Source organism: Nostocoides veronense (assembly GCF_039531185.1).
Classification (GTDB): domain Bacteria; phylum Actinomycetota; class Actinomycetes; order Actinomycetales; family Dermatophilaceae; genus Nostocoides_A; species Nostocoides_A veronense.
The window spans coordinates 15,529-68,312 of sequence record NZ_BAAAPO010000039.1; the positions used below are offsets into that span (position 1 = coordinate 15,529).

Annotated in this window: 49 protein-coding genes and 3 pseudogenes; 22 read left to right on the forward strand and 30 right to left on the reverse strand. The window is 66.9% G+C overall.

Annotated elements, in window-relative coordinates:
• Window positions 1-64: 64 nt before the first annotated feature.
• The gene (locus tag ABD225_RS12450; RefSeq protein ID WP_344085743.1) at window positions 65-838 is read right to left on the reverse strand and encodes an isoprenyl transferase; all 774 of its coding nucleotides are present in this window, start codon (window positions 836-838) and stop codon (window positions 65-67) included.
• On the reverse strand, window positions 835-1,605 hold the full coding sequence (gene recO, locus ABD225_RS12455; RefSeq protein WP_344085745.1) for a DNA repair protein RecO: 771 nt from the start codon (window positions 1,603-1,605) through the stop codon (window positions 835-837). Before recO ends, ABD225_RS12450 begins: the two co-directional genes overlap by 4 nt.
• 168 nt (window positions 1,606-1,773) lie before the next feature.
• On the opposite strand from recO, the gene ABD225_RS12460 reads away from it, so the two are divergent.
• Both ABD225_RS12460 and ABD225_RS12465 read left to right on the forward strand, forming a co-directional pair.
• Window positions 1,774-2,421 (forward strand): alpha-ketoglutarate-dependent dioxygenase AlkB, encoded by a 648-nt coding sequence (locus ABD225_RS12460; RefSeq protein ID WP_344085748.1) that lies wholly within the window; start codon window positions 1,774-1,776, stop codon window positions 2,419-2,421.
• A 65-nt stretch (window positions 2,422-2,486) separates the two neighbouring features.
• Window positions 2,487-3,503, forward strand: a complete 1,017-nt coding sequence (locus ABD225_RS12465) for a hypothetical protein (RefSeq protein ID WP_344085751.1) — start codon at window positions 2,487-2,489, stop codon at window positions 3,501-3,503.
• A 126-nt stretch (window positions 3,504-3,629) separates the two neighbouring features.
• Here the strand turns inward: ABD225_RS12465 and leuA are convergent, their stop codons facing one another.
• From leuA to ABD225_RS12490, 5 genes are all read right to left on the reverse strand, one after another.
• Window positions 3,630-5,411 (reverse strand): 2-isopropylmalate synthase, encoded by a 1,782-nt coding sequence (gene leuA / locus ABD225_RS12470; RefSeq protein ID WP_344085755.1) that lies wholly within the window; start codon window positions 5,409-5,411, stop codon window positions 3,630-3,632.
• Between the two features lie 388 nt (window positions 5,412-5,799).
• Entirely contained in the window at window positions 5,800-8,910 is a 3,111-nt protein-coding gene (locus ABD225_RS12475) for a type III restriction-modification system endonuclease (RefSeq protein ID WP_344085758.1), read from the reverse strand.
• A gap of 3 nt (window positions 8,911-8,913) precedes the next feature.
• Window positions 8,914-10,863 carry a site-specific DNA-methyltransferase gene (locus ABD225_RS12480; RefSeq protein ID WP_344085761.1) on the reverse strand — a complete coding sequence of 650 codons (1,950 nt, stop codon included), beginning with the start codon at window positions 10,861-10,863 and terminating at the stop codon, window positions 8,914-8,916.
• A gap of 25 nt (window positions 10,864-10,888) precedes the next feature.
• Window positions 10,889-11,563, reverse strand: coding sequence for a DUF4391 domain-containing protein (locus tag ABD225_RS12485; protein ID WP_344085764.1), 675 nt, complete (start codon window positions 11,561-11,563; stop codon window positions 10,889-10,891).
• Entirely contained in the window at window positions 11,560-14,859 is a 3,300-nt protein-coding gene (locus ABD225_RS12490; RefSeq protein ID WP_344085767.1) for a helicase-related protein, read from the reverse strand. Before ABD225_RS12490 ends, ABD225_RS12485 begins: the two co-directional genes overlap by 4 nt.
• A gap of 269 nt (window positions 14,860-15,128) precedes the next feature.
• On the opposite strand from ABD225_RS12490, the gene ABD225_RS18740 reads away from it, so the two are divergent.
• Both ABD225_RS18740 and ABD225_RS12495 read left to right on the forward strand, forming a co-directional pair.
• Window positions 15,129-15,422: a type II toxin-antitoxin system TacA family antitoxin gene (locus tag ABD225_RS18740; protein ID WP_425564413.1), complete on the forward strand. Its 294-nt coding sequence runs from the start codon at window positions 15,129-15,131 to the stop codon at window positions 15,420-15,422.
• Window positions 15,419-15,928: a GNAT family N-acetyltransferase gene (locus ABD225_RS12495; RefSeq protein WP_344085774.1), complete on the forward strand. Its 510-nt coding sequence runs from the start codon at window positions 15,419-15,421 to the stop codon at window positions 15,926-15,928. The genes ABD225_RS18740 and ABD225_RS12495 overlap by 4 nt, the downstream gene beginning before the upstream one ends.
• A 47-nt stretch (window positions 15,929-15,975) precedes the next feature.
• Here the strand turns inward: ABD225_RS12495 and ABD225_RS12500 are convergent, their stop codons facing one another.
• The gene (locus ABD225_RS12500) at window positions 15,976-16,869 is read right to left on the reverse strand and encodes a LysR family transcriptional regulator (protein WP_344085777.1); all 894 of its coding nucleotides are present in this window, start codon (window positions 16,867-16,869) and stop codon (window positions 15,976-15,978) included.
• Window positions 16,870-16,952: 83 nt separating this feature from the next.
• Between ABD225_RS12500 and ABD225_RS12505 the strand changes: the two genes are divergently transcribed.
• Genes ABD225_RS12505 through ABD225_RS12520 form a run of 4 tightly spaced genes read left to right on the forward strand, consistent with a single transcriptional unit; the run spans window position 16,953 to window position 20,858 of the window.
• Window positions 16,953-18,035, forward strand: a complete 1,083-nt coding sequence (locus ABD225_RS12505; protein WP_344085780.1) for a diaminopropionate ammonia-lyase — start codon at window positions 16,953-16,955, stop codon at window positions 18,033-18,035.
• Window positions 18,036-18,047: 12 nt separating this feature from the next.
• Window positions 18,048-19,301: a Zn-dependent hydrolase gene (locus ABD225_RS12510; RefSeq protein WP_344085783.1), complete on the forward strand. Its 1,254-nt coding sequence runs from the start codon at window positions 18,048-18,050 to the stop codon at window positions 19,299-19,301.
• 3 nt (window positions 19,302-19,304) lie between these two features.
• A complete protein-coding gene (locus tag ABD225_RS12515) occupies window positions 19,305-20,447 on the forward strand; it encodes a M20/M25/M40 family metallo-hydrolase (protein WP_344085786.1) in 1,143 nt (380 codons plus the stop codon).
• Window positions 20,448-20,465: 18 nt separating this feature from the next.
• A complete protein-coding gene (locus ABD225_RS12520) occupies window positions 20,466-20,858 on the forward strand; it encodes a hypothetical protein (protein WP_344085789.1) in 393 nt (130 codons plus the stop codon).
• 76 nt (window positions 20,859-20,934) lie between these two features.
• Here the strand turns inward: ABD225_RS12520 and ABD225_RS12525 are convergent, their stop codons facing one another.
• Window positions 20,935-21,405, reverse strand: a complete 471-nt coding sequence (locus ABD225_RS12525) for a MarR family winged helix-turn-helix transcriptional regulator (RefSeq protein ID WP_344085792.1) — start codon at window positions 21,403-21,405, stop codon at window positions 20,935-20,937.
• Between the two features lie 75 nt (window positions 21,406-21,480).
• On the opposite strand from ABD225_RS12525, the gene ABD225_RS12530 reads away from it, so the two are divergent.
• Genes ABD225_RS12530 through ABD225_RS12540 form a run of 3 tightly spaced genes read left to right on the forward strand, consistent with a single transcriptional unit; the run spans window position 21,481 to window position 24,237 of the window.
• Window positions 21,481-21,663 carry a hypothetical protein gene (locus tag ABD225_RS12530; RefSeq protein ID WP_344085795.1) on the forward strand — a complete coding sequence of 61 codons (183 nt, stop codon included), beginning with the start codon at window positions 21,481-21,483 and terminating at the stop codon, window positions 21,661-21,663.
• Between the two features lie 34 nt (window positions 21,664-21,697).
• Window positions 21,698-22,870: a peptidase C69 family protein gene (locus ABD225_RS12535; RefSeq protein WP_344085798.1), complete on the forward strand. Its 1,173-nt coding sequence runs from the start codon at window positions 21,698-21,700 to the stop codon at window positions 22,868-22,870.
• Window positions 22,867-24,237: a flavin monoamine oxidase family protein gene (locus tag ABD225_RS12540; protein ID WP_344085801.1), complete on the forward strand. Its 1,371-nt coding sequence runs from the start codon at window positions 22,867-22,869 to the stop codon at window positions 24,235-24,237. Before ABD225_RS12535 ends, ABD225_RS12540 begins: the two co-directional genes overlap by 4 nt.
• Here the strand turns inward: ABD225_RS12540 and ddaH are convergent.
• Window positions 24,209-24,973 carry a dimethylargininase gene (gene ddaH / locus ABD225_RS12545; RefSeq protein ID WP_344085804.1) on the reverse strand — a complete coding sequence of 255 codons (765 nt, stop codon included), beginning with the start codon at window positions 24,971-24,973 and terminating at the stop codon, window positions 24,209-24,211. The two genes, ABD225_RS12540 and ddaH, sit on opposite strands and share 29 nt — an antisense overlap.
• A gap of 101 nt (window positions 24,974-25,074) precedes the next feature.
• On the opposite strand from ddaH, the gene ABD225_RS12550 reads away from it, so the two are divergent.
• The 4 genes from ABD225_RS12550 (at window position 25,075) to ABD225_RS12565 (ending at window position 29,259) form a co-directional block, all read left to right on the forward strand.
• Complete coding sequence (locus tag ABD225_RS12550; protein WP_344085807.1) at window positions 25,075-26,562, forward strand: APC family permease; 1,488 nt, start codon at window positions 25,075-25,077, stop codon at window positions 26,560-26,562.
• Window positions 26,559-27,443, forward strand: a complete 885-nt coding sequence (locus ABD225_RS12555) for a universal stress protein (protein WP_344085810.1) — start codon at window positions 26,559-26,561, stop codon at window positions 27,441-27,443. The genes ABD225_RS12550 and ABD225_RS12555 overlap by 4 nt, the downstream gene beginning before the upstream one ends.
• 52 nt (window positions 27,444-27,495) lie before the next feature.
• On the forward strand, window positions 27,496-28,401 hold the full coding sequence (locus tag ABD225_RS12560) for a GNAT family N-acetyltransferase (protein ID WP_344085813.1): 906 nt from the start codon (window positions 27,496-27,498) through the stop codon (window positions 28,399-28,401).
• Between the two features lie 93 nt (window positions 28,402-28,494).
• The gene (locus ABD225_RS12565; protein WP_344085816.1) at window positions 28,495-29,259 is read left to right on the forward strand and encodes an endonuclease/exonuclease/phosphatase family protein; all 765 of its coding nucleotides are present in this window, start codon (window positions 28,495-28,497) and stop codon (window positions 29,257-29,259) included.
• Here ABD225_RS12565 and ABD225_RS12570 read toward each other — a convergent pair.
• The 6 genes from ABD225_RS12570 to ABD225_RS12595 form a co-directional block, all read right to left on the reverse strand.
• On the reverse strand, window positions 29,243-29,719 hold the full coding sequence (locus ABD225_RS12570; RefSeq protein WP_344085819.1) for an aminoacyl-tRNA deacylase: 477 nt from the start codon (window positions 29,717-29,719) through the stop codon (window positions 29,243-29,245). The two genes, ABD225_RS12565 and ABD225_RS12570, sit on opposite strands and share 17 nt — an antisense overlap.
• Window positions 29,720-29,882: 163 nt before the next feature.
• Window positions 29,883-32,255, reverse strand: a complete 2,373-nt coding sequence (locus ABD225_RS12575) for a transketolase-like TK C-terminal-containing protein (protein WP_344085822.1) — start codon at window positions 32,253-32,255, stop codon at window positions 29,883-29,885.
• 59 nt (window positions 32,256-32,314) lie between these two features.
• Complete coding sequence (locus tag ABD225_RS12580; RefSeq protein ID WP_344085825.1) at window positions 32,315-33,343, reverse strand: 1-aminocyclopropane-1-carboxylate deaminase; 1,029 nt, start codon at window positions 33,341-33,343, stop codon at window positions 32,315-32,317.
• Window positions 33,340-34,080: a GntR family transcriptional regulator gene (locus tag ABD225_RS12585; RefSeq protein ID WP_344085828.1), complete on the reverse strand. Its 741-nt coding sequence runs from the start codon at window positions 34,078-34,080 to the stop codon at window positions 33,340-33,342. Before ABD225_RS12585 ends, ABD225_RS12580 begins: the two co-directional genes overlap by 4 nt.
• A 91-nt stretch (window positions 34,081-34,171) precedes the next feature.
• Window positions 34,172-34,606, reverse strand: a complete 435-nt coding sequence (locus tag ABD225_RS12590) for a PIN domain-containing protein (RefSeq protein ID WP_344085831.1) — start codon at window positions 34,604-34,606, stop codon at window positions 34,172-34,174.
• Window positions 34,603-34,848 carry an AbrB/MazE/SpoVT family DNA-binding domain-containing protein gene (locus tag ABD225_RS12595; protein ID WP_344085833.1) on the reverse strand — a complete coding sequence of 82 codons (246 nt, stop codon included), beginning with the start codon at window positions 34,846-34,848 and terminating at the stop codon, window positions 34,603-34,605. The genes ABD225_RS12590 and ABD225_RS12595 overlap by 4 nt, the downstream gene beginning before the upstream one ends.
• Window positions 34,849-34,974: 126 nt before the next feature.
• On the opposite strand from ABD225_RS12595, the gene ABD225_RS12600 reads away from it, so the two are divergent.
• On the forward strand, window positions 34,975-35,616 hold the full coding sequence (locus tag ABD225_RS12600; RefSeq protein WP_344085836.1) for a thioredoxin-like domain-containing protein: 642 nt from the start codon (window positions 34,975-34,977) through the stop codon (window positions 35,614-35,616).
• The gene (locus ABD225_RS12605) at window positions 35,616-36,302 is read left to right on the forward strand and encodes a DUF305 domain-containing protein (protein WP_344085839.1); all 687 of its coding nucleotides are present in this window, start codon (window positions 35,616-35,618) and stop codon (window positions 36,300-36,302) included. The genes ABD225_RS12600 and ABD225_RS12605 overlap by 1 nt, the downstream gene beginning before the upstream one ends.
• Window positions 36,303-36,399: 97 nt before the next feature.
• Here ABD225_RS12605 and ABD225_RS12610 read toward each other — a convergent pair whose 3' ends face one another.
• From ABD225_RS12610 to ABD225_RS12650, 9 genes and pseudogenes are all read right to left on the reverse strand, one after another.
• Window positions 36,400-36,666, reverse strand: coding sequence for an acyl-CoA-binding protein (locus tag ABD225_RS12610; protein ID WP_344085842.1), 267 nt, complete (start codon window positions 36,664-36,666; stop codon window positions 36,400-36,402).
• Complete coding sequence (locus tag ABD225_RS12615; protein WP_344085845.1) at window positions 36,659-37,696, reverse strand: aspartate-semialdehyde dehydrogenase; 1,038 nt, start codon at window positions 37,694-37,696, stop codon at window positions 36,659-36,661. Before ABD225_RS12615 ends, ABD225_RS12610 begins: the two co-directional genes overlap by 8 nt.
• Before the next feature lie 199 nt (window positions 37,697-37,895).
• Window positions 37,896-38,822 carry a GTPase Era gene (gene era, locus ABD225_RS12620; protein WP_344085848.1) on the reverse strand — a complete coding sequence of 309 codons (927 nt, stop codon included), beginning with the start codon at window positions 38,820-38,822 and terminating at the stop codon, window positions 37,896-37,898.
• On the reverse strand, window positions 38,819-40,150 hold the full coding sequence (locus ABD225_RS12625) for a hemolysin family protein (RefSeq protein WP_344085851.1): 1,332 nt from the start codon (window positions 40,148-40,150) through the stop codon (window positions 38,819-38,821). The genes era and ABD225_RS12625 overlap by 4 nt, the downstream gene beginning before the upstream one ends.
• 4 nt (window positions 40,151-40,154) lie before the next feature.
• Window positions 40,155-40,622, reverse strand: coding sequence for an rRNA maturation RNase YbeY (gene ybeY, locus ABD225_RS12630; protein WP_344085854.1), 468 nt, complete (start codon window positions 40,620-40,622; stop codon window positions 40,155-40,157).
• Window positions 40,594-40,938 (reverse strand): annotated as a pseudogene (locus ABD225_RS12635) (PhoH family protein); the annotation flags it as partial. The pseudogene ABD225_RS12635 and the gene ybeY, both read right to left, overlap by 29 nt.
• Before the next feature lie 267 nt (window positions 40,939-41,205).
• A pseudogene (locus ABD225_RS12640) lies at window positions 41,206-42,033 on the reverse strand (LAGLIDADG family homing endonuclease); the annotation flags it as partial.
• A pseudogene (locus ABD225_RS12645) lies at window positions 42,019-42,735 on the reverse strand (PhoH family protein); the annotation flags it as partial. The pseudogenes ABD225_RS12645 and ABD225_RS12640, both read right to left, overlap by 15 nt.
• Window positions 42,736-42,784: 49 nt before the next feature.
• Entirely contained in the window at window positions 42,785-43,126 is a 342-nt protein-coding gene (locus ABD225_RS12650) for an HIT domain-containing protein (RefSeq protein ID WP_344085857.1), read from the reverse strand.
• A 76-nt stretch (window positions 43,127-43,202) separates the two neighbouring features.
• Here ABD225_RS12650 and ABD225_RS12655 point away from each other — a divergent pair, with 76 nt between their 5' ends.
• Window positions 43,203-43,766: a SigE family RNA polymerase sigma factor gene (locus tag ABD225_RS12655; protein ID WP_344085860.1), complete on the forward strand. Its 564-nt coding sequence runs from the start codon at window positions 43,203-43,205 to the stop codon at window positions 43,764-43,766.
• Window positions 43,763-44,818, forward strand: coding sequence for a hypothetical protein (locus ABD225_RS12660; RefSeq protein WP_344085863.1), 1,056 nt, complete (start codon window positions 43,763-43,765; stop codon window positions 44,816-44,818). Before ABD225_RS12655 ends, ABD225_RS12660 begins: the two co-directional genes overlap by 4 nt.
• Window positions 44,819-44,821: 3 nt before the next feature.
• Here ABD225_RS12660 and ABD225_RS12665 read toward each other — a convergent pair whose 3' ends face one another.
• Genes ABD225_RS12665 through hrcA form a run of 3 tightly spaced genes read right to left on the reverse strand, consistent with a single transcriptional unit; the run spans window position 44,822 to window position 47,747 of the window.
• Complete coding sequence (locus ABD225_RS12665; RefSeq protein ID WP_344085866.1) at window positions 44,822-45,553, reverse strand: 16S rRNA (uracil(1498)-N(3))-methyltransferase; 732 nt, start codon at window positions 45,551-45,553, stop codon at window positions 44,822-44,824.
• Window positions 45,554-45,569: 16 nt separating this feature from the next.
• Window positions 45,570-46,691, reverse strand: a complete 1,122-nt coding sequence (gene dnaJ / locus ABD225_RS12670) for a molecular chaperone DnaJ (protein ID WP_344085869.1) — start codon at window positions 46,689-46,691, stop codon at window positions 45,570-45,572.
• 30 nt (window positions 46,692-46,721) lie between these two features.
• Entirely contained in the window at window positions 46,722-47,747 is a 1,026-nt protein-coding gene (gene hrcA, locus ABD225_RS12675) for a heat-inducible transcriptional repressor HrcA (RefSeq protein ID WP_344085890.1), read from the reverse strand.
• 116 nt (window positions 47,748-47,863) lie between these two features.
• Here hrcA and ABD225_RS12680 point away from each other — a divergent pair, with 116 nt between their 5' ends.
• Both ABD225_RS12680 and ABD225_RS12685 read left to right on the forward strand, forming a co-directional pair.
• Window positions 47,864-48,724: a DUF3097 family protein gene (locus ABD225_RS12680; protein ID WP_344085872.1), complete on the forward strand. Its 861-nt coding sequence runs from the start codon at window positions 47,864-47,866 to the stop codon at window positions 48,722-48,724.
• A 155-nt stretch (window positions 48,725-48,879) separates the two neighbouring features.
• Complete coding sequence (locus tag ABD225_RS12685) at window positions 48,880-49,485, forward strand: DUF4870 domain-containing protein (RefSeq protein WP_344085875.1); 606 nt, start codon at window positions 48,880-48,882, stop codon at window positions 49,483-49,485.
• A gap of 108 nt (window positions 49,486-49,593) precedes the next feature.
• Here the strand turns inward: ABD225_RS12685 and hemW are convergent, their stop codons facing one another.
• Entirely contained in the window at window positions 49,594-50,871 is a 1,278-nt protein-coding gene (gene hemW, locus ABD225_RS12690; RefSeq protein WP_344085878.1) for a radical SAM family heme chaperone HemW, read from the reverse strand.
• A 649-nt stretch (window positions 50,872-51,520) separates the two neighbouring features.
• On the opposite strand from hemW, the gene ABD225_RS12695 reads away from it, so the two are divergent.
• A complete protein-coding gene (locus ABD225_RS12695) occupies window positions 51,521-52,288 on the forward strand; it encodes a tyrosine-protein phosphatase (protein WP_344085881.1) in 768 nt (255 codons plus the stop codon).
• 136 nt (window positions 52,289-52,424) lie between these two features.
• Here ABD225_RS12695 and ABD225_RS12700 read toward each other — a convergent pair.
• Window positions 52,425-52,784, reverse strand: a 360-nt coding sequence (locus tag ABD225_RS12700) for a VOC family protein (protein ID WP_344085884.1), incomplete at its 5' end; no start/stop codon positions are given.

The following is a 52,784-nucleotide window of genomic DNA, read 5'->3' on the forward strand; positions in this document are numbered from 1 at the left end:
CGAGGGACGCGCCCGATCGTCGGCGTGTTTCCCGATCTCGACGTGCAGCCGCAGACCCAGGCGGTCAGGCGGAGGGCACGGAGTCGACCGCGCCGCCGTACCGGCGCTCGCGGTCCGCATACATCTCGATGGCCCGCCACAGGTCACGCCGGTCGAAGTCCGGCCACAGGGTGTCGAGGAAGACCATCTCCGCATACGCGCTCTGCCACAGCAGAAAGTTGGAGGTGCGCTGCTCGCCGCTGGAGCGGACGAAGAGGTCGACATCCGGCATATCCGGCTCGGGGAGGTAGCGGGCGAGAAGCTTCTCGTTGACGCTGCCGGGACGCAGCTTGCCCGCAGCCACCTGCTCGGCGATTCGCCTTGTCGCAGCGGCGATTTCGGCGCGCCCGCCATAGTTGACACAGAAATAGAGCGTCAGCCCAGTGTTGTGCTGAGTCATCTCCTGGGCGACTTCAAGCTCCTTGATCACCGAGCCCCACAGGCGCGGCCGCTGCCCCACCCAGCGCATCCGCACGCCCCACTCGTTGAGCTGGTCGCGGCGCCGGCGAATGACATCGCGGTTGAAGCCCATGAGGAAACGCACCTCGTCGGGGCTGCGTTTCCAGTTCTCCGTGGAGAAGGCGTATGCGGACAGGTGCGTCACCCCGACCTCGATGGCCCCCGCGACGACATCAAGCAGCGCGGCCTCGCCGGCCTCATGGCCCTTGGTCCGCGGCAGCCCGCGCTGGTTGGCCCAGCGGCCGTTGCCGTCCATGACGATCGCGACATGCTTGGGCAGCGCGGCGGCGGGATAGCGCGGCGGCTGAGCTCCGCTCGGGTGCGGGAAGGGAGCGATCATGTGGTGAATCCTGTTGCCAGAGGGAGCTTTTCGACGTGCGGCTCGCGTTCGACATGAGGCAGCGAGCGCAGGCCGCGCTCTAGGTGCCATTGGACATATGCCGCGGTGATGCCATTGCCTTCACGCCGGTGCTGCGGCAGGCTCGCGTCCGCGATATCCCAGTCGCCGACGAGGAGCGCGCCGAGCAGATCGAGCGTCGCGCGGTTCGGGGCGACGGAGCCGGGGCGGCGGCAGGACGGACATACGGACCCGCCGGAGGAGACATTGAAGGCTAGCTGCGGGCCGGGGTCGCCGCACTGGGCGCAGTCGAAGAAGCTCGGCGCGTAGCCGCCGATCGCGAGCGCCCGAAGCAAGTAGGCGTCGAGGACGAGCGAGGCGTCGTGCGTGCCGCCGGCGAGCGCGGCGAGGGCGCCTTGTAGCAGGAGGTATTGCTGCAGCGCCGGCGCCCGCTCCTCCGTGAGGCGGTCAGCCGTCTCCAGGACGGTCGCGAGGGCGGTGTAGGCGCGGTAGTCGCGGGCGATCGGATCCCCATACGACGCGATGCTCTCGGCCTGGGTGACGGTGTCGAGATTGCGGCCCTCATAGCACTGCAGGTCGACGATCATGCCCGGCTCCAGGCGCGCCCCGAACCGGCTCTTGGTGCGCCGCACCCCCTTGGCGACCACGCGGATCTTGCCCCGCTCGCGTGCCAGCACCGTGATGATGCGGTCGGCCTCGGCGAGCTTGTGCGTGCGAAGCACGATCGCCTGGTCGCGGTAGGTGGGCACGCCCCCATTCTCCCCCGCCTTGCGCGGGAGTCACGCCAGCCACACGTTTCTCTCCGGATGCCGCTTTGTTGAGGTTCGGCCGACTTTCTAGGCGGGGTGAACCTCAACCTTCCGGCATCCGGTGAGAAATGGGAGAACGGCGCGGCCTCTCATACATATGTTCGATTCATGTCGTATGCTGATCGGGTGAGCCTGCAGGACGTCCTGGACTTCGGCGCGGCGGAGGTGAGCGACGACTCGCCCTTCGGCCCCCTCGAACCGCTCCGCACGCCGTTGTCGCGGGGCGCCTGGGTCGACGTCGCGCCGGGCTGGCTGCGGGCGGCCGACGAGCTGTTCGAGGCGTTGTGTCGGGATGTGCCGTGGCACGCGGAGCGGCGACAGATGTATGACAACATCGTCGACGTCCCCCGCCTGACGAAGTTCTATGCCGCCGACGAGCCCTGGCCCCACCCGCTCGTCGACGAGTTATGCCGCGCGGTGAGCGAGCACTACCTGCCCACCCTCGGCGAGCCGCTCGTCACCGCGGGGCTGTGTCTCTATCGCGATGGCGCGGATTCCGTTGCGTGGCATGGCGATCGGATCGGACGGTCGCGATACCACGACACCATCGTCGCGATCTTGTCGCTCGGGTCGACACGCACCCTGGCGCTGCGGCCAGCCGGGGGCGGAGCGTCGCTGAAGTTCACGACCGGGCATGGCGACCTGGTCGTCATGGGTGGTTCGTGCCAGCGGACGTGGGAGCACGCCATACCCAAGACCCGCGATGTCGTCGGCCCGCGCATCTCCGTCCAGTTCCGGCCCGCCGGGGTGCGCTGAGACACGCGCGCGGCTGAGCAGGCATACTCATGCGCTTCCGTGCGGCGACCGGCGAGAATGCGCCCATGAACACGCGATCCGATGGATCAGACGGCACGGCTCCCGGAATCGTGACCGCCCTGGTGGACTCCGGGATCGTCGCCGCCGACGATCGCGAGCGCGCCCTCGCGATCGTCACCCAGCGCCTCGGCACGCGTCGGGCTCCCGCAAGCGGGGCGTCCAACACTCTCCTCGCGACGCTGCTGGGGTATGTCGGTGGCATCCTCGTCGTCGCCGCCGGCGCGGTCTTCATCTCGCTGCAGTGGAACCAGATGAGCGTGCCGACACGGATCCTTGCCCTCGCCGGGAGTGCCTTGGTGCTGGCCATCGTCACCGCCGTCGTGCGCCTAACGGGCGAGCAGCCGGTCGAGTCCGCCCGGCGGCAGCTGGCCGGCGTGCTCGGCCTCGGCGCCTCGGCGCTCGCGGCAGGCGCGCTCGGGGTCTTCCTCGAGGATCGACTCAAGCCGAACACCAGCGTCATCCCGGTGTGGGTCTTCGGGTTGTTCACGATCTTGGCGGTGCTCTTCTATCTCTTCTCGCCCTCGTTGCCCGGCCAGCTCGGCATCGGATTCGGCCTGTTCATCCTCATCGCGAGCGGCGGGTCAGCCCTCTTCGACGGCTCGTCTCTTCTCCAGGGCATCGCGCTGCTCATCATCGGTCTCGGCTGGTTGGCGCTCGCCGAGATGGGGCGCTGGCGTGAGGATCAAACGGCCCGGCTCGTGGGTGGCGCGCTCACGCTCCTCGGCGCGCAGTTCCCGATGTTCGACGGCCGCGACAACCGCCAGATCCTCGCCTATGTCCTCCTCACCTTGGTCGGCGTCGGCGCCTTTGCCGCCTACCTCCGCTTCCGCGAGTGGCCCTACCTCGCCATGGGTGTTGTCGGCCTGACCCTCGCCGCCACGGAAGCGGCCGTCGACTTCATCGAGGGCTCCGGCGCCGCCGTCGGCCTCCTCGTCGCCGGCGTGGTCCTGCTCATCACCAGCCTCCTCGCCCTCCGCCTCCGCCGCGCCGAGTCACCGACCCTGGCGAGTCACAGCAGTTGACAACTTTCCCGCCCATTGCCGGAACGTGTCAGGCCATGGGAGGGAACATGGACATACGCAACGGTAATGATCCGTTGCGTATGTCCATGTTGTGGCAATGGGCGGGAAAGTGCGCTGAGGCGCCCGCTACGGGCCGCCGCCGGGGCGCGAGATCGCGTGGTCGGCGCCGGTCTTGGCGCGGTCGCGGTCGGCGCGGTTGAGGGCCGACATGATCGCCCGCAGCGAGGCCTTCACGATCGACTCGTGCAGGCCGACACCCCACAGAACCCGTTCTCCCACAGCACATTCCACGTATGCCGCGGCCCGCGCGTTCCCGCCGGCCGACAGCGCGTGCTCGGCATAGTCCAAGACCCGCACATCGACACCGAGCGCCGACATCGCGTCGATGAAGGCGTCGATCGGGCCGTTGCCGCGGCCGGAGATGTGCACTTCGCGGCCGTCGTCGGTGATGATCGAGTCGATCTCGTCGTCGCCGACATCGGTGCTCATCAGGGTCGAGCGGACCGGGAAGAACCGGCCCCAGCGAGTAGCCGGATCCTCGGAGTGGAGGTACTCGTCCGCGAACATCGCCCAGATCTCCGCCCCGCTCAGCTCGCCGCCCTCGGCGTCGGTGCGCTTCTGGACGACTTGGCTGAACTCCACCTGCAGCCGGCGCGGCAGGTCGAGACCGTGCTCGGCCTTGAGCAGGTAGGAGACCCCGCCCTTGCCGGACTGCGAGTTGACCCGGACCACTGCCTCATACGACCGGCCGATGTCGTGCGGGTCGATCGGCAGATAGGGCACGCCCCAATCGATCCCGTTGATATCGGTGCCCGCCTCCCGCGAGCGCTTGGACATGTCCTCGAAGCCCTTCTTGATGGCGTCCTGGTGGGAGCCGGAGAAGGCCGTGTAGACGAGGTCGCCGCCCCACGGGTGCCGCTCGTGGACGGGCAACTGGTTGCAGTGCTCAACCGTGCGCCGGATCTCGGCCATGTCCGAGAAGTCGATCTGCGGGTCGATGCCCTGGCTGTAGAGGTTCATCCCTAGCGTGACCAGGCAGACATTGCCGGTGCGCTCACCATTGCCGAACAGGCAGCCCTCGATGCGGTCCGCGCCGGCGAGGTAGCCCAGCTCCGCCGCCGCGACGCCCTCGCCGCGGTCGTTGTGCGGGTGCAGGCTGACCATCACACTGTCGCGCCGGTCGAGGTGACGGATCATCCATTCGATGGAATCGGCATACACATTGGGGGTGGCCATCTCGACGGTGGCGGGGAGGTTGACGATCATCTTGTGATCGGGGGTCGGGTCGATGACCTCGATCACGGCATTGCAGATCTCGACCGCAAACTCCAGCTCGGTCCCGGTGTAGGACTCCGGCGAGTACTCGTAGTAGACCGTCGTCTCCGGGATCGTCTCCTCCAGCTTGCGGCACAGCCGCGCGCCCTGGAGGGCGATGTCGATGATGCCCTCCTTGGACAGGCCGAAGACGACCCGCCGCTGCAGCACCGAGGTGGAGTTGTAGAAGTGGACGATCGCCTGCTTCGCCCCGCGGATGGCGTCGTATGTCCGCTCGATCAGGTGGTCACGGCACTGCGTGAGGACCTGGATGGTCACGTCGTCGGGGATGTGGCCGCCTTCGATGAGTTCGCGGCAGAAGTCGAAGTCGGTCTGGCTCGCGCTCGGGAAGCCGACCTCAATCTCCTTGTAGCCCATCTTGACCAGCAGCTTGAACATCTTCAGCTTGCGGTCGGAGTCCATCGGGTCGATGAGCGCCTGGTTTCCGTCGCGCAGGTCGACCGCGCACCAGCGCGGCGCCTGGGTCATGACCTTGTCGGGCCAGGTGCGGTCCGGCAGCTCGACCTGGATCTGCTGCTGAAACGGGAGGTACTTCGTGAACGGCATCGGGGTCGGATGCTGGGGGTGGATCATCGCTGGGGTTTCGCCTTCGTCTCGTCTACGTCAGGTTCAGCCGATGGGCACGACAACCTCCGCGACGAGGGGCGGCCGATTCAGGCCCCGCCGCGGCAGCGAAGGAGGAGGAGTCCACGCATGACGAGGATCAGTATGCCGTGCCCTCGCCCCTGTGGTCACCCGGGGGTCCAAAGCTTCGTGGAGATTGGGCAAGCACTCGGAACTCAACTTGGCTAACGCACGAGGGATACAAGGCCCTGACCACCATCTTTTGGCTTTTCCGACTGATGCCGTGCTGGGTGCCGCGAACGGGTATCGCTTCGCCGGCGTAGGTTCTCGCGGTTACGTGCCGTTCCGGGTTCAAGGTCAGTGTTGGGGGAGGCCCGGAGATCCATAACAGTTTCACCTAGTCGCTAACCAGCTGCATGAGCTCGGAGTAATTGGTGACGACGTCGTACTTGACGTCGGTGTTGTCAAGCGAGTTGAAGAACTTGCGGGCGCACTCGATTTTGGCGTTCTCGACGCCCTTGAGTTGGAGGCTGGACATCGAGCCCTTCGTCTCAGCAACGAAGTAGACGTGTTTGATCTTCGTAGTGTCGTCGCGGAAGGCGATGGCCCAGTCGGGGTTATAGTCGCCGACGGGCGTCGGGATGGAGAAACCGCGCGGCAGCTTGGAGTAGACGACGACCTCGTCGCTGACGTCGAGCTTCTCCACGAAGGCCCGCTCAACCTTGGAGTCGGTCACGACGTACTCGTAGACGCTCTTCTTCAGTTTCTCGCCAGCCTTGGACAGGTCCTGTGCTGTCTGGTTCTCGGTGAAGATCGAGGAGTCGTAGCGGCTGTCGCGCGGATCGTAGGTCAGGTGCTCGACGATGACCGTCGCCTTCTGCTCGTTGATGAGGCGGGCAGCCTCGGTGATGAACTGCTCCGGATTCTGCTTGAACTTCGCGAACGTGCCCGGGTTGATGCCGGTGAGGATCGCCGCGCAGGTTCGGCGGGTGAGCTGAGTCTTCTCCGCAATCTCGCCGAGTAGGTCGTACTTGACCGTGGAGCCTGCCGAGACGGCAGAGTGCTCGAGCTTCGTCTCAGAGACCTTGAAGCCCGTGCCGGCCTCGAGCTGCTCCACCTCGAGCCCGACGACCTGCTTGCCGGCCTCGACGAGGTACTGCATGACGGTCACGTTGAGCGACTTATCGAGGGTGCGGATGCAGTTCTTGATCAACTCCTTGGAGTCGAACTCGACCTGGTAGACGGCCTTGTGGTTGATGCGACTCCAGAGCGCTTGGAACTCCCGCTTCTTGAAGTTCGCCTCGTTGAACGGGATCTTCTTGGGCTTGCGGCCATCGACAGGTTTCGGCAGGTCCAGGTAGAGCGCATCCACGAGCGGCCACATGAAGTCGATCACCGGCTTCAGCGCCTCGGCTGTGGGTGCTGCGAGGGTCCCGTCGGCGCGGGCGTCCTTGTACTCCTGTGTGACGAGGCCGTCGTCGTCGATGTAGTCATGACGGATCAGGTGGTTGTAGAGAGCCTGAGCGATCGACTTCTCCAAGACACTGGTCGTGCCGTCCGCGAGCTTGATCTGCTTGCCGGTGAAGTAGTCGACGCTGGCCTTGCGGGGACGGGCCGACAGGGACTCGATGATCTCCTTCTGCAGGGCTGTGACGAAGTCGGTGTACGACTCGTCGGTGACGACGGTCAGCTCGTTGATGTCATGGACCGTGACCGGGTTGTCCATCCGCTCCCCGTGCTGGTCGACCGACAGGCGGAGGCCGCGGCCGATCTCCTGTCGCCGGGTGGTGGTGTTGTCGCTCTTCTTGAGCATGCCCATCACGAACACGTTCGGGTTGTCCCAGCCCTCACGTAGCGCAGAGTGTGACCAGATGAACCGCACGGGCTCCTCGAACGACAGCAACCGCTCCTTGTCCTTCAGGATCAGGTCGTAGGCGTCGACGTCGTCCGACTGCCCCGCGAGATCACCGCGGGCGGCAATCTTGCCGTCGACGGACCGCCCGGTCTTCTTGTCGATCGAGAAGTAGCCCTCGTGGGTGGAGCGCACGGGGATGGCTTCGACGTGCTTGCGGTACCGCTCGGCCGCGTCGTCGAAGTCCAGTTGGCCGAGGAAGTCGGCCAGCACTTCCCCGTACTCCTCCTCGAATACGCGGGCGTACTCCCCAAGTGTGTCTTCGCGCTCGTAGTCGCGGTACTTGGCGACCTCGTCGATGAAGAAGAGCGACAACGCCTTGATGCCCTGCGCGAACAGCTGGCGCTCCTTGTCGAGGTGGGCGCGGATGACCTCGCGAATCTGGATGCGGCGCTTCTGTCCCTCCGCCACGTCCTCGGTCACCTCTCCCGCGCCGATAACGTCGCCGTTGCTCAGCTCGATAATGTCGCGGTTCGCATCGACGTTTCTGATGAAGAGGCCCTTGTATGCCTCGATGCCGCCAGAGACGACGTGCAGGTTCGTGCCCTTATTCACCCGGGCGACCTGCCGCCTGATCCCATGGGCAGTCTGCACCTCCAGTTCGACGCGCGCCTTGGGGAAGTCTGCGCCCTTGCCGATCTCCAGTCCATCGACGTAAAGGTATGCGCTACTGCCGGTCAGGTACTTCACGGTGATACCACGGACGGCGATCCTCTTGACGAGCTTCTGGTTGTAGGCGTCCATCGCGTCGAGCCGGTGCACCTTGGTGCGCTCGATCCTGTGGGTCGCCGAGTAGCGCAGCGCGAACAAGGCGTTGAAGGCGGCGAGGGCCTCCAGCGACTTGGACGGCTTCTTCGCGTCGCCTTCGATCTTCTGCGGTTCGTCAATGATCAGGATCGGACGGTTCGCTGAGATCACGTCGATCGGCTTGCGCGAACCGAAGTCATCCAGACCCTCAAGGACAATCTCGCCGTTTGGAAGCCTTCGCTCTGTTCCGTGGATGCGTCGAGCATCCTTGCCGGTGGCGTTGAAGGCCTGGATATTGATGATCATCACCTGCACGCCGGAGTCGGACGAGAACCGCTCCACTTCGTGCAGACGCGAGGAGTTGTAGATGAACGTTCGCGGCTTGGTGCCATACAGCTGCTGGAAGTGATCGGCAGTGATATCGAAGGACTTCTTCACGCCCTCGCGGATCGCGATGGAAGGCACGACCACAATGTACTTCGACCAGCCGTACCGCTTGTGCAGTTCCATGATCGTCTTGATGTAGACGTAGGTCTTCCCGGTGCCGGTCTCCATCTCGATGTCGAGGTTGATCGGGGCCGCCGACTTCTTGACCGGGTCCTTTAGGTCCTTCACGGGCTCCAGTCCGCGTACCCGCTGTACCGCGTGCACGTTCGTCAGGAGTTGCGACAGCGTCAGCGCGATCTCGGCGTTGCGCAGGCCCGCGTCATCCAGCAACGTCGGGGCGACGGCCTTCCCTGGGTCGATGCGGTACTTCACACCGTCCGCGTAGGGCTGGCCGGAGAACACCTCGACCACCGCATCGACAGCTTCAGTCTGGTACTGCTGGACCTTGAACTGGAGCTTCATCGCTCAGATCGCCCTAACCTCGGTCTCGGGCGACACCTCGCGGAAGATCTGCTCGGCATTGATTCGAGCGGCGTCGCTCGCGAAGCCCGCGTCGAGGAACACGGCGCGCAGTGGCTGTCGGCTCGCGATCTCCTTCACGACCGCTTCCGTGACCTCGCCAGAGAAGCACGCAACGAGCGAGCCGTCCGCAACCGAGAGTATTCGGCGATCTGCAACCTCCTCGACCGCGAGTGGCTCTGCGAGATCCAATCCCCAGTCGAGCATCACCTGGAACAGCAAGTCTTCGTCGGTGCGGTCGGGCTTCACGCTGGCGACCGCGTCAGGGAGCGCGAGCTGCTCGAGATCATCAGCGGTCACTAGCGTGTCGGCCATGTTGGTCGTGGCAACCTGCAGCGAACGGAAGCCAACGTCGAGCTCAGCGCTTAGCAGTCCGGCCGAGTGTCGTGCTTGTACTCCGGCCCTCCGAAGCCGCTCTCGGGCGATGCTGGCAATGGTGTCGTATTGCGGATGATCAACTGGCTCGTCTAGCTGGATGAGGATGTAGCGGCGATGTCCGCCGTCTGTCGAGTTGAGATCCATGACGGCGTGACCTGTCGAACCAGAACCGGCGAAGAAGTCGAGAACGATTGCGTCCTTCGCTGCGTCGGTAACGAGACGGATCCAACGCGCTAGGACCCGGCGATCCTTCGGGTTCTGGAAGACGATCTCGCCCATGAGGTTGCGCATATCAGTGCTCGCGGCCTTACGGTCCTGCGCGAACACCGAGATCGCGACCTGGTCACTCGCCTCATCAAGAAAGCGAATCCCACGAGGAATCGCAGTCTCGTCCGGACCGAACCAGATCTGGCCGGCCGCGATACGCCGATCCATCTCGTCCTTCTGGAAGACCCAACCCCGCTTCGGAAGCGTGACCGGTTTACGCGTCCTCGGATGGAGGATTTCGTAGATGGGTCCGCCTCCACCCGGCCATGTGATGTCGTGGTAGGTATTCATCGCACGGCCGGTAACGGGCTGGAGTTGGTCGTACCGTGCCACCGAATCGGTAATCTCGCCGGCGGCCTTCTTGCTCTTCAGCCACGCCTTCCATTGCGCAGATGCTTCGTCATCGCTCTGACGTGTCGCCCAGATAGACGCGGCCTTCGCGAGAGCATCGTCAAGACCGACTTTGGGCTCTCGCCAGCGCACTCCGAGTTCGCTGAGGCGCGTCTCATTCTTAGCGTAGATCAGCATGTAGTCGGCGCCGTTGGATACGTAGCGGGAGTCGTTCTTGCGCCCGCCTTGCCAGACGACGTCCGATATGAAGTTCCCAGCGCCGAAGACCTCATCGAGCAGTCGGTGGAGATTGGCGTGCTCGTTGTCACCTATTGCGGCGATGAGCACGCCGTCATCAGCCAGCAGGCTCCGTGCCAACTTCAGTCGAGAGAACATCATGCTGAGCCAGTCGGAATGGAAGCGTCCGTTTGCCTCGGTGTTGGCCACAAGACGGTCGCCGCTCTCCGAGTGCTGCCCTGAGCGGGCGAGGTAGTCGGCGCTCGACTCAGCGAAGTCGTCCTCATAGACGAAGTCGTTACCCGTGTTGTAGGGCGGGTCGATGTAGATCACCTTGATCTTGCCGAGGTAGGACTCCTGGAGCAGCTTCAGCGCGTCGAGGTTGTCGCCCTCGATAAAGAGGTTCTTGGTCGTGTCGAAGTCGACTGACTCCTCACGGACGGGTCGCAGCGTCTTTGCGATCGGTGCGTTGGCAGCGAAGGCTGCGGCCCGTTTGCCGGGCCAGTCGAGCTGGTAGCGCTCTTGAGGGCCCTCGACGATGTGGTCGGACAGCTCCTGGCGCAGGAGGTCGAAGTCCACGGCGCGCAGCGGGTTCCCGTCTGCGTCGACCGACTCGGTGATCACGCTGGGGAAGAGATCCGCAAGCTTGTCGACATTGGCTGCCGTCAGGTCTGGTGAGGTCATGCGCAACTTCTCCACTAGGCGTTCCTCAGTTCGTCGTTGTCATGGTCGAGTCGGGTGCCGGGTTCGTGAGGTCAGCGAGGGCGTCTTGCTGTGTCTTGAGGGTCCGGCGCAACTCGATCTTGCGATTGAGTTGCGGCTCTGCCCTGAGCTTCCTGGTCAGCGCGGAGATGTCGCGCTCGACGCGGGAAATAGCTGCAAGCCGAGCAGCTATTTCCGCCACTGGCTCACCAAGGCGGGTCGGTGTGGGTAGCAGCGGGTCGAGCAGCGCGGCATACAGATTGGGGAGGGTGATGCTGGGAGGCAAGGGGCGTCGGAGGTCATCGCGGACCCATTCGGACGAGTAGTACCGGCCCCCGGGGTTCCCCGCTTTGAGAGTCGCGGTCATCCGCGTGCCTTGAATGGAAACAATCTCGAAGACCACGGGCTGCTTGATGGCTTTGTCGATCGTCGCAAGCACCGACGCGTCGACGTCTTCGCCCTTGGCCTTGATGACCAAGACCTGAATCTCTGGGACCTCGCTGCTCGGTGGCAGGTTGATGGTCGACTGCGCCAGCTTGTAGGCCCAGGTTATGCCTTCGACCTCGGCGACGAACCGGGCACGAACGGCCGGGGTCACCACCGCCCGCTCGTAGAACTTGGTCTTGGGAATGGTCTTGCCGAACCGCGCAGTGTCGGGCCAGCGATATAGGACGTCGGTCATTCCGTGGTCCCGTCGGGGCTGACGACGGCAATGAACGCAGTCAGCTCGAAGTCGTCGAGGCCTGCGATGGACTGGGTCAGTGCCGTGGTGGGGCCATCGGTGAAGAGGCTGTCGACGTCCCGCTCCTCGGTAACGTCGATCATGGTGCGGATGGCGGCGGTCAGCAGTTCGGAGTACCCCCCCATCTCGGCGCCCTCGCTCGTGGCGCTGTTGAAGATGTGCGTGACCTCGCCGACGGGCTCCTCAAAGGGTCGGCAGCCGGCCCGCAGCAGGTCGAGGAGATGCTTGGCCTCGGTGTGGTCAGCAACGAGGTTGCCGTCGTCGTCGAGGTAGATGAGGTAGTGCGGGTGGAGGCGGTTGCCGCGGTTGATGTGCTCGTCGGCGTTGACGTTCCGGAGGGCGAAGATGACACCCGGAACGAGACCCTTGGCGCGGTCGGCTGGGACGACTGCGTGGAGTCCCTTGGGGGAGGTGGCGACGCCGACGTTCTCCTTCATGTAGCCGAGGAGGTCCATGCGGAAGTCGTTCAGGCCGAGGTCGGTGATGGAGACGCCGGTCCGAACGTCTTCGAGTTCGATGACCTCGTCCTGGAGCTTGCGAAGCTGCTCCTTGCGGAAGGCGGCTTCGCTTCCTTCGAGGGTGAGCACGTTGTCGTCGGCTGTGCCGGCAAGATCCGCGATCACCATGCGGTTCTCGACGCGTTCCTTGAGGTTGATGTATTCGTCCAGGCTCATGTCGGGCCAGAAGTTGACCATCTGGATGTGCGCGTTCGTTGACCCGATGCGGTCGATGCGGCCGAAGCGCTGGATGATCCGGACCGGGTTCCAGTGGATGTCGTAGTTGACGAGGAAGTCGCCGTCCTGGAGGTTCTGGCCCTCGCTGATGACATCGGTGCCGATGAGGATGTCCAGTTCGGCGGTCTCCTTGGGCATGGTCAGGTGCCGCTGCTTGGACTTCGGCGAAAACAGGGTCAGTACCTGTTGGAAGTCGTAGCCGCTGCCGAGGGTCGTCTTAGCTGCATGGCTGCCGCCGGTCACGATCGCGGAGGACAGCCCACTCTGCTCGAAGTCTGGTGCGAGCTGGCGGTAGAGGTAGTTGGCGGTGTCTGCGAACGCGGAGAAGATCAGGGCCTTCTTATTGCCGGGGTTGATCGGCTGGGCAACCTTGGCGAGGACGAGGCGCTTGAGCTCTTGGAGCTTGAGGTCGTGCTCGGGGGTGATCTTGCGCATCTCGTCCAGCAGCTCGCGCAGGGTCTCGCGGTCGTGCCACAGGTCGCGCTGCCAGGACTCGATGTCCACGTCGGCGAGGTCGACCTTGATTTTCGCGCCGAACGAGAGCGCCTCGACGTTCGCGTCCTCTGCGTCGTCGACGTCGAAGTCCATGCCCTGCAGATCAATGTCGATCTCGGACAAGGCGTCGGAGTGCATCTCGAGCCGGATCAGCGTCTGGTTGACGGCCCCTTCGATCTTGTCGAGCGTGATCCTGAACGCCTCGACTGAGCTCTCGAGTCGCTTGAGAAGGTTGACCGTCATGAGCTTCTTGAGGCCCTGCTCTCGTCCGAACTGGCCGAGGTTGTCCCGCGCGGTGCCGCCCTTGACGTTGTAGAGGTCTTCGTACTTCTCCTGGCGGCTCGGGAAGATGTAGGCCAGTGGGGTGTACACAGCAAGGGTGAGCACTTGGAGTTGCGCGAAGATCTCGTTGAAGCTCGGCACGCTCGGCAGGTCTGACAACGGCATACGGACCGACAGCGGGGCAAGCCGCTCGGGAAAGGCGCCGATCTCCGAAGTGTCGTAGAAGGCTTGGATGTGCTTGCGGGAGCGGGCGATAGTGACCGAGTCGAGCAGCTCGAAGAAGTCGAAGTCGAGCATCTTCAGGATGCGGTCGGTGGTGCGTTCCTCTGGGTCGAGCTTGGACCACTCGTTGAAGACCTTCTGCGCATCACGGAAGACCTGTTCGACAGTGCTCGAGATGTTCAGGTGCTGCGCCAGGTTCTCGGACTCGCCCTCGTAGGCGAGCTGCAGTTGGTTCTTCAGGTCGTTGAAGCGGTTGTTGACCGGTGTGGCCGAGAGCATCAGAACCTTGGTCTTGACCCCTTCCTTGATCACCTGGCGCATGAGTCGCTGGTAGCGCGACTCCTTCTCCTCGGCGTAGTCCGCGTTGCGGAAGTTGTGGGACTCGTCGATGACGACCAGGTCGTAGTTGCCCCAGTTGATGCGGTCGAGGCGAAGGCCCATCGACTCTCCTCGCGTGCGCGAGAGGTCGGTGTGCGCGAGGACGTCGTAGTTGAACCGGTCGCCGGCGAAGATGTTCGTGGTCAGGTTGGCGTTGTAGTTCGTCCAGTTCTCCGCGAGCTTCTTGGGCGTGAGCACCAGGACGGCCTTGTTGCGCAGCTCGTAGTACTTGATCACGGCCAGCGCCGTGAAGGTCTTTCCGAGGCCGACGCTGTCGGCGAGAATGCAGCCGCTGTAGGTCTCCAGCTTGTTGATGATGCCGACGGCGGCGTCGCGCTGGAAGTTGTACAGGCTCTGCCAGACCTTGGTCTCCTGGTAGCCCGTCCGGTCGTTGGGCAGCACGTCCTCGCTGATGTCCTCGAGGAACTCGCTGAACAGGTTGTAGAGGATCAGGAAGTAGATCCGTGCCGGCGAGTTCTCGGCATAGACGCTGGCGATGTGGTCGTGGACCGCCTGCGTCACGTCCTGCACCTGGGCGGGGTTGTGCCAGATCTGGTCGAACAGCGCTAGGAACTGCGACGCCATCGGTGCATCGATCTTCTGCACCATGTTGGAGACGGCGTTTCCGGGCTCGTAACCAAGATCTGCCGTCGTGAAGCCCTGCAGCGGCATATACGCAGCACGGTCATCGACCACGGCGAACTGCTGCATCGGGTTGCCCGTCGCGTTCGATCGAAACGTGACCCTGTCACGGATCCATGCGGCGCACTCCCGAGCGATGGCGCGCTGAGTGAGCTTGTTGCGGAGCCTGATCTCGAACTCCGAGCCGTACAGGCTCGACTCCCCACGGTTGCCAGCGGGGATGAAGAACTCTCGCCGCTCCTTGCGGAGCCGGTCCGTCCCCTGCCCATTGACGAACGATGGAGCAGTGAAGAGGAACTCCAACTCACCGACCTGCTCCAACTCCTTGCGGAGAGCCTCGAAGGCGAAGATCGAGAAGGTCGATGCAGCGATGCGGACCCTTGAGCCAACGGTCACCTCGATCTTGAGGTCATCCCCGAGGGTTTCGTTGACGTTGTCGATGATCTTCACTTCGAATGGACCCAAGCGGTCGTTGGTTCCCATAGGTGCCGCTCTGCATCGATAACCCAGAGTCGCGATGATGGATCGTATGGGCCGTCGAAGACTGAGTCAGTCAGCTCCGCCTGACTGTCTTCCTTTTCCATACCCTCCCACCTCCAACAATGCGCTTGGTTCGGGCGACTCTACCCATGGAGTTGAACGACACGCTTGGTCACGCAGGGTGATCTACGACAGCCGCGGCAATCACGGATGTCACGATGCAGACGAGACAGCTAATGTATATGCATTGACAATACGACCAACGGAGCGCCATGGGCACCGCCAGGACACGACCCACCAAGTCTCAGCAGCTGAATTTCCGCACGACCCACAGGCAGGCCGACCTGCTTCGACGCGCGGCTGCGGCCGCGGACACGACCGTGACGGACTTCGTCCTTGATAGCGCGGTCGAGCGGGCCGAGAGGGTCCTCGCTGATCAGCGGTTGTTCGGTATTGATAAGGCTCAGTGGGATGAGTTCGTCGCACTCCTTGATGCACCCCTCCCTTCGACCGAGAGGTTCCACGCCCTGAAGAGTCGGCCCGATCCGTTCGTCGATGGGCCATGACCGAGCCGGTTCACCGTCCTCGAAAGCTCGATCGGCAGGTCCATCTCTCGGAGTTCGACAGCGGCGCAGCGGAACTCGACGTGTGGTTGCAGCGGTTCGCGTGGGAAAACCAGCGGGCAAACAACGCCGTCACCTATGTCGCAACGATGGGGCCGCGCGTCGTGGGCTACTACGCGATCGCTCCCGGTGCGGTCGAGTTGGTCGATGTGCCCCCACCGCTGAAGCGGGGCACGAGACCCGACCCGATGCCCGTGATTGTGCTTGCGCGACTGGCCGTCGATCGATCGGTGACCGGGCGCGGCATCGGGGCCGGTCTGCTTCGGGATGCCTTGGAGCGATGCGCCCTGCTCAGCGAATCCATTGGTGCTGCAGCACTTGTCATCCACGCTCGCGACAGTCAGGCTCGCGACTTGTACCTCAAACTCGGAGACTTCGTCGCATCCCCCGCATCCGAGCTGCAGCTGATGGTGTCCATGAAGGAGCTACGGGCCCAGTTCCTCGCCTGACAGGTGAGTCGGCGCTTCCACGGGATCTGCATGGTCAACGCGGCCGGTCACGAACGGGGGGCGAGGAGCACCAAAGCGTGACGCACCGCGAGGACCGCGGGGTGGGTGGCGCTGCCCTGGCGCACCACGGTCTCGAGGCGACGGTGTGGGGAGGCGGGGAGGTTGAGGGTGCGGCAGCCGTCAGGCAGCCCGGAGGCGAAGGCCAGGGCGGGGAGGAGCGCCATACAGCGGCCACTGGCGACGAGATCCAGGTGGAGGCGGAGGTCGGTGGCCTCGAAACGGACGTCGGGGAGGAAGCCGGCGGCACGGCATACGGACTCGGCCCAAAGCCGAGAAGTGGTGCCCGCTGGCTCGAGGACCCACTGTGCCTCGGCAAAGTCGGCGAGCGATCGGCGGGAGCGGGGAGTTGTCGCCGGCACCACCAGAAGCAATGGGTCGTCGGCGAGTGGCGCGGCGTCGAGGTCGTCGGGCCACGGTGAGGCGTCGCCGGGATAACGCTCTGTCAGAACGAGATCCAGGTCGCGGGCCCGCAGGCGCGGGATGGCGAGTTCCGGTTCCACCTGACTCGCCTCCACCCGCAGTCCGGGGTGCGCGACCGACAGCGACTCGACCAGCGCCGGGACGTATGCCGACATCGCGCTCTGGAAGGCGGCGATCCGCACCGTCCCGGTCAGCGTGGTCAAGGACGCGGCGACGTCGGCCTCAGCTTCGTCGAGCACCTGCAGGATGCGTTCAACGTGACCCACCAGCACGAGCGCCTGAGGGGTGAGCCGAACGCCCCGGCCGTGCGGCTCCAGCAGCGCGACGCCCACCTCCTTCTCCAACTGCGTCAGCTGCTGCGAGATGGTCGACGGACTATAGGCAAGCGCTTCGGCCACCGCGGCCAGGGTGCCGCGATGGCTGAGTTCGCGCAGGACGCGGAGCCGGCCAAGGTCATACATCGCGGATTCCTTTAGATCGTCAATGAGTAATCGTCAAAAACATTCGCTGGACCACAGAGTGCCAGAGCCCTAGCGTCATGACCATGACCACGGACAGCACACCGCGCAGCGGCGCGCACCACCACCGCGCCGGCGCTCGCGACTGGACCGCTCCCCCACCCCGATCGTCGGCGCGTGCCTTCCATCGCACGCTGCACGGATACGCGCCGACCCGGCTCGCCGCACTCCCCGAGGCTGCCCGCGACCTCGGTCTCGCGCGGGTCCTCGTCAAGGACGAGACCAGCCGCCTCGGCCTGCCAGCGTTCAAGGTCCTGGGGGCGAGCTGGGCTGTGCACCAAGCACTTTCGGCCCTGGAAGCGGCCGGCGAGCCCCGCCCGCCGCGCCTGACCACGGCCACCGACGGCAACCACGGCCGGGCCCTGGCCCGCACGGGGGCGCTGCTCGGCATATCGGCAAAGATCTTCATCCCCGACGGGGTTCACCCGCAGGCGGCTGACGCCATCCGGGCCGAAGGCGCCGAGGTCGTGGCCACCGGACTCGACTATGACGGGGCGGTGGCGGCCGCCACGGCATACGCCCACGAGACGGGCGCGCTGCTCGTCCAGGACACGGCGTGGCCGGGGTATGAGGAGATCCCCGCGTGGATCGTCGAGGGTTATCGCACTCTCGTCGAGGAGGTCGATGAGCAACTCGCCGCGGACGGCCACGCACCCGATCTCGTCGTCATCCCCGTCGGCGTCGGGTCACTCGCGCAGGGCGTGATCGAGCACTACCGCACCCCCGGCCGCGCCGCCCGCCCAGCCCTCCTCGCCGTCGAACCCGTCGCCGCCGCATGTGTCCTCGTGAGCCGACAGGCCGGCGAACCGCTGTCGGTCGCCACCACCGCGACAACGATGGCCGGCCTCAACTGCGGTACGCCGTCGAGTGCGGCATGGCCCGCGCTCTCCGGAGGTCTGGATGCCGTTGTGTCCGTGACGGATTCGGACGCCCGCGCCGCCCAAGCCATCCTCCGCGACGCGGGCATCGACGCCGGCCCATGCGGCGCTGCCCCACTCGCCGGGCTTCTCGCCATGGCCGCCACCGGCGCGCTCACCGACCTCGACCTCCCCACCGAGGCCACCGTGGTGCTCTTGTGCACCGAGGGCGCCGCCGCCAATCCCGCCTGAACGGACCTGACCATGGACACTCCACTGCACATCAACGGCGAGCGCCTCTGGTCGCGCCTGATGGAGCTCGCCGAGGTCGGGGAGTATGACGCCCACTCCGGCCTGCGCGGCGTCAACCGGCTCGCGCTCACCGACGCGGATTCCGCGGGTCGTCAGCTCGTCGTCGGATGGATGCGCGCGGCTGGACTCGCCGTGCGAGTCGACGCCATGGGCAATGTCTTCGCGAGGCGAGGCGGCACGGATCCCGATGCCGCCCCGGTCATGTCCGCGTCCCACATCGACAGCGTCGCGACCGCGGGTGCGTTCGACGGATGCCTCGGCGTGCTGGCGGCTTTGGAGGCCGTGCAGGCCCTCGACGAACTCGCGCTCTCCACGCGGCGGCCGATCGACATCGGCTTCTTCACCGAGGAAGAAGGCGTTCGCTTCGGCACCGACATGCTTGGCTCGGCGGTGGCGTGCGGGCGCATCGACATCGCCCACGCGCACGCCCTAAGGGACGCCGAAGGCAGCACTCTCGCAGCGGAATTGGCCCGCACCGGATGGAACGGAACGCATCCGGCCCAGCTCGAACCGCCGCACGCCTACGTCGAATGCCATATCGAGCAGGGCCCCGTTCTCGCCGCCGAGGGCCTGACTCTTGGCGTGGTCACTGGCGTCCAGGGCATCAGCTGGCAGGAGGTCACCATCGAGGGCCGCTCCGCGCATGCTGGGACCACCCCCACCGAGCTCCGGCGCGATGCCGGTCTTGCCGCCGCCCGCGTCGTCACCCACGTACAGGAACTCGTCGACTCCGGTCGGCATGGCGAGTTGCGCGGCACCATCGGTCAACTGCGACTCGCCCCCGGACTGACGAATGTCGTTGCGCACCAAGCCATCCTGACCGTCGACCTCCGCAACCCCGACGAAGAGGCGCTGTCGGCGGCGGAAGGCGAGCTCGCGGCATACCTCAAATCCTTGGAAGAAGCCGGCCTGACCGTCCGCACGAAGCGGATGGCGCGCACGGCGCCGGTGCCCTTCGATGAGGGTGTGCAGAAGGCGATCGCGCAGGCGATAGAGGATCTTGGCCACGAGTTTCGGCGCCTGATCTCCGGCGCCGGACACGACGCGCAGGAGGTGGCCGCGATTGCCCCGACGGCGATGATCTTCGTCCGCGGCGAATACGACGGGATCAGCCACAATCCGAGGGAGTATTCGACCCCCGAGGCCTGCCACGCGGGCGCCGACGTGCTCGCCACCGTGCTTTACCGACTCGCGAACGAGGACTAACGAATGACCGACATCTCCCCCGAGCTGCTGTCGTTGCTCACGGATCTGGTTGCCATCGACTCGGTCAATCCCGGGCTCGATTCGACCGGTGCGGGCGAGTCGCCGCTGGCCGATCATCTCGAAACTTGGTGTGGCGAGCGGGGCCTCGCGTTGAACCGGCACGGATCGCCGGAGCGCCCGAGCCTGCTCATCTCGACCACCCGCGGCGCGCCCGGGCCGACGCTGGTCCTGTGCGGGCACCTCGACACCGTCGGTCTCGCCGGGATGAGCGAGCCGCTCGTCCCGCGCATCGAGGGCGGTCGTATGCATGGTCGCGGCACCTATGACATGAAGGGCGGCTTGGCGGCGGCTCTGGTCGCGGCGGCGCGGCTGGATGTTCCGGAGCATCGTGGACGCGTGGTCGTGGCCGCCGTCGCCGATGAGGAGAACCTCAGCCAAGGGATGGAGGACGTCCTCGCCTCGCTGAGCGCGGACGCCGCGGTCGTGACCGAGCCGACCGAGTTGGAGGTGGTGACGGCGCACCGCGGCTTCGCGTGGCTAACGGTGACGGCGTATGGCGTTGCCGCGCATGGCTCCCGGCCGCACCTTGGCGTCGACGCCATTGTCGCGATGGGTCCGGTGCTCACCGGCCTGGCGGAGCTGCAGACCACCTTGGCGGAGACCGCGCATCCATTGCTCGGACCGGGGACCGTGCACGCATCGCTGATCGAGGGCGGCACCGAGGTGTCAACGATTCCGGACCGTTGCGTGCTGAGGGTCGAGCGCCGCACCCTGCCCGGCGAGTCGGGAGCCACGGTGCTAGCCGAACTCGACGCCGTCGTGGATCGCGCTCGCGAAGCGATGCCGGACGCGCGCTTCGAAGTGACGCTGGACTTCCAGCGCGAGCCACTCGAAACCAGCGCCGACCATCCGCTGGTGGAGGCCGCCCTCGACGCACGTGGGGCGGTCATGGGCGCGGCGAGTTCTCCTGTGGGAGCGAGCTTTTGGGCCGACAGCGCGCTGCTGGCCAGCGCGGGCATACCGACGATTCTGCTCGGCCCGATCGGTGAGGGCGCGCACGCCGACGTCGAGTGGGTCGACCTCGCGTCGGTCGAGCAGACGGCCCTCATTTTGTGCGGCATTGCGGAGCGCCTGCCCGACCTCTGAGCGACGGCATACTGAGGCATGAGCGACTCCGACGGCGACGCCACCGCCCACAACGAGCCGAATTTCGATGGTGAGGAGACCACCGCTCCTCGTCACGTCGTGATGCTGAACCGCCGCGACGAGCAAGGCCTGATGCATCGTTCCATCAGCCTGTCCGACTCGGGCCAACTCGGGATCAGCGGCCACGACTTGGGGCCGGGTGTCGAGGCCTTCTTCGGCGCCAACGAGTACGAATTCGAGCGCACCTACAGCGCGGACGACACCACGCGAGCCCGCGAACTCCTCGGTGTGGCTCCCGACGACGGCCTCCTGCAGGCGATCACGGAGCGCTTCCGCGCGACGCATGAGCTGGAGTCATTCCTCGAAGGACACGGGAACGAAGGCGAGTTCTGGAGCCGGGTCGGGGACTGACGGGCTGGCCTGGTCGAGCAGGAACACATCGCGCGCAAGAACCGGGTCCGCGCGATCTGACTGAAGCATCCGAAGATCAGCCGTCGGCCCCGCGCGCCTGATGGGATGCCTCGATCAGGACGTGCAGCCGATCGCGCAAATCCTCGAGTTCCGACAGCGGCATCCCGAGGCGCGCGACGATGCCAGCCGGCACGGCCGGCGCATACTCCCGCAGTGCAGCGCCCTCGGCGGTCAATGTCACCGCCAACGCGCGCTCGTCCTTGGCATCCCGGGCGCGCGTCACGTAGCCGACTGCTTCGAGCCGCTTGACCAGCGGGGACAGCGTGGCTGGCTCCAAGGAGAGTCGCCCGGCCAGTTCGGTGAGGGAACTCGGCGACTTCTCCCACAGGGCCAGCATGACGAGGTATTGCGGATGCGTCAGGCGCATCGGCTCGAGCAGCGGGCGATACAGACCGATGACATTGCGGGCGGCGACGGCGAGCGCGAAGCAGACCTGCTGATCGAGAGCCAGCAGGTCAGGCTGGGGAGCTTCGGTCTTGGTTTGCATGATTTGCCAAGCTTACCTCTCCGCCCTAATCTTTAGCGCACTATTCATTAGTCCCCTAAGCATCAAGGATGTGTCATGAGCAAGTCGGACTTCGAAGGCCTTTCGCTGCCCTATCGCATCGGCTGGCGCATCCGGTACGTCATGTATCACCTCTATGGCCCGGCCGCAGGAGATGGCCCCTCGGATCCGCACTGGCGCCTGCGCGAGGAACGGCGCCGTCGCGTTGAAGCGGCCCGCGCGGCGCGCGCAGAAGGCTGACTCCACCCCGTCGACCGGCGGGCATGATGGGGGCATGTGCGACACCCTCGTGCGCATCACGGACGATGCGGTGCTCTTCGCCAAGAACTCGGATCGCGATCCGGTCGAGGCCCAACAGGTGGAGTTTCACCCCGCCGCTGATCACGGAACCGGCCGAATCCGGCTGACACACACCGATATCGACCAGGTTGGGCAAACCTATGCCGTGCTCATTTCGCGTCCGTGGTGGATGTGGGGCGCCGAGATGGGCACCAACGAACACGGCGTGACGATTGGCAACGAGGCGGTCTTCACCCGGCGGGCGGGCGGCGGCGGGGGCGACTTGACGGGGATGGACCTGCTGCGACTGGCGCTGGAGCGGGCGAGCGATCGGCATACGGCCGTCCAGGTCATCGTCAGCCTGCTGGAGCAGCACGGCCAGGGTGGCGGGGCGAGTCACGAGCACCCGCGCTTTCGCTACGACAACTCCTATCTCATCGCCGACCCCACCGGCGCGGTGGTCCTGGAGACGGCGGGCCGGCGGCACGCGGTGGAGGAGGTGCGCGGCGCGCGCTCCATCTCCAACGGCCTGACCATCCCCGGCTTCGCCGAGCGGTATGCCGATCCCCTCCGCGGCCGGGTCGCCCAGCGTTCCGTGCGCCAGGCGCGCACGGGCCCGGCTGCGCAGGCTGCAGACGGTGTGCTCGACCTGATGGCGGCGCTGCGCGATCACGGCGGCAACGGATCGATCGCCTATCGGCGGGCCAATGGCGCTCTGGCGGCACCCTGTGCCCACGCCGGCGGCCTGCTCACCAGCACCCAGACGACCGCTTCGTGGGTTGCTAACGCGACGACCGGCGAACACTGGGTGACCGGCACCGCCGCGCCGTGCACCTCGCTCTTCAAACCGGTCGCCCTGGCTCCCCCGTCGTGGCCGCAGCCCACCGGGCTGAGCAATCGCGCCGACACCGCCCACCTGTGGTGGCGGCACGAGCGCATTCATCGCGGCTGGACCCGCGACCCGCAGGCGTATGCCGACACGCGCCGCGAGCGCGACGCTCTCGAACGCGAGTGGGTCACCTCAGGTGCCTCTGCGGACGAGGCGTGGCCGCTCGCGTCCGCCTGGGAGGAGCGGGCCGCGGCCGTCGTGCCCAGTGGGGATGCCCGGCCAGCCCTGGTCCGCGGCCTCTGGCGCCGCTGGGATCGAGCATCGAGGATGGCGGGATGACCCGCATACTCATCGTGGGCGCCGGCCTGGCCGGGCTGAGCGCAGCGCGCGAACTCACCAAGGCCGGCATGGAATGCCTTGTCCTGGAAGCGCGCTCGCGCGTCGGGGGCCGTGTCATGGGAGGTTCGGTGGCCGGGCAGGCCGTCGAGTTCGGCGGGACGTGGATCGGCGAGGGACACGAGCGCATGTATGCCCTCGCCGCCGAACTCGGCCTGCCAACCTTCCGCACCCATAACGACGACGGCCAACTCCTGGTCGACCTCGGCGGCCGTCAGTCGCGCATGAAGCCGACGAAGGGCGCCGTGCCGAAGCTCAGCCCGTTCGCCCTCGCCGACCTCGGGCAGGGGCTGCTGCGCTTTGCGCGGCTGGCCAAAGGCGTCGATCCCGAACGGCCGTGGCAGCACGCACACGCAGCGACGCTCGATGGGCAAACCTTCGAGACGTGGATCCGCCGCAACCTGCGCACCCCGAGCGGGCGCGCCTACTTCCGGATCGCGACCGAGGCCGTTTTCGCCGCCGACCCGAGCGACCTCTCCCTCCTGCACGCCCTGGTCTACACCGCGAGCAATGCCGACTTGGAGACGTTGCTCGCGGTCGACCACGGCGCGCAACAAGACCGCGTGGTCGGCGGGACGGTCCGCATCGCCGAGGCGCTGGCCACTGGCCTGGACATCCGGCTGGGCTCCCCCGTCCGCGCAATTCAGCAGTCCCCCAACGGCATTCGAGCCGTATGCCGCGACGGCGCCACCCACGCTGCCGACCGCGCCATAGTCGCCATCCCACCCACGCTGGCCGGCCGCATCGACTACGACCCGATCCTGCCGAGCTGGCGCGACCAGCTCACGCAGAAGTTGCCGGCCGGCGCGGTGGCCAAGACGTTCGCGGCAAACCCCACCCCGTTCTGGCGGGCGGCCGGGCTCAACGGGCAGGCCGCCTCGGATCGCGGACCGGTCAAGGTGAGCTTCGATGTCTCCCCACCCGACGGCCTGGTGGGCCTCCTGTTGGGCTTCGTCGAGGGCGGTGACGCACGCCGTTGGGTTCGATTGACGCAGGCCGAGCGCCGGCGCACGGTCCTGGACTGCTTCGTTCGGTACTTCGGCCCGCAGGCTGCCAATCCGATCGACTATGCCGAGCAGGACTGGAGCGCCGAGGAGTTTTCGCGCGGCTGCTATGGCGCCCACTTCGCCCCCGGGGTGTGGACGGCATATGGCGAGGCCCTGCGACCGCCGATCGGCCGAATCCATTGGGCCGGAGCCGAATACGCCACGCGCTGGAATGGCTATATGGAGGGCGCCGTGCGTTCCGGCACGGACACCGCGCGCGAGGTTCTCGCGTCGCTCAGCGCAGGCGCACCGACAGGCACGTGACGCAGCCTTCGAGTTTCTCGAACTCGCTGATGTCGACGGTGGTCACGCGGTAACCGCGCGCCCTCAGCAGCTCGGCCGTCTGCGGGGCGCTCGCGGACATCAGCAGGTGGTCCGGGTCGAGGATGACGACATGGGCGCCGCCCTCCTCCGGCATCCCTTCGTATGCCGGGAAAGCGCCCGGCCAGTCCACCACCGGATCCCAGCCGATTACGGTGCCGTCCGGCAGCGCCGTGACCGCCGACTTCAGGTGCAGGGCGCGCTCGACGGTCACGGCTTGGGTCCGAATGCCGAACTCCCCCAGGTGATTTGCAAGCTGCTGGATCCCCGCACCATTCGTTCGTCCCCCGAGCCCGACATATGCCGTGCCCCCCACCCGCAGCACGTCTCCCCCGTCAAGCGTCCCCGGCGCCTCGATGCGGGCGATCCGGTAGCCGAGTTCGCGCAGCGTCGCCTCCACCCCGGCCGGTTCGACGCGACGCTCGGGCGCACCCGACCTCGCGAGGATGGCGAGATCACCTTGGACGACGACCGGGTCCTCGATGAAGACGGCATCGGGACAGTCATCAGCCGGCGGCACCTCGACGGTCTCCCAGCCCGCGCAGCGGAGAGCTTCGGCATACGAAAGCCATTGGGAGAGCGCGCGATCGAGGTCCACAGGCTGCTTGTCGATGTGTGTAACGAGGCCGTCGGCGAGCAATAGACCGGGGCGGCGGATGAGGGCGCGACGAACGGGCATACGCACCAGGGTATGCATCGCTCGCGCATCCCTCGCGGTCTCGGCCAGGCAGCGCTATCTTGAACAGACTTGTCGAGCGTCCAAGAGTGGAGGTCACCGAAATGTCCCTGCCCCTCGCCCAACAGTTACGCCGCCGTAAGCCGATCGTCTTCCAGCACCGCCATCACAAGGGCGAGGAACTCGCGCGCAATCTGACGACCTTCCAACTCATGATGTTCGGGGTCGGGGCGACGGTCGGGACCGGCGTCTTCTTCGTCCTCGGGGAGGCGGTCCCCAAGGCGGGCCCGGCCGTGCTGGTCTCGTTCCTCGTCGCTGGTCTGGCCGCGGGCTTGTCGGCGCTCTGCTATGCGGAGATGGCGTCGGCGATCCCGGTCAGCGGGTCGACCTATTCCTATGCCTACCACGCGCTCGGCGAGCTTGTAGCGGTCGTCATCGCGGGCTGCGTGCTGCTGGAGTATGGCGTGGCGACGGGGGCCGTCGCCGTCGGCTGGAGCGGCTATTTCAATGAGCTCCTGCACGAGACCATCGGGTGGCAACTGCCCCGGGCCTTGTCGATCTCGCCCATCCCGGGCACCGACGGCGTCGCCACCGGGGGGCTGATCAATCTGCCCGCTGTCGTGCTCGTGCTGCTTTGCATGCTGCTGCTGATCCGCGGCGCCTCCGAATCGGCGAAGATCAACGCGATCATGGTCCTGATCAAGCTCGGGGTTCTGCTGCTCTTCTCCGTCATCGGCTTCACCGCCTTCAACGCCGACCACTTCTCCGACTTCTTCGGCAAGGGCTTCGCCGGCATCAGTGCCGCAGCCGGCACCATCTTTTTCTCCTTCATCGGCCTTGACGCGGTGGCCACCGCTGGTGAGGAGGTCAAGGATCCACAAAAGGCCTTGCCGCGCGCCATCATTGGCGCCTTGACGATCGTCTCCGGCATCTACCTCGCCGTCGCCGCCGCCGGTTTGGCCGCCAAGCCCGTGTCCTTCTTCGAGGACTCCGAAAACAGCGAGGCCGGCCTCGCCCTGATCCTCAAGGAGATCACCGGCAACGAGGTCTGGAGCACCGTCCTGGCTGCCGGTGCCGTGATCTCGATCTTCTCCGTCACGTTGGTGACGCTCTATGGCCAGACCCGAATCTTGTTCGCGATCGGCCGGGATGGCTTGATCCCCAAGCGATTCCTCGAAGTGAATCCCAAGACCATGACGCCGACCTTTAACACCATCGTCGTCTCGATCGTGGTCGCGCTGATCGGCGGGTTCGTGCCTGCGGACTATCTCTGGGACACGGTCTCGATCGGCACCCTGATGGCCTTCTCCATGGTCGCGATCGGGATCATGGTCATGCGCCGGACCCATCCCAATCTGGAGCGGCCGTTCAAGATCCCGGGCTATCCGGTGACACCGATCCTGACCGTCGTGGCCTGCCTCTACATCCTCTATGGCCTGGCCGCCATCACCTGGGTCATTTTCGCGGTGTGGATCTCCATCGTGCTGACCTTCTACTTCGCCTACGGGCGGCGCCACGCCACCTTGAATCACTATGTGGACGAGGAGGAGATCGCCGAACCGAGCGGTCGTCGCCGGGAGGGTGAGGAATGACCTATCTCGTCGGCTACAGCCCCCACAAGGATGACGGCAGTGCCATCGCTCTTGCCTGCCAGTTCGCCCGGTCTGAGGCGGACCGCGTCCACGCCCTGACCGTCGTGCCGCGCGGCTGGGAGACCGCCGTTGCGGGCGACACCGACCGAGCCTTCCAGCAATGGGCCGCCCAAGAAGGTGAGGCCAGTTCGGCTGCAGCCCTGGCACTTCTGGCGCAGCATCCCGATGTCCTGGGGGAGGCGACCTGGGTCAGTGGACGGTCCGTACCGCAAGCCATTTTGGAGGCCACGGATCGTCTGGCGGCCTCGCTCGTGGTGGTCGGTTCGGGCGAAAACGGTCCGCCCGGCCGGGTCACCGCGACCTCCAAGACCGACCGATTGCTGCACTCGGCGCAAGTCCCCGTCGCGATCGCCCCACGGGGTTATCGCGCCGACGGTGACGCCCGAATCACCCGCGTCACCATGGGTTTTCGCGATGATGACGCCAGTTGGACGTTACTCGATCAGGTGTCGTCGATCTGTCTGCGCGTCGGCGCGAGTCTGCGCCTGGTGACTTTCGCGGTCCGCCCGCAGACCATGGTGACGTCCGCCGTCCGCGGAGCTGAACTTGGTGTCTTCCAGCAGTGGCTTGCGCAGGCCCGTTCCGGGCTCGACGAGGCGGCGGCGCACCTGCGCGACAGCGGCTTTGCGGCCGATGCCGTCACGACGATTGTCTCCGAAGGCGCATCCTGGGCCGCGGCCCTGGCCAGCGTCGACTGGGCCAGCGACGAGGTGCTCGTGGTCGGGTCCTCCTCCACGCTTCGGCTCGCGCAGGTCTTCCTCGGCTCCAGCGCCGCCAAGATCCTGCGCAACGCCACTGTCCCGGTCGTCGTCGTGCCGTGACCTCGGGCTATTCGCTGGCCTCGACATGGGTCGGTGCTGCACTCTGGTGGGTATGACGCTGCCTCCACTTCCCGCCGGCTTGGTTACCCGGCCGCTCGCGATGAGCGACCTCGACGCGACCTTCCGGGTGTATGTCGAGGACGAGTTCGTCAATACGGGGCACCGAATGGTGGAACCGGAGGACATCGAATCTGATTGGTCTCGTTCGTCTTTCGACCTGGCGACCGATTCCGTGGGCGTGTTCGACGGCGAGGAACTCGTCGGCGCCGCGGAAGTCTTCGGTGCGCGGCGAGCCGACGGGGCGGTGCTGCCGAGTCATCACGGGCGAGGCATCGGCAGCTGGCTCGCGGCGTGGACCGAGCGGACCGCCCGCGCCAAGGACGGCTCGCTCGTGGGGCAGTCAAAGTTCGATGGCTCGCCGGCGGAGGCGCTGCTGCGAGGCCGCGGCTACCGCACGCTGTGGACCTCTTGGGTGCTGGAAGTGCCCGAGGGCGCGGAGATTGCGCCGCAACCGCTCCCGCCGGGGTACGCGATTCGCGAGTTCACGGCGGAGGATGAGCACGCGGCATACCAGCTGATCGAGGACGCTTTCAACGAGTGGCCGGACCGCACCCCACAGGCCTTCGAGGACTGGCGGCCCCGGATCGTTGGGAGAACTGGGTTCTCCCCCTGGCAGATTCGCTTCGTCAGAGACAGTGCGGGCGAGCCGGTCGGCATCGCGTGCCTCATCCTCGACAGCCAGAACTGTGCATATGTCGATCAGCTCGCCGTCCGCCGCGACCACCGCGGTCGGGGGCTGGCTCGGGCGCTGCTCGTGGATGCCTTTGAGGAGGGTCGACGGCGTGGGGCGACGCGCTCCGAGCTATCGACCGACAGCCGGACGGGCGCCTTGGGGGTCTATCTGGCGGTGGGCATGGTCGTGACGCAGAGTTGGCACCACTGGGTCACCGACGTCTAAGACACCCCACGAAGTTTCCTCACTCGCCAGCTCGCTCCGGTACTTCGCGAGGACCCCGTCCTGGAGATTCGCAAAAGGGTTTAGGTTCAGGCCATGGAGATCCGGGTGCTCACGCAGAATCTGCGCGGTCCGAGTGATCCGCCGCCGAACGATTGGGCGTCGCGGCGACCGCGCTTCCGGGCGCTCCTCGATCGCGTCCAGCCGGATTTCATCACCACGCAAGAAGCGCACTTCGCGATCCTTCAGGACCTGCGGCGAGACTCTCCAGCCGATGCGCCGCTGGAGTGGACCGGCCTCGGCCGGCGCGGCGGGTCGAGCGACGAGCACTGCGCGGTCGTGCACCGGGCGGATCGGTGGGAGGTCACGGCATACGACCACCTCGCGCTCTCGGCCAACCCCCGGACGATCCCGTCAACGTGGACAGCCACGCAGGACTGCCCACGGATGGTGACGTGGGCTCGCTACCGCCATCGGGTCTCCGGGGTGGAGGTCACGATCGCGAGCACGCACCTCGACCAGCTTTGTGCGACAAGCAGATCCGCGTCCGCTCAACAGCTCGTCGAACTGGTTGAATCACTCGGCGACGGACCGCTTGTCCTGGCTGGCGACTTCAACGACGAGCCGGGCAGCCCGGCATACCGCACCCTGACCGGCGCCCTCACGGCGGTCTTCCCGACAACGGAGCCGCAGCAGACGTTCAACGGGTATGGCGCGGGTGGCGGTTGCATCGACTGGATGTGGCAGCGCGGCTTCGACGCTGCCGTCTGGCATGTGCTCACGCCCGAGCCGCCGGTGAGTGACCACAATGGCGTGCTCGCCCAATTGGTGCTTGACGAGCCGGCTACTGCGGCTCGCTGATGTCGGCTACCCGCGCGGCGAGGGCCTGGAGCAGGGGATCGGCGTCGAGGCTGAGCGCCATGCCATGGCGGCCGGCGCCCATGGAGATCCGGCGACCGGGGATGGACGCGTCCGCGATGACCGGCCAGGCGGTCGAGGCGCCGAGCGGCGTGATGGTGCCGCGCTCGTAGCCCGTGACCGCCTTGGCAGTCGCCGCGTCCGGCATCGAGAGGCGATTGACGCCGAGCAGACCACGCAGCTTCGGCCACGAGATCTCGCGATCGCCGGGGACGAGGACGAACAGGAAGTCGTCATCGGCCCGGCGCACCACGAGCGTCTTGATGATGTCGGCGGGCGTCACCCCGCGTGCTGCGGCCGCCTCGGCGAGTGATGCAACCGGACCGTGTTGCGTGACAACGAAATCCAGCCCGAGCTCACTCGCGTGCTTGGTGGCCGGGGTCGGGTCGATGTGCTCGCTCACGATCCGATCGTATGACCGTTCCCCGACCAGCCCTCGTCGCCCGCGCCTACGACCGCGCTACCGCCCCGCCTAACAACCGCGCTACCGCCTGGTATTGGTCGTGATCGCGACCAATACCAGGCGGTAGCGCGGTTGTTAGGGCTGCGGGGGGACTGGGATGGACTCAGCGCAGGGCGAGGGCGGCCAGGGCGGCGTTGACGATCGAGCCGGAGGTGAGGTCGTGCGCCTCATACAAGTCCGCGACCGTGCCCGACTGCCCGAACGAGTCGACCCCGAGCGGCACGCACGGCACCCCGAGCGCGGAACCGAGCCAGGCCAGCGCGTGCGACGACGCGTCGTGCACGGTGACCACGGGAGCCCGCATGTCGAAGGCTGCCCGCAGCGCGCCGGGAATCGACGGCGTGGTCGCTGTGCGGATGCCCTGGCGCAGCGTGCGCTGCCACGCGGCATACAGCCGGTCGGCGGACGTCAGGTCGATCACATGCGCGAGGATGCCCTCGTCCGCGAGTTCCGCTGCGGCCGTCAGGACTTCGGGCATGACCGCACCGGAGGCAGCGAGTTGGACGACCGGCGCTCCGTGTGTCTCCCCCGCGTCGACGAGCCGGTATGCACCGGCCAGCACCTGCCGCCGCAAGGTCGCCTGGCCCAGCCGCTCCCTGGCCGCCTCGAAAGGCGCCTGGTCGATCGGGCGAGTCGTGAGCCGGAAATAGTAGCTGCCGTCATCGGTCTTGCCAAGCGCATCACCCTTGCCGGGGTCGGCGATCCGCGCCAATGCGTGGCAGAGCAGCCAGTCGACGCACGCGGCATATGCCGGCTCCAGCAGCGTGGTGTTGGGCAGCTCGATCCCCACGGACGGTGTGATGGTCGACTGGTGGGCGCCGCCCTCGGGGGCGAGGGTCACGCCCGAAGGCGTGCCGGCGACGACGAAGCGCGAGCCGGAGTAGGCGGCATACACATAGGCGTCGAGTCCGCGCAGGACGAAGGGGTCATAGAGCGTCCCGACCGGCAGGAGCAGCTGGTCGGAGTGGTCCCACGCGAGGCCGAGCATCCCGAGGTTGAGGAAGAGGTTCATCTCCGAGATGCCGAGCTCGATGTGTTGTCCCGCAGGGGATTCCGTCCACTTCACGAGCGGATCGGGACTCCACGAAACCTTCTCCTCCGGGTGGAAGACACCCGTGCGGTTGATGAAGCCGGCGAGGTTGGTCGAGGTCGCGACATCCGGCGCGGTGGTGACGATGTGATCGCCGACGCCGTCGACGCGCGAGAGGCTGACGAGGATGCGGCCGAAGGCCTCTTGGGTCGACATCGGCTTGGCCGACTTGAGCCCCGTTGCGGCCGGGACCGGCAGCGGTTGGCGCTCTTGCGCCGGATCGCGGCGCAGGTGCTCGGCGCGCACGCCGGCCCACTGACCGGCCGCGGTGGTCGGGTCGAAGCGGTCCCACTCGGTGTCGCTGGTCAAGCCGAGGCGCGTGCGCAGCTCGCCGACCTGCTCTGTCGAAAGCAGCGCGGAGTGGTTGCGCGGGTTGCCCGCCAGCGGCAGACCCCAACCCTTGACGGTATAGGCGAAAACCACGCTGGGACGGTCGGTTTCGGCGTCGCAGGCGCGGTACGCCGCAAGCATCGCCTCCACATCGTGACCCCCGAGATCGGTGACCAGGCTCGCGAGGTCCGCGTCCGGCATACCGTCGAAGACGCCGACCACCTCGGCAGGCGCGCCGTCGAGGAAACGCTCGCGAACGCCAGCCGGGTCGAGGCCGAACAGGGATTGGTAGCGCTCGTTGGGCATGGCATCGATCCACGCCTCCAGCGCCGCTCCCCCGGGCTGGGCGTATGCCGCGGTGAGCCGAGGACCGTACTTCACCTCGACGACATGCCAGCCCGCTGCCTGAAATTGACTGCGCCACTGTTGGATTCGGATGCCAGGCACCACGCGGTCCAGAGATTGCCGGTTGAAGTCGACGATCCACATGACATTGCCGAGACCCTGCGTGGCCGGGTCGGCGATGGCCTCCCAGATGTTGCCCTCGTCCAATTCGGCGTCGCCGAGCAACGCGATGAAACGCGAGGCGGGGCGGGCACCGAAGTGCGCATCGACATACCTGCGGGCAACGGCCGCGAAGAGCGGCGCCGCCGGGCCGAGGCCCACCGATCCGGTCGAGAAGTCGACCGGATCGGGGTCCTTGGTGCGCGACGGATAGGACTGCAACCCACCGAACGCCCGCAGCGTCGGGAGATAGGAGCGGTCGAGATTGCCGAGGAGGTAGTTGATCGCGTGCAGCACCGGCGAGGCGTGCGGCTTGACGGAGATGCGGTCCGGCGCGTCGAGGTGCGCGAAGTAGAGCGCTGTCATGGCTGTTACCAGGCTGGCACTGCTGGCCTGGTGACCGCCGACCTTTACCCCATCGCCGGTGGCGCGGTCGTGGTTCGCGGCGTCGACGATGCGCGTGGACAGCCAAAGGACGCGCTGCGCGATGTCCTCGAGCAGCTTCGAATCCGGCTGCACGCCAGTGCTTTCGGTCACTTCATGCAAAGGCACCGCGCTCGCTCCGCTCGCACTCTCTCGCTGCTCCGGTGAAATAGGAGCTCCTGCGTCGCTCATTTCACCGGGTCCCACAGCGAGTGGTAGGCGTTGACAGCCTGCTGCCCGCCGAGGTGGGCATAGAGCACCGTCGAGTCCGCCGGGATGTCCTTGTCCTTGACCAGGTCGATGAGCCCGGCGAGGGACTTGCCTTCATAGACCGGGTCGGTGATCATCGCCTCGAGCTGCGCGCCCATCGCCATGGCGTTCATCGTCGACTCCACGGGCAGACCGTACAGCTCTCCGGCCCAGCCCTCGAGCACCTGGATTTCGTCATCGCGGATGTCGCGGCCGAGCTCGATCAGCTCGGCGGTGTGGCGGGCGATCCGGGCGACCTGATCGCGGGTCTTCTCCAGGGTGGCGGAGGCGTCGATGCCGAGCACGCGGCGCTTAACTCCGGTGAGTTCCTCCAGCGCGGCGAAGCCGGCGATCATGCCCGCGTGCGTCGAGCCAGTCACGGTGCAGACGACGATGGTGTCGAAGAAGACGCCGAACTGCTTCTCCTGCTCGGCGACCTCGAAGGCCCAGTTCGCGAACCCGAGCCCGCCGAGGGGGTGCTCGGAGGCGCCGGCGGGGATGGCGTATGGCGTGCCGCCCGCCTCCTCGACCTCGCGCAGCGCGTCCTTCCAGGAGTCGCGGATGCCGATGTCGAAGCCGGCGGGGTCGAGCCGCGAGTCCGCGCCCATCATGCGCGAGAGCAGGATGTTGCCGACCTTGTCGTTCACCGGGTCATCCCAGGGCACCCACTTCTCCTGCACCAGACGGCATTTCATGCCGAGGTGGGCGGCGACGGCCGCGACCTGCCGGGTGTGGTTGGACTGGTAGCCGCCGATCGAGACCAGCGTGTCGGCGCCGGAGGCGATCGCGTCCGGGACGATGTACTCCATCTTGCGAATCTTGTTGCCGCCGTATGCCAGCCCGCTGCTCACGTCCTCGCGCTTGGCCCAGACCTGGGCGCCGCCGAGGTGGTCGGACAGCCGCTTGAGGTGATGGATCGGGCTGGGGCCGAAGGTCAGCTGGTGGCGGGGAAACTGGTCGAGCTTCATCGGTCGTCCTTTGCGGTTGTGCCGGATGGTTCGGCGGGGTGTGGTTGTGGTCGTGGGGCGGAGGTGGTGGCCTGATCGAGAGTCGAGAGCAGCGGGCCGAGGCTTTGCCAGGTCTCGTGCGAGACCTCCGCCGCCGCGGCGGTGTCTCCCGCCTCGCACAGGTCGACCAGGCGGGTATGCAGTGCGACCGACGCCCGTCCGGTGAGCGAGGCGAAGCGCAGCCGCTCCAGGCGGCGCAGCACCGGCGTGAATTGGTCGAGCACGGTCACAATCGCCGAATTGGCCGCTGCCGCAACGGGAATCGCGTGGAATGCGTCATCTGCGGCCAGCGCGGCGTCGGCATCCCCGGCCCGCATGGCGGCGGCAAAATCCTGGTTGGCCGCACGCATGGCGTCCAGGTCGCCGCTGCTGAGCCGCGCCACGGCGAGTTCCACGGCCAGCCGGTGCATCGCCGCGACGACCGACTGGGCGTCCCGGATCGCGCTGCTCTCGAGCGGAGCGACGATCGTCGACCGACCGGGCGCGGCCGACACCAGGCCCGCCGCACTCAGCCGCAGGATTGCCTCGCGCACTGGCGTCCGACTCACCCCCAGCCACTCGGCCAGGTCTTGATCGCGCAGCTGCTCCCCCGGCGAGAAGGTGCCGTCGACGATGGCGTCCCGCAGTCGGGCATACACATCATCGCGAAGCAGCCCGCGCTTCAGCGCACTAGTTCCGGCATTCTTCGGAATCGGCATGCAATATATTGCACATCGCGTCGCCGAATTGTCAACTGGCGACTCATCAAGCCCAAGCGCCAACCAAGGCGTGGCGACGTCGGCCCCGGGATCATGCGGGCGGCATACGTCCGGAACTGTCAGGGAGTGGGCAGACCGCAACCGATTCGTCACGCGCCACCCTGAGCAGATCTGGATGAGCAGTGGCGAGCGGTTGCCTGAGCCTTTCGGCGGTCGCGAGCGCCACGCAATCGGCGAGGCTCACTGGGCAGCGCTTGCTGCCGTAGTGCCTGGCGCGCAACAGAGCCGCGCGGGTGGCGATAGTGGCGTCTACATCGACAACCTCCAACCCTGCTTGCTGGAGCAGGGCCAAGTCACCGAGCAATTCATCTTCACCGAATCCGAACACGCGGACGAGCAGGTCGATCACTTCTGCCAGGTTGGCGCTCGATATGGCCGTGATTCCACCAAAGAGCTCCTCGACCTGCCCCGCGCACGGTTCGCCGCGCAGAAAACCCACGAGGGCGAAGGCGTCGAGCACGGTCATTCGTGCCGCGCCTCCCGCGTTGCGTCGGCCGCACGCTCATGCCGTCGAGCTTCGTCGGTGTTGGGCCCTGAGCCGGCATACGCGCCGCGCAAGGTGGCGACTATGTCATCCGTCATGGGCCTGACGATGACGTAATCCCCCTGGTCGACGACGACAACGCGCTCGGTGGCCCACCGGCGGCGCACCTCTGCGGGTAGCGAGAACTGACCGTTGCGCGAGATCTTCGATGTTGCCGTAGTCATAGTACATTGTATGAGGCCCGCTCTTCATACAACGAGGTCACCGCTTCACCTTCCCAGGAAACCGTCAGGCTTCTCGCCTAGCGTGCGACCCTTACTTTTCCCGCTCACCACTGACAAGGCAGGCCCGTGGCGAAGAAGAAGCAAGCAACCACCGACACCTCGGCGGCGCGACGCGCGCAGCTTGAGGCGGTCCGCAAGCAGCAGGCGCAGGCCGAACGCCGGCGCGGGATGGCGATCTGGGGGTCTGGCTTGGCCGTCCTGCTGCTGATTGCCGGCGTCGTGGGGTTCACCATCGTCAAGGACCGGCAGTCCGCGGGCAAGGTCAGCCTTGATGCGGTCAAGACGTATAAGTACGAAGGCGGCAAGCACACCGACCAGACGGTGAAGTATGCCGAGAATCCGCCCGTCGGCGGCGAGCACTCGGGCACCTGGCTCAACTGCGGCGTCTACGACAAGCCGGTTCCCAACGAGAATGCTGTGCACTCCCTGGAGCACGGGGCGGTGTGGGTGACCTACGACCCGAAGCTTCCGAGCGCCGATGTCGACAAGCTCCGCAAGGAGATCCCGTCGACCTACATGGTGCTCTCGCCGTTTGACGGCCTGCCCAGCCCGGTTGTCGCCTCCGCCTGGGGCAAGCAGTTGACGCTGACGGGCGCCGACGATCCGCGCCTCGAGGCCTTCATCGCCGCCTACCGGCAGGGCCCGCAGACCCCCGAGCCCGGCGCGGTCTGCACCGGCGGCATGGACGCGGACGGCAAGGTCTCCTGATGGCCCAGCCGGCCACGGCGCCCGAGGCACCCTGGGCCGGGGCCGATCCGCATACGGACTCCCCCAAGCCGGCGCTCGGCCGCCCGGCGCTCGCCATCGTCGCTGTCCTGGGCCTGCTTGCCGCCGCGCTTGCGGGCTTCTTCCTCAACCGCGCCGACGGGCACCCCGGCAACTCCAGCGCCGAGGCGGGGTTCGCTCGCGATATGTCGACCCACCACGCGCAGGCGGTCGAGATGGCCTTTCTCATCCGCGACCGGACCCAGGATGAGGACCTGCGCCGGATGGCCTTCGACATCATCACCAGCCAGCAGCAGCAGATCGGTCAGATGAGCGCCTGGCTGACGCTGTGGGGCCTGCCGCAGACCGGCACGGACCCGGCGATGAGCTGGATGGGCGATATGCCGGGCATGGATCACGGCTCGATGAGCCACGGCGAGGCGATGGCCTCGATGCCGGGCATCGCGTCATCCGAGGACATGGCGAAGCTGACGGCGGCTAAGGGTGTGGAAGCCGAAAAGCTGTTCCTGCAGTTGATGATTGCGCACCACAAGGGTGGCGTCGAGATGGCCAAGGCCGCGCTCGATCGGGCCAAGGAACCGGCCGTCCGCAACCTGGCGCAAGGCATGGTGAACGCACAATCCGCAGAGATCGAGACGATGACGGCGATGCTCGCGCAACGCGAGTGATCCGCATACCTCACAGCCAGCGGCCGGGACCTGCGATGAGGTCCCGGCCGCTGTCGTTTCCCGTGCGTGGGTATGCCGTGTGCGCCGGCGCGCGCAGTCAGTCGCCTTGGGCGTCCAGCAGGTCGCTGACGACCTGAATGTAGTCGGCCTGGGCGGTCTCGGCATCGGTGCCGGCGAGCTTGGCCCACGCGTCATACTTCGCCCGGCCGACAAAGTCGGTGAAACCGGGGCGGCGCCCCGACACATCGCCGTCGGTGGCCTGCTTGTAGAGGGAGTAGAGGCGCAACTTCGCCTCATTGCCCGGGTCCTTGGTCAGGCCCGAGACCGCCGCCACTGCGGAGTCAAAGTCGGTGATGTCAGCCATTGCGCTTGAGCCACTCCTCTGCGATCTGCACGGCATTGAGCGCCGCGCCCTTGCGTAGATTGTCTCCCACGACAAAGAGCACCAGGCCCTTGCCGTCCGGGGCCGCCTGATCAGCGCGGACCCGGCCGACGAAAACCTGGTCACGGCCGGTGGCTTCGAGGGGATTGGGGACGTCCGTCACGACCACGCCGGGCGCGTTCTTGAGCAGGTCGAGTGCTTCCTCGGGCGAGATGTCGTTCTCGAACTCGGCGTGAATGGCCAGGGAGTGGCCGCTGAACACCGGCACACGCACGCAGGTGCCGGACACGCGCAGGTCGGGGGCGTGCAGGATCTTGCGCGACTCGTTGCGCAGCTTCTGCTCCTCGTCGGTCTCCAGCGAGCCGTCGTCGACGAGCGAGCCGGCGAGGGGGACGACATTGAAGCCGACAGGCACGGCATACACCTGCGCCTCGGGGACCTCGATGGCCCCGCCGTCGAGGGCCAGCCCCATCGGGTCACCCGCGGCATACCCGCCGCGCAGCTGGCGGTCGAGTTCCTGGACGCCCTTGCCGCCGGAGCCCGAGACGGCCTGGTATGACGCGACGTGCATGCGCTTTAGGCCAGCCTTGTCGTGCAGCGGCTTGAGGACTGGCATGGCGGCCATCGTCGTGCAGTTGGGGTTGGCCACGATGCCCTTGGGGATGTCGAGGAGGTCGTCGGCGTTGACCTCGCTGACGACGAGCGGCACCTCGGGGTCCTTGCGCCAGGCGCTGGAGTTGTCGATGACGACGGCGCCGGCCGCGGCGACCTTGGGGGCGTACTCCTTCGAGCTCGACCCGCCATTGGAGAACAGGGCGATGTCGAGGCCGCTGAAGTCCGCAGTCGCGGTGTCCTCGACGACGACCTCGGTGTCGCGCCACGGCAGGGTCGTGCCCGCCGAACGCTCCGAGGCGAAGTAGCGGATCTCGTCGACGGGGAAGTCCCGCTCTTCGAGGAGGGTCCGCATGACCCCGCCGACCTGACCGGTGGCACCGAATACACCAACACGCATGAGTCGAGGATAAGGAGCGCGTCCACCGAGTTCCGGTTGCGCCCGCTAGGTGGGCAACGCGCGGCGTCGTGCGGTGACGCGTCGGGGTTCCCCGCGAAGTATCGCAGCGACGTAGGAGCGGAGAACTTCGTGGGGTGACGAGTCGGGGTTCCCCGCGAAGTATCGCAGCGACGTAGGAGCGGAGAACTTCGTGGGGTGGCTAAAAGCCGAGGCGCTGGAGTTGTTTGGGGTCGCGCTGCCAGTCTTTGGCGACCTTCACCCGCAGGTGCAGATAGACGCGCCGGCCAAGCAGGGCCTCGATCCCGGCGCGGGCATCGGTGCCGACCTCACGCAGCCGGGAGCCGCCCTTGCCGATGATGATCGCCTTTTGACTGTCGCGCTCGACGAAGATGTTGACGCGCACGTCGAGCATCGGCTTGTCCTCGGGCGTCTCCTCGCGTTCGGTGATCTCCTCGACGACGACGGCGATCGAGTGCGGCAACTCGTCGCGGACACCTTCGAGGGCGGCTTCGCGAACGAGTTCCGCGATCCGGGTGTCGGTGTCCTCGTCGGTGATCACGCCCTCGGGATAGAGCGGCCCCGGCGCCGGGGGGAGGTATGACGCGAGCACCCGCTGCACGTCCTCCACCTGGTCGCCCCGGGACGCCGAGCAGGGGACGATGGCGGCCCAGTCGGCGAGCTGGTCGATGGCGATGAGGTGCTCGGCGAGGCGCTTCTTGTCGACCTTGTCGATCTTGGTCGCGATCGCGACCACGGGCAGTTTCTTGCCGCGCATGAGCTCGGTCAGTTCGTTGGCGATAAACCGGTCGCCGGGTCCGATCCGCTGATCGGCCGGCAGGCAGAAGCCGACGACATCGACATCGAGCAGGGTCGCGCGGACTAGGTCGTTGAGGCGCTCCCCCAGCAGGGTGCGCGCCTTGTGCAGGCCGGGGGTGTCGACGAGGATCAGTTGGCTCGTCGGGCCGGTGACAATGCCCCGGATCGTATGCCGAGTGGTCTGGGGCTTGGAGGAGGTGATCGCCACCTTGTCCCCCACCAGGGCATTGGTGAGCGTCGACTTGCCGGCATTGGGGCGGCCGACGAGACACGCGAAACCGGCTGTGTAGGAGGGCTTCTCGGGCGTCATACGCGGTGCTCCGTCCGGGAGGTGGCAGGTTCATGATCGACGACGAGCTCGCCCGTTGCATCGAAGACAGGTGGTAGCGGGGTCACCAGGACCGAGGCGATCCGGTGGCGGCGGCCGGCCATCCGCTCGGCGGTCAGGGTGTAGATCCCGACATCACAGTGCGACCCCAGGATGGGCACCTGGCCGAGGCGTTTGGCGATCAGGCCCCCAACGGTGTCGACACCCTCGTCGTCCTCGAGGTCGACATCGAAGGCGTCGGCGAAGTCATCGACATTCATCGTCGCCGGGATCCGGAAACGGCCGTCGCCGAGATCCTCGACGCCGGGGGTCTCACGGTCATATTCATCATCGATCTCGCCGACGATTTCTTCAAGGATGTCCTCGATCGTCACCAGGCCGGCGGTGCCGCCATATTCGTCGACGACGATCGCGATGTGCACTGAGCCGCGTTGCATTTCGCGCAGCAGGTCATCGACCGGCTTCGATTCGGGAACGAACGGCATCTGCCGCATCAGCGATTCGATGGGGATGGTCGTCAAATCCGCTCCGCCAGAGGTCATTTGGCGGACTACGTCTTTCATGTAGATCAGGCCGACGATGTCATCGGGCCCGTCGTCGATGACCGGCAGCCGAGAGAAGCCGGAGCGGTTGAACAGCGACATCGCCTGGCGAGCCGTCTTGCCGACCTCGATAGAGACCATGTCGGTGCGCGGCACCATGACTTCGCGGGCGACCGTGTCGCCGAGTTCGAAGACGGAATGCAGCATCTCCCGCTCGTCGTCTTCAATGAGCGCGTTCTCGCCGGCGATGTCGACCAGGTCGCGCAGTTCCGACTCGCTCTGGAAGGGGCCGTCGCGATAGCCGCCGCCGGGCGTCACGAGATTGCCGAACATCACCAGGAGCCGAGCGACCGGCCCGAGCAGCCGACGCAGCCAGACCACAACGGGCGAGAGGGCGAGCGCGATGGCGTCGGAATGCTGCCGGCCGAGGGTGCGCGGCGAGACGCCGACAACGATGAAGGTCATCACCGTCATGATCGCGATGGAGATCAGCAACGCCTTCCAGAAGCCATCGACGATCGAGGTGACGGCGAGCGTCATACACACTGCCGCAACGGATTCCGCGACGGTGCGCAGGAAGGCGGTGACCGAGAGGTATGCCGCCGAGTCGGCCAGGATGACGCCGAGGCTCGTGGCTCCCCCGCGGCCTTCGTCCGCGAGTTCCTCGGCACGCACCCGGCTGGAGCGGCCGATGGCAGCCTCGGCGAGCGCGATGAGTGCAGCGAAAAGGACCGCGACCAGCGCGACCGCGATCAGTTGGCCGGTCATGGGCTCAGGCGCGCGGTCGGCCGCGGCCGGCGAGGAAGGTGAGCAGGAGTTGACGCTGCAACTCGAACATCTCCTTCTCCTCCTCCGGCTCGGCGTGGTCGTAGCCGAGCAAGTGCAGGATGCCGTGCGTCGTCAGGAGCAGCATTTCTTCGGCGGTTGCGTGTCCGGCCTCGGCAGCTTGCTTCGCGGCGACAGTGGGGCACAGGACGATATCGCCCAGAACGCCCTGCTCGGGCGCCTCGCCGTCGCGTCCCGGACGCAACTCGTCCATGGGGAAACTCATGACATCGGTCGGCCCCGGCAGGTCCATCCACTTCTCGTGTAGCACCGTCATCGTGGCCTCATCGACCAGGCGCAAACAGAGCTCGGCCTGCGGGTGCACGCGCATTTCGGCCATGACATAGCGTGCGAGGTCGACGAGTTCGACCTCATCGACAGCGGAGTCAGTCTCGTTGAGGACGTCGACGCTCACCAGTGGTCCTTCCCGGGCCAGAATGCTTGTGCTGCAACGAATCCCATCGACCGTAGGCATCGACGATGTCGCCGACGAGGCGGTGTCGCACGACATCCACGGAGGTGAGATTGGCGAAGTGAACGTCCTCGATTCCCCGCAGGATGTCCTGCACGACCTTCAGGCCGCTCTGCGTCCCACCCGGCAGGTCGACCTGCGTGACATCCCCCGTGACCACGATCTTGGACCCGAACCCGAGCCGGGTGAGGAACATCTTCATCTGCTCCGGCGAGGTGTTCTGCGCCTCGTCGAGGATGATGAACGCATCGTTCAACGTGTTGTGCGTGACCAGGAAGTCGTCGGTCACATAGAGCGAATCCTCAGCCGCAACCTTGATGCACATCACGTCGGCCTCGCCAGCCGGCTCGATCCGGTCGATAAACCGCATCGGGCGCCCCCCGCCGGTTGCTTCGTATGCACGGCGCTTCCGGCCAAGTTGAAACGGACTAAACCCCTCAGGCAACCGGATGTCCAGAACGAAAGCGTCGTGTCGATACGCAACATTGCGCCCCTGCGATCGTCCGGGGCTGCGGCCCTTGGCCGGCCGTGTGCGCCAGTAGGCGACCCCACCCAATGACTGGACCAAGAAGGCCACGTCGTCTCTCAGCCTTGGCGAGATCGTTGTGTATTGGACGCGGCACGATCTGCCCACCTGCGTCACAGGGCCGCCGTCAGTGTCCAGCAGCCCCTGCAGTACTGCTAAGCGGACCCAATGAGTGTTGTGCTTGTAGAGGTCAGGGACGAACTTGGTGGCCGAACCGGTTCCGAACAATCCCAACTCGCGCAAGATCTGCGATACCGGATTCGCCGTGCGCAAGCCTCCACGTCCCACCCCGCGATGGCGCAGAACGTAGTCGTAGCCGCCTCGTCCCGTCACATCGACCGGGACGCGGTCATTGTCGAGAGCTTCTTGCAGCCGCTCGACCAGTTCCTCATCGGACGAAGAGAAGGCCGGCGTCGTCGACCCCGTGATACATCCATCACCGAGAAGAAGCCCCAGGGCGTAGGGATCCAGTGGAACGTCCTGTGGCTCGAACTCGGCGGCTTGAATTAGCGGCAGTTCAAAGCGGTGAATTCGGCCCTTCAAACCATGGTCAAGGAGTTCCGAAGTCTGCAGCGTGCGCCAGCGACCGGCCCGAGCGTCTTCGCGCGTGCGCACGGTCCACAGGTGCTCGGCACAGCACAGGGTCGATGCGCCGTCCTGGGTGGTCACCCGATAGACGGGCTTGCGCCCCTGCGGGTAGACCCCGAGCACCTCGGTGGCGCGTCCGTCTGAGCCGATGACGTAGTCGCCCACCTGAAGGTCGCCGAATCGGCGGAAACCCTCAGGTGTCAGAACGTGGGAGTCGAGGGGTTGAGCCCGCCCGCGCATGTACGCCAGCGGGGCTACCTCGATGGTGCCGGCGGCCATCAGGCGCGGGATCGACTCGGGGTCGATCATGTCGTGCAGGGCGTCATACAGCGGGCGCAGGTAGGGATCGATCTTGTCGTTCAAAGTGCCGGGCAAAAAGCCCAGCCGCTCGCCGGCCTCGACGGCGGGGCGGGTCAGGATGATCCGGTTGACCTGCTTGGCCTGCAGCGCAGCAACGGCCTTGGCCATCGCAAGATAGGTCTTGCCGGTGCCTGCCGGGCCGATGCCGAAGACGATCGTGTGGGCGTCGATGGCGTCGACATAGTGCTTCTGGTTCAAGGTCTTGGGCCGGATCGTGCGGCCGCGGTTGGAGACGATATTCATCGTCAGCACATCCGCCGGGCGCTCGGCGGACTGGCTGCGCAACATCCCGATCGACCGCTCGACGGCGTCCCGATTCAGGGGTTGGCCGGCGGCGAGCACGGCGAGTAGTTCGTCGAGAGTGCGCTCGATGAGGGCGATATCGGCGCTGGGCCCGGTCATCCGGAACTCGTTGCCGCGCACGTGGATCGACGCATGCGGGAACTGCCGCTCCAGGGTGCGCAACAGCTCGTCGCGCGGTCCGAGCAGGGAAACCATGGGGACCGACGACGGGATCTCGACGATGTGCAGCGGCTGCACGGGCTGCGGCGCGCCGCTCGCCTCTGGGGAAAGGTCACTCATGGGTCCGGCCATTCTATGCGGCCCCATCCGCCCAGCCACCGAATATGGCTCAGCCGGGCGGCCAACCCAGCCCTCGTCCACCAAGCAAGTGAACGTGGCAGTGGAAGACGGTCTGCCCCGCGTCGGCACCGGTATTCGTCACCAGCCGGTAGCCCGTGTTTAATCCCTCCGCCTGCGCCACCTGCGCCGCGAGCGCCAAAACACCGGCCGCATCCGCCGGGTGCTGCGCCAACTCCGCGGCATTCGCGACATGCCGCTTGGGGATGACCAGGACATGCGTCGGCGCTTGCGGATTGATGTCCCGGAAGGCGAAGGCGGTCTCGGACTCGGCCACGACCTGCGGCTCGATCTCGCGGGCGACGAACTTGCAGAACAGGCAGTCGACGGACATATGCAGCAACTTAGCTGCTCCGCCCAGTCAACCCGCTTCGGACCTGGCGCGTGGAGAGGGCGTGACAATGTCCCTCGTGGCGCGGACCTCGGGAGAACTGGCGGCGCTCAGCGCCGACCAGGCCCTTGAGGTGCTGTATGCCGCCCAGTGGACTCCCATGGTCCGGCTCGCCTGGCTGCTCGTCCGGGACCAGGGCGCCGCGGAGGACATCGTTCAAGACGCGCTCGTCGCCCTGCATCGGCGTTGGGATCACCTGCAGGACAAAGAGCAGGCGGTCGGCTACCTGCGGCGCAGCGTCGTCAATGCCTCCCGATCGGTGCTTCGCCACCGGTCGGTCGAACGCGATTACCTGATCAAGGCCGGTCCCGAGGCCGAGCGCGAATCCGTCGCCCCCAGCGCGGAGCACAGCGCCCTCGGCAGCCTCGGCAACCAGGCCATGCTCGCCGCCTTACAGCACCTCCCCCGCCGCCAGCGTGAGGTCCTGATCTTGCGCTATTACAGCGACCTGTCAGAGGCGCAAATCGCCGACACCCTCGGGATCGCCCCCGGCTCGGTCAAGGCCCACGCCCACCGCGGGCTCGTCGCCCTGCGCTCACACCTCGACGACCCGACCCGCTCCCACCGGGAGGACTCCCCATGACCACCGACGACCTGCGCGATCTCGAAGATTCGCTGCGCGGCGCCCTGCAGGCCGACGCGTCTGCGGTCACCCCCTCCGAGCGCCTCGCGGCGATCCAGGACGCCGTCCGTATGCAGTCCGCCCCCGCCCCCCGGCATACTCGCTGGTTGGTGCTGGTCGCCGCCGCGGCGGCGGTGGCCATGGTCGCGACGGCGACAGTGCTCGCCATGCTGCCCGGCCGGTCCGGGACCGGCGACCCGGCCGCAACAGGCAGCAGCACGACCGTGCTCTCCACCACACCATCGGACCCGGCGAGCGCGCCCCCGAACACCGTGCTGCCCGGCGCCGTCCCGATCTATCTGCTCGTGCGCGACCCCAGTTCCCCGGACGGCTTCGGGCTCACCCGGACCTTCCTGCGCAAGGACGACCCTCGGCTCGGCCTACCGGCCGATGCCACCCCGGGCCAGGTCATCGCCGCGGCGCTCGCCTGGACCGGACGGCGCAGTGATGGTCCTGGAACCGTGGGACCGAGCGGCGGTTTGGATGTGCAATCAGTCGACATCTCGGACGAACGCATCACCATCACCGCCAAGGGTCTCGACGACGCCGTGACGTGGACGGCCGGCGTGTTGGACCGGGCGCGGCTGAGCCTGATCCTCACGGCGCAGGCCATCGTCGGGCGCGGCGACATACCCGTGCGTTTCATTTCAGTGGAGGGGTATGGGGTGGTGCGCGGCGCCGACATCAACCAGGACTTCCACCGCCCACCGCCAACCCAGATCGCGGCGCTGGCTAGCCCCATCTGGCTGGACCGGCCGGGTTGGGACGAGACGCTCACAGCTGGTGTCCCGCAGACCTTCTCGGGTCTTTCGACGCACCCGGGCGCCGTCCTGAGCTGGCGAATCGACGGCGGGCCGACCGCACAGAGCGGCGAGGTGCGCGTCGGCGATCTGGTGCCGCAGGCACCCTTCACGATCACTCTCGACCCACTCGCGGCGGGTTCCTACACGCTGCGGGTGCAGGTCGCCAACGACCCCAACACGACCGTCACCATCCCGCTGCGCGCCGAATAGCCTTCAGCGCCAGCGGTCTTCGGCCGACAGCACGGCAATCGCTGCCGGGCCGGCCGAGGAAGACCGCAGCACACTCGTGCCCAGCCGCACCGGATGAGCACCAGCGGCAGTGAGCTTGGCGAGTTCGCTCTCCCCGATCCCGCCTTCGGGCCCGACAATGAGCAGCACCTCACCAACGGCCGGAATCGGTTGTCCCGCAAGGGGAACGACCGCGTCCTCGTGCAGCACATACGCGATGCACGCCGAGGAGATCCGTCGCGCGAGGCCGGCCGTGTCGACCAGATCCTCAACCTCCGGCACCCACGCGCGTCGGCTCTGCTTGGCCGCCGCGCGCACGGTATCGACCCACTTCTGCCGGGCCTTCTCGGCCCGCTCCCCGCGCCACTGGACGATCGAACGCTCGGCCTGCCACGGGATGACGCGATCCACGCCATACTCCGTCGCCGCCTCGATCGCCGCATCGTCACGGTCGGCCTTCGCGAGGGCCTGCACGAGCGTGAGACGCGCCCCGGGCGGCTCCTCATCCTCGACGCGCTCGACGTCGATGCGCAACTCCCCCGGCGTAGCCTCCGCGACCGTGCCCGTGACTCGGCGCCCCTGCCCGTCGCTGAGCATCAGCCGCTCACCCACGCGCATCCGCTTCACGGTCGCTGCGTGCCGGCCTTCCGCCCCGTCCAGGGTGTAGGCCGTGCCGACCACGGCCAGATCGAGCTCGCCGGGGTCAGTGAGAAACATCGCAAGAGTCACGAGATCACCGCGGCTTGAATGCGTCGCGCAGCTTGCCCATAAGCCCGTGGTCGCCCGCCGCCAACCGCCCGGCCGGGGCCTCCTCGTCGCGCAGCGTCGCAAGCTGGCGAAGGAGCGCCTCCTGCTCGGCGTCGATCTTGGTCGGGGTGCGCACATCGGCGTGCACGATGATGTCGCCGCGGCCGCCGGCGCGCAGGTGCGTGACGCCCAGCCCGCGCAGGGTCATCGTCTCGCCCGGCTGAGTGCCCGGTTTGATATCGATCTCCTGGGCCCCGTCGAAGGTGTCCAGCTTCATCCGCGCCCCAAGCGCCGCAGCCGTCATCGGCACCGGCAGGCTCGCGTGCAGGTCATCGCCACGCCGGGTGAAGACGGGGTCAGGGGCGACGGACACCTCGACATACAGGTCGCCGGCGGGACCACCACCGGGGCCGACCTCGCCCTCGCCCGCAAGGTGGATGCGAGTGCCGGTGTCGACGCCGGCGGGTATGCCGATCGTCAGCGTCCGCTGGGTGCGCACCCGGCCGTGTCCGGAGCACTCGAAGCACGGGTTGACCAGCACCTCGCCATACCCCTGACAGGCCTGGCAGGGCCGGCTGGTCATGACCTGGCCGAGGAAACTGCGCTGGACCTGCTGGACTTCGCCGCGCCCGGCGCAGACCTCGCACTTGCGGCGGCCGGTGCCCGGCTGGGAGCCATCGCCCTTGCAGGTGCCGCAGGTCGCGGCGGTCTCGATCGTCAGGTCCTTTTCGCCGCCGAAGACGGCATCCACCAGGTCGATAGGCAGGCGCACGAGGCCGTCCTGACCGCGGCTGGTCCGCGAGCGCGGGCCGCGCGACGGGCCGGCGGCGCCGCCGAAGAAAGCGTCCATGATGTCGCTGAACGAGAAGCCCTGGCCGAAGCCGGCCTGCTGCCCGCCATACGGGTCGTTGCCCATGTCGTACTGGCGGCGCTTGTCCGGATCGGACAGCACGTCATACGCCTGGGAGACCTTCTTGAACTCCTCCTCGGCCTCGGCGCCGGGGTTGACGTCCGGGTGCAGCTTGCGGGCGAGGCGGCGGTAGGCCTGCTTGATCGCCTCGGGGCTGGCGTCCCGGGACACCCCGAGATCCTGGTAGTAGTCGTTCACCTGATCCTCGTTATCGAATCTGTCGTGTCGTCACTGCGCGAGCAAGCCGGAGATATATGCCGCCACGGTGCGGACCGCGGCCATGCTCGTGGGGTAGTCCATCCGAGTCGGACCGACCACCCCGAGGCCGCCGACCAACTCGCCCCCGCTGCCATACCCCGTGGTCACCATGGAGGTTGACTGGAGCTGGGTCACGGGATTCTCGTGGCCGATGCGCACGGCGATGTGCTCGCCACCGGCGGCTGTGGAGAGCAACCGCAAGAGCACCACATGTTGTTCCAGCGCATCCAGAACCGGCTCGAGGGTGGCGGGGAAATCCAGCGGCTGGCGCACGAGATTGGCCGTGCCGGCGAGAGTGACCCGCTCTTCGCGCTCCTCGACCAGCGCCTCATCCAAGGCGCCGACGACCCGGCGGACGATGTCGCGCTCGTCGGGGGCAAAGGCATCCGGGAGCGCGGTGAGGGCGGCGGCGGCGTCCACGAGGCGGCGTCCGGCGGCGGCGGTATTGATGCCGGTGCGCAGGCGAGAGATGAGCTCTGCGGCGTCGGCGGCGAGGTCCTGCCCGGCGTCGAGGACGCGCTGCTCGACCCGGCCGGTGGTCGTGATGAGCACGACCATCAGCCGCTGGCCGCCCATCGGCACGACCTCGATGTGCCGCACGCTGGAGCGGGTCAGCGAGGGGTACTGCATCATCGCGACCTGCCCGGTCAGCGACGACAGCAGCCGCACGGTGCGGTCCACGACATCGTCGAGATCGACGGGATCGTGCAGGAACTGGGCGATCGCGGCCTGCTCGGCGCGGCTCATCGGCTTGATCTGCGAGAGCTGATCGACGAAGAGGCGATAGCCCGCATCGGTCGGGATCCGGCCGGCGCTGGTGTGCGGGGCCGCGATCAGGCCCTCCTCTTCCAGCGCCGCCATGTCATTGCGGATCGTCGCGGCCGAGACGCCGAAGCCGTGCCGCTCGAGCAGCGCCTTGGAGCCGACGGGCTCGCTGGTGTGGACATAGTCCTGCACAATCGCGCCGAGCACGGCCAGGCGCCGCTCGTTCGACACCGGTCGATCGGTGCTCATGTGCGCCTCCCTCCAGGCCGTCTGCTGCGCGGCTGGCACTCGCCGCCGCGGAGTGCCAATTCTACGGCGTGCCTCGTCGGGGCACGTACAGTCGCCGGGTGAGCGATCGGTATGGCGGCGATGTCCTCTCCGGCGACTGGCGGCGCCCGGCGCGTGGTCGGGCCGTCGATCAGGCGGCGGAGCCGGGGCTGGTCGTCGAGGAGGTCGAGACCGGTTGGGTCGGTGCCATCGTCGGCGTCGAAAAGATCGGGGGCCAGCAGGTCGTGCGCCTGGAGGACCGGCGCGGCAGGGTGCGAGCCTTCCCGCTCGGGCCCGGGTTCTTGGTCGATGGCTCCCCCGTGCGGCTCGTGCCGTATGTCGCCCCGCAGGCCCCGCGTGCCCCGGTGCGCACCGCGAGCGGATCGTATGCCGTGGCCGGCGCCCGCGCGCGGGTGGCCGCCGCGTCGCGGATCTTTGTCGAGGGCACGCACGATGCCGAATTGGTGGAGAAGGTGTGGGGCGCCGATCTGCGGATCGAAGGCGTGGTAGTCGAGCCCTTGCATGGGGTGGACGATTTGGCTGCGGCGCTCGCGGATTTCGGGCCATCGGGGACGGTGCGGGCCGGGGTGCTCGTCGATCACCTGGTCTCAGGGACCAAGGAGTCGCGGATCGTCTCGGAGACGATGCGGCGCTTCGGACCCGACCGGGTCCTGATCGTCGGGCATCCGTATGTCGATGTCTGGCAAGCGATTCGGCCCGATCGGGTGGGCTTGGCGGCGTGGCCGGTCATACCCAAGGGCCAGGATTGGAAGGCAGGCATCGCCACCGCCCTGGGGTTGCCGCATACGTCCACCCAGGACATCGGGCTGGTCTGGAAGCACCTGCTCTCGCGGGTGCGCACCTATGCCGATCTGGAGCCCTCCTTCTCCGGCCGGGTCGAGGAACTGATCGATTTTGTGACATCGCCCGAGGGCCGCTAGCCAGCGGGGTCGGGGGTGCCCCTGGCGCCGCCCCGGACACGACCCGGGAATCTGACGGAACGGGGATCACGCGGGCGCCCGGTGCGGTTGTATGGAGTGCAGGCACGCTTCCCGGGACCGTCCCGGGAGCCTCGCACCAAGGGGACACACACGCCATGACGCAGCAGCCGAACCCAGACCCGGTCTACCCGGACCCGGCCGCGCCGAGCTACCCGACCTATCCGCCGACCACGCCGCTGCCGAACTCCGGCGCGCCGGCCTCGCCCAACGACGCCCCGGCCGCCCCGTCGTCGTGGAATGCCGCCCCGCCGCCGAACTATCCCCCGCCGGCCTACCAAGCACCGGCCTACCAAGCTCCGGCGGGCCAGAGTGCCTGGCAGGACAATCTCGGCACGATCGGCGCCTCCGGCCCGATGACTCCGGCGCAGGAGCGCAACTGGGCGATGCTCTCGCACCTGATCCCGCTGGTCTGCTTCGTCCTGAGCGCGGGGACCCTCGGCTTCGTGGCGGCCCTGGTCATCTACCTGATGTACAAGGACCGCGGCCCGTTCGTCCGCGCTGCCGCCGCTAACTCGCTCAACGTGCAGATCATCACCGGGATCGGCCTGCTCGTCTCGGCCATCCTGATGCTGCTGCTCATCGGCTTCATCACCTACCCGGTGATTTGCGTCTGGGCGATCGTGGTCCACATCATCGCGGCCACCAAGGCCAACGCCGGCGAGTGGTACAACCCCCCGCTGACCCCCCGCATCATCAAGTAGCCGCGTCCGGGGCCGATGTAGGTTTCCCGCCCGATGCCAGAAACCCTTTGTTTGTGTCAGATTCTTTCCGGCACAAACAAAGGGTTTCCGGCATCGGGCGGGAAACCTTCACCCGGCGAAGCCGAGCAGGCGGCGGACGACGGTGTCGGCGAGGAGGCGGCCGCGCAGGGTGAGGACGAGCCGGTGAGTATGCGGAGTGGGAGCCGGTTCGTCACCTGGTGCTGAGCCGTCCATGTCCGCGGAGTGTTCGGTGACCAGGCCGTCCGCGACCAGGGCGGGTATGGCTGCCACCCCCGCGGGCGCGAGCGCCCCGACGGGCAGCCCACCAGCCAGGCGGATGCCGAGGAGGACTCGCTCGTCATACTGCTGCTCGGGGGTGAGCACCTCGCGCGCGGCGGCCGGGGAGACGCCCTGGGCGAGCCGATCGGCATACGCCCCAGGGTGTTTCACATTCCACCATCGGACGCCAGCGACGTGGCTGTGGGCACCGGGGCCGAAGCCCCACCAATTGCCGCCCTGCCAGTAGCGCAGGTTGTGGCGGCACTCTTTGCCCGGCCGGGACCAGTTGCTGACTTCGTACCAGTCGTAGCCGGCCGCGCTCAGCAACTCGTCGGCGAGCTCGTACTTATCGGCCTCATCGTCATCATCCGGCAGGGTGATCTGTCCGCGCCGAACCTGCGCCGCCATCTTGGTGCCGTCTTCGACGACCAAGGCGTATGCCGAAATGTGGTCCGGCTCCAGCGCGATCGCCGCCTCGAGGCTCGCCCGCCAGTCCTGCAGCGACTCCCCCGGCGTGCCATAGATCAGGTCCAGGCTCACGTCCAACCCGGCGGCCTTGGCGGCAGCGACGGCGGTCGCGACATTGGCCGGATCGTGCGTGCGCTCCAGGGTCGCGAGGACGTGAGGAACGGCGGACTGCATCCCGAAACTCACGCGAGTGAATCCGCCGGCTCGCAGGTGCGCCAACGATTCTCGGGTCACGGAGTCGGGATTGGCCTCCGTGGTCACCTCCATGTCATCGGCGGGCCGCCAGATCGCGGCGATCCGGCGCAGGTGGGCGGTCAGGTGCTCGCTGGGTAGCAGGGTCGGTGTGCCGCCGCCGACGAAGACCGTCGCGAGCGGCAGGGTGTCAGCGGGCGCAAGGACTCCGGCTGCCAGTGCCACCTCGCGTGCCAGGGCTTCCTCGTATGTCGTGCTGGCCCCCGCCGGGCCGGTCAACTCCCCCGGCGCGTAGGTGTTGAAATCGCAGTAGCCGCACCGCACCCGGCAGAAGGGCACATGGACGTATGCCGAGATCCCGCCGCCGCCGGCCGACTCCAGAGCCGCGTGCGGAAGGTGGCCATCCGCGGGCGCGGGGTCACCATCGGGGAGGGCACTGGGCGGCATACCGGCATCCTCGCAGCCCACGATCCGGACCCCCTAATCACGTGAGTAACACGGGGCCCGGCGTGTCCAGCGCGACACGCCGATGACCCGAAAATTTCTCGAATTGGTCGAGTCGTAGGGCTTGCTGGAGGGTGGTTCTCGGGATAGAAATAGGTCATCGCAAACGCCTCCGGGCGGGAGCGAAAGATTCGGCCCTCGGGCCGGGTCACGATGCGGAACTTGTTCTGCATCAACCGATTCCGGCGCTTCGGCGCAGGAATCACGAGACGGGCTTCGGCCCGACTCAAACTGTCTCGGCTTCGGCCGATGACTCCGATCACGACCTCGGTCGTGATCACCCGCACCGCCTTCGGCTGGTGCAACGAACTCGACTCCGGTCGAGATCGACGAGGGCCTCGGAAACTCATACTTTCCGAGGCCCTCACTTATTTCCCGGCGTCACCTCGTGTCCCCAAGTCGTCCACGTCTGTCCCCCAGTTGGCGCGAAGACCAAAGTGACGAACTCGGCGCGAGTTCGTCACTTTCGGCTGAGATCGTCACGTGAACCTGACGATCTGGACTGAACCTGACGACCTCACCCTCACCGCGCGCCCCGTCGCACACCGTGGTTGTAGCCGTCGCATCGTTGGGGGCGACATACCCTGGCGGGATGCAGCGGTGGATCGACCTGGATGGCGTCGTCAATATGCGCGATGTCGGTGGCCTGCCGACTCGCGACGGCGGCGTCGTGCACCCGGGGCGGCTGATCCGGTCCGACAACCTGCAAGACCTCTCCCCCGGCGCCGTCCGCCACCTCGTCGACGACCTGGGCGTGACGGATATCGTCGACCTGCGATCGCACAAGGAGTTGCACGCCACCGGGGACGGCCCGCTGCGCGCCACCACGCTGCGACACCACCACCACAGCTTCATCCGCGAGCAGGCGCCGGGCGTGGACGTGCCCGGCTTCCTGGCTGCCGATCCCGTCGGCGAGCCGCGTCCCAAGGATGCCAACTTCTGGAGCCAGCACTATCGCGGCTACTTGAGCGAGCGTCCCGACTCGGTATCGGGGGCGCTCTCGGTCGTGGCAACGGCGACCGGCGCAACCGTCGTGCATTGCGCCGCCGGCAAGGACCGAACCGGCACGGTTGTCGGCCTCGCGCTAGCGGTGGCCGGAGTGCCGGACGAGGAGATCATCGCCGACTACGTCCTGTCCGGCGAGCGCATCCAGCGGATCATCGACCGTTTGATCGACCGCGATCCGTATCGGGAATCCTTGCGAGACAAGCCAGTTGATGAACAGATCCCCCTGTCAAGTTCCATGGAAGCGTTGCTAGGCATGCTCGCCGCCGACTATGGCGGAGCCGCCGGCTGGCTGCTCGCCCACGGCTGGACCGCCGACCAGGTCGCTGCCCTCCGCGCCAAACTCCTCGCCTGAGCCCCGGCTCGACGACTCCCATTTCTCTCCGGATGCCGCAACCTTGCGCGTTACCCTGCTTTCGAGCAGGGGTGAAGCGCAAGGTTCTCAACGCAAGTGCAGGCTTCCCGGCGAAATCAGCCCACACCAGAGTGAGTCAGCTGCCGGCGTAGGTGCCGAAGCTCCACGAGTTGCCCTCGGGATCCTTGACCGAGAAGCCACGCGAGTCGTAATCCTCCTCGGTCTTCAGCGGCCGAATAAATTGCGCGCCAAGGGATTCCGCGCGCGCCGCTAACTCGTCGGGGTGCGCCGTCACGACATACACGCCCATCGTGCCGGGAGCGCCACCAAATTCGCCAGCGGCTTTGCCAGCCGTCGCCACCATGACTCGCCCGCCCTCGGGCCAGATCATCTCGCTGTGGTGGATGGTGCCCTGGTCCTCGCCGGGTATGCTATGCGTCTGACTTAGATCGGCATCTGGCTGGGAAATCAGCCCACAGGTTGGCGGCGTGCCTGA

What these genes read in the sequence shown, in the direction of transcription:
- ABD225_RS12450 (WP_344085743.1), bottom strand. Translation starts at nt 838, where the DNA reads ATGATCGCTCCCTTCCCGCACCCGAGCGGAGCTCAGCCGCCGCGCTAT.
- ABD225_RS12460 (WP_344085748.1), top strand. Translation starts at nt 1,774, where the DNA reads ATGTCGTATGCTGATCGGGTGAGCCTGCAGGACGTCCTGGACTTCGGC.
- ABD225_RS12465 (WP_344085751.1), top strand. Translation starts at nt 2,487, where the DNA reads ATGAACACGCGATCCGATGGATCAGACGGCACGGCTCCCGGAATCGTG.
- leuA (WP_344085755.1), bottom strand. Translation starts at nt 5,411, where the DNA reads ATGATCCACCCCCAGCATCCGACCCCGATGCCGTTCACGAAGTACCTC.
- ABD225_RS12475 (WP_344085758.1), bottom strand. Translation starts at nt 8,910, where the DNA reads ATGAAGCTCCAGTTCAAGGTCCAGCAGTACCAGACTGAAGCTGTCGAT.
- ABD225_RS12480 (WP_344085761.1), bottom strand. Translation starts at nt 10,863, where the DNA reads ATGACCTCACCAGACCTGACGGCAGCCAATGTCGACAAGCTTGCGGAT.
- ABD225_RS12485 (WP_344085764.1), bottom strand. Translation starts at nt 11,563, where the DNA reads ATGACCGACGTCCTATATCGCTGGCCCGACACTGCGCGGTTCGGCAAG.
- ABD225_RS12490 (WP_344085767.1), bottom strand. Translation starts at nt 14,859, where the DNA reads ATGGGAACCAACGACCGCTTGGGTCCATTCGAAGTGAAGATCATCGAC.
- ABD225_RS18740 (WP_425564413.1), top strand. Translation starts at nt 15,129, where the DNA reads ATGGGCACCGCCAGGACACGACCCACCAAGTCTCAGCAGCTGAATTTC.
- ABD225_RS12495 (WP_344085774.1), top strand. Translation starts at nt 15,419, where the DNA reads ATGACCGAGCCGGTTCACCGTCCTCGAAAGCTCGATCGGCAGGTCCAT.
- ABD225_RS12500 (WP_344085777.1), bottom strand. Translation starts at nt 16,869, where the DNA reads ATGTATGACCTTGGCCGGCTCCGCGTCCTGCGCGAACTCAGCCATCGC.
- ABD225_RS12505 (WP_344085780.1), top strand. Translation starts at nt 16,953, where the DNA reads ATGACCACGGACAGCACACCGCGCAGCGGCGCGCACCACCACCGCGCC.
- ABD225_RS12510 (WP_344085783.1), top strand. Translation starts at nt 18,048, where the DNA reads ATGGACACTCCACTGCACATCAACGGCGAGCGCCTCTGGTCGCGCCTG.
- ABD225_RS12515 (WP_344085786.1), top strand. Translation starts at nt 19,305, where the DNA reads ATGACCGACATCTCCCCCGAGCTGCTGTCGTTGCTCACGGATCTGGTT.
- ABD225_RS12520 (WP_344085789.1), top strand. Translation starts at nt 20,466, where the DNA reads ATGAGCGACTCCGACGGCGACGCCACCGCCCACAACGAGCCGAATTTC.
- ABD225_RS12525 (WP_344085792.1), bottom strand. Translation starts at nt 21,405, where the DNA reads ATGCAAACCAAGACCGAAGCTCCCCAGCCTGACCTGCTGGCTCTCGAT.
- ABD225_RS12530 (WP_344085795.1), top strand. Translation starts at nt 21,481, where the DNA reads ATGAGCAAGTCGGACTTCGAAGGCCTTTCGCTGCCCTATCGCATCGGC.
- ABD225_RS12535 (WP_344085798.1), top strand. Translation starts at nt 21,698, where the DNA reads ATGTGCGACACCCTCGTGCGCATCACGGACGATGCGGTGCTCTTCGCC.
- ABD225_RS12540 (WP_344085801.1), top strand. Translation starts at nt 22,867, where the DNA reads ATGACCCGCATACTCATCGTGGGCGCCGGCCTGGCCGGGCTGAGCGCA.
- ddaH (WP_344085804.1), bottom strand. Translation starts at nt 24,973, where the DNA reads ATGCCCGTTCGTCGCGCCCTCATCCGCCGCCCCGGTCTATTGCTCGCC.
- ABD225_RS12550 (WP_344085807.1), top strand. Translation starts at nt 25,075, where the DNA reads ATGTCCCTGCCCCTCGCCCAACAGTTACGCCGCCGTAAGCCGATCGTC.
- ABD225_RS12555 (WP_344085810.1), top strand. Translation starts at nt 26,559, where the DNA reads ATGACCTATCTCGTCGGCTACAGCCCCCACAAGGATGACGGCAGTGCC.
- ABD225_RS12560 (WP_344085813.1), top strand. Translation starts at nt 27,496, where the DNA reads ATGACGCTGCCTCCACTTCCCGCCGGCTTGGTTACCCGGCCGCTCGCG.
- ABD225_RS12565 (WP_344085816.1), top strand. Translation starts at nt 28,495, where the DNA reads ATGGAGATCCGGGTGCTCACGCAGAATCTGCGCGGTCCGAGTGATCCG.
- ABD225_RS12580 (WP_344085825.1), bottom strand. Translation starts at nt 33,343, where the DNA reads ATGAAGCTCGACCAGTTTCCCCGCCACCAGCTGACCTTCGGCCCCAGC.
- ABD225_RS12585 (WP_344085828.1), bottom strand. Translation starts at nt 34,080, where the DNA reads ATGCCGATTCCGAAGAATGCCGGAACTAGTGCGCTGAAGCGCGGGCTG.
- ABD225_RS12590 (WP_344085831.1), bottom strand. Translation starts at nt 34,606, where the DNA reads ATGACCGTGCTCGACGCCTTCGCCCTCGTGGGTTTTCTGCGCGGCGAA.
- ABD225_RS12595 (WP_344085833.1), bottom strand. Translation starts at nt 34,848, where the DNA reads ATGACTACGGCAACATCGAAGATCTCGCGCAACGGTCAGTTCTCGCTA.
- ABD225_RS12605 (WP_344085839.1), top strand. Translation starts at nt 35,616, where the DNA reads ATGGCCCAGCCGGCCACGGCGCCCGAGGCACCCTGGGCCGGGGCCGAT.
- ABD225_RS12610 (WP_344085842.1), bottom strand. Translation starts at nt 36,666, where the DNA reads ATGGCTGACATCACCGACTTTGACTCCGCAGTGGCGGCGGTCTCGGGC.
- ABD225_RS12615 (WP_344085845.1), bottom strand. Translation starts at nt 37,696, where the DNA reads ATGCGTGTTGGTGTATTCGGTGCCACCGGTCAGGTCGGCGGGGTCATG.
- era (WP_344085848.1), bottom strand. Translation starts at nt 38,822, where the DNA reads ATGACGCCCGAGAAGCCCTCCTACACAGCCGGTTTCGCGTGTCTCGTC.
- ABD225_RS12625 (WP_344085851.1), bottom strand. Translation starts at nt 40,150, where the DNA reads ATGACCGGCCAACTGATCGCGGTCGCGCTGGTCGCGGTCCTTTTCGCT.
- ABD225_RS12650 (WP_344085857.1), bottom strand. Translation starts at nt 43,126, where the DNA reads ATGTCCGTCGACTGCCTGTTCTGCAAGTTCGTCGCCCGCGAGATCGAG.
- ABD225_RS12660 (WP_344085863.1), top strand. Translation starts at nt 43,763, where the DNA reads ATGACCACCGACGACCTGCGCGATCTCGAAGATTCGCTGCGCGGCGCC.
- ABD225_RS12665 (WP_344085866.1), bottom strand. Translation starts at nt 45,553, where the DNA reads ATGTTTCTCACTGACCCCGGCGAGCTCGATCTGGCCGTGGTCGGCACG.
- ABD225_RS12685 (WP_344085875.1), top strand. Translation starts at nt 48,880, where the DNA reads ATGACGCAGCAGCCGAACCCAGACCCGGTCTACCCGGACCCGGCCGCG.
- hemW (WP_344085878.1), bottom strand. Translation starts at nt 50,871, where the DNA reads ATGCCGCCCAGTGCCCTCCCCGATGGTGACCCCGCGCCCGCGGATGGC.
- ABD225_RS12695 (WP_344085881.1), top strand. Translation starts at nt 51,521, where the DNA reads ATGCAGCGGTGGATCGACCTGGATGGCGTCGTCAATATGCGCGATGTC.